Source organism: Mycobacterium sp. 3-98 (assembly GCF_035918355.1).
Classification (GTDB): Bacteria; Actinomycetota; Actinomycetes; order Mycobacteriales; family Mycobacteriaceae; genus Mycobacterium; species Mycobacterium intracellulare.
This window is the reverse complement of the sequence record NZ_CP142360.1, coordinates 1,247,175-1,303,537: the sequence shown is the minus strand read 5'-3', so window position 1 is coordinate 1,303,537 and position 56,363 is coordinate 1,247,175. Positions and strand designations below refer to the sequence as shown.

Sequence of the window (56,363 nt, the reverse complement as noted above, 5' to 3'; positions counted from 1 at the left end):
ACGGTCAGTAGACCCCGCACATGCCGTCGATGGACACCTCTTCGACCAGGGTCTCGGTGACGAGCTGGGTGTCAGTTTCGGTCTCGTGGTCCACGGGGCCTTGCCTTTCGTCGGGTCTTGACAACGATGGGGTCTGAGTCACACTCGCCGCCAGAATATGGCATCGAGTGCCGAAATGGAAGGGCGGGGTCCGAAGATGCCGCAGCCGCGGGTGGGCAGGCGCCGCTCGACCACGCCGGCCCATATCACCGACGTGGCCATCGACCTGTTCACCGCCCGCGGTTTCGCCGACGTGAGCGTCGACGACGTCGCCCACGCCGCCGGCATCTCCCGCCGCACGCTCTTTCGCTACTACGCGTCCAAGAACGCCATCCCGTGGGGCGATTTCGACACTCACCTCGCCCACCTCCGCGACCTGCTCGACAACGTGGATTCCCGGGTGCGCCTGGGCGATGCCCTGCGCGCGGCGTTGTTGGCGTTCAACACCTTTGACGAGTCCGAGACCGCCCGCCATCGCCAGCGCATGCGGGTGATCCTGCAAACCGCTGAGCTGCAGGCGTATTCGATGACGATGTACGCCGGCTGGCGCGAGGTGATCGCCGGGTTCGTGGCCCGCCGTTGCGATTGCAAGACAACCGACCTGCTGCCGCAGACCGCCGCCTGGACGATGCTGGGGGTGGCGCTGTCGGCCTACGAACACTGGCTCAGCGATGAGTCCGTCCCGCTGCCGGTCGCCCTGGGCAATGCCTTCGACGTGGTCGGCGCGGGGCTCAACGAGCTGGACACTTGAGCGTCGAGCACCTGGCGCACACGCTGCGCGCCCAGGGCAGGTTCTGCGCCTCGTCGGGCTCCGCGATGTACGGCGAGCTGTTCGAGCTGGTGGCCGCCGACGTCGAAGCCGGCGGCGTGTTCGCGGCCATCCTGTCCCGGCACCGCCACGCCCCCTCGCGCGACGCGGTGCCGCTTCGGCTGCTCGGCGGGCTGCACCGGCTGGTGCTCGACGGCCGGGCGGCGCACCTGCGCCGCTGGTACCCCAGCACCGGCGGGAGCTGGAACGCCGGAGCGGCCTGGCCTCAGATCCGCGACGCCGCGGCCGGCCACGCCGATGCGCTGCGCGCGGCGCTGGATCAACCCCCGCAGACCAACGAGGTGGGTCGATCGGCCGCACTGATCGGCGGCTTGCTGCACCTCAAACAATCCGGTTTGCCGATAAGGCTTTTCGAGATCGGGTCGAGCGCGGGGCTGAACCTGCGAGCCGACCACTACCTTTACCGGTTCGCCGGGAGCCAGTGGGGGCCGCCCGACTCGCCGGTGGCCATCGACGACGCGTGGCGCGGCGCGCTGCCGCCCGGGCGTGACGTGCGGATCGCCGAGCGGTGTGGCTACGACATCGCGCCGATCGACGTCGGCGACACCGACGGGGAGCTGACCGTGCTGAGCTACGTCTGGCCCGACCAGGCCGCGCGGCTGGCCCGGCTGCGCGGGGCCATCGAGGTGGCCCGCCGGGTCCCGGCCCGGCTCGAACGCCGGACGGCGGCCGGCGCGGTCGCCGGCCTGCGGGTGGCCGACGGCGCGCTCACCGTCCTCTGGCATTCCATCACCTGGCAATACCTGTCGGCCGACGAGCGCGACGCCGTGCGCGCCCACGTGGACGCGCTGGCCGCACGGGCCGGCGCGCGCTCACCGTTCGCCCACCTCACGATGGAGCCGGCGAGCGATGGGCCCGGCACCCCGATCAGGTTCGAGGTGTGCGCCCGCAGCTGGCCGGCCGGCCAATCGCGCGTGCTGGGCGAATGCCACCCGCACGGCCCGCCGGTGCACTGGCGGTAAAACGCATGCGGCCGAATTGCCGGACTATGCCCGGCAATTCGGCCACATTGACGTTGCGTGTACTAGGTCCCCATGAAGGTCATCGGATCGTGCAGCACCCGGGTGCCGTCGTGCAATCCGTTGATGGCCTCCATGTGCTCGGGCTCCAAAGTGAAGTCGAACACGTCGAGGTTCTGGGCCACGCGCTCGGGCTTGGACGACCGCGAGACGACCACGTTGTCCAACTGCAGGTTCCACCGGACCAGCACCTGCGCCGGCGTGCGGCCGTACTCGGCGGCGATCGCCGTCACGGTCGGGTCCTCGAGCATCTTGCCGACGCCCAGCGGGCTGTAGGACTGCGTGGTCACGTCGTGCTGGGCGTGCGCCTGGCGCAGCTCGGCCTGGTTGAGGCGCGGGTGCAGCTCGACCTGGTTCACCGCGGGCACCTCGTCGGTCTCCTCGATGACGTTCGCCAGCAGTTCCTCGGTGAAGTTGCAGACGCCGATCGAGCGGACGTGCCCCTCGTCGCGGGCGACCTTCATGCCCTCGAAGCTCTCCACGTACTTGCCCAGCTTCGGCGCCGGCCAGTGGATCAGGTAGAGGTCGAGGTAATCCAGCCCAAGACGGTCCAGGCTCTCCTTGCACGACTCCTGGGCACTCTGGAAGCCCTGCCTCGAGGTGCCCAGCTTGGTGGCGACGAACAACTCCTCACGCGGGATGCCCGACGCGGCGATCGCCCGCCCGACGGCTTCTTCGTTTCCGTACGAGGCAGCGGTGTCGATGAGGCGGCAGCCAGCCTCCAGGGCCGCGAGTACCGAGCTTTCCGTCTCCTCATCGGACAATTTGGCTACGCCCAAGCCGAGTACGGGCATCTTCGCCTCGTCGTTGAGAGCGACGGTCGGAATCACGCTGGAAGCGCTGTATATCTCATCAATCACTGTCACTTTTCAATCACCTGCCTGCCAGGTTGGGGTGTGGGGTTTCTTCGACGTAAACGATTCAGGGACAACACACCAGGCGGCTTATGCCAACCCCTTCTGGTGCGTATGGGCCCCATACATCGTTCGCTTGGTGACAATAACCGAGCCGGGCGGACGGCGCCCGGACCGAGGCGGTCGACGTCGCATTAGCAAAAAAACGCGAGCTCAGAAGTTACGTCTTTCCAGCACAATAAGATTGGCGATGGAATTTTGGCAATTTTGTGACACCGCAAACACGAGCGCCCGGTGCCCTCGACGAAGACAAACGAAACCTCAAACCGATGTGATGTGCAACACCATCGAATTGCGTTGTGGCGCATCACCGATTTCAGCGTAATTCTCCCTGGGGCAGGCGCCTTACCGGCGAAAACACCGACAATGGTGCGTGTTTCACTCCCGGGGGAACGGACATAGCTGCGTCGTGATGCGAACGTGATATACCGTGATGCGACTGTGATGTGAAATCACCTGTCCCCTATCCTCGAGAGACGCGACCACGCGCTACCCCTGGAAGCGAGGCAAGTCTGTCGCATGAAGACAATGCAAGAGCTTTTCGAAATTGCCTGGCAAGCAACGCAAATCGGTGCCGCCACGCTCAAGAAATCACAGCCGAGCTCGGTGCAGCACAAGGGAGACCGTGACCTGGTCACCGACATCGACCTCGCGATCCAGCGTGACATCGCCGACTACCTGGCCCAAACCACACCCGAGATCCCACTGTTGGCCGAAGAGTCCGAGCAACAGCCGGACATCGAAACCTCCGAGTGGCTCTGGGTACTCGACCCCATCGACGGAACGTCGAACTTCGTCCACGGGCTGCCGTTGTGCGCCGTATCACTGGCGCTGATGCGCACCGGGCGCACCGTGGTCGCGGTCACCCACGCTCCCCTGCTCGGCAAGACCTACCACGCCATCGAGGGCAAGGGCGCTTTCCTGGGCGGCCAGCGGATCAACGCCAGCGCCGCCGACAGCCTCAGCGGGGCCATCGTGTCGCTCGGCGACTACGCCGTCGGCCACGACGCCGGCAGGCTGAACGAGCACCGGCTGGCGCTCACCGCCGAGCTGGTGCCGCGGGTCGAGCGCATCCGCATGATCGGGGCGGCGACCCTGGACCTCGCGTTCGTCGCCGAGGGCGCCCTCGACGCCTGCGTGATGATGTCCAACAAGCCCTGGGACACCGCAGCGGGGACCCTGATCGCCCGGGAAGCGGGGGCGCAGCTCACAGACGCCCAGGGCAATCCCCACACCCACAAGTCCGCGTCGACGGTCATCAGCGCGCCGGGCATCGCCGAGCAACTCGCGACGGTGATCCGCAACACCGAGAACGTCGGCGACCGGTACGCGACCGCCGTCGGCTAGCGAAGGCTCAGCCCAGCACTTCCGAAATAGGCACGGCCGCAGCGATTTTGGCGCGCATCTTCATGACCTTGCCGGGCATCCCGCCGCCGACCACGCCTGCCAGGGCGCCGTCGCGTTCGTAGTAGGCCAGGAACTTGCGACCGTCGTCCTCGACGACGTGCACGATGTCGTCGGCCTCCGGCTCACCCAGGCACTGGATCTTGACGTCGTATTGGTCGCTCCAGAAGTAGGGAACCACCACCGCGGTGGGCACGTCCTGCCCCAGCATCGCGGGCACCACGGCGCGGGCCTGATCGGCGACATTGCTCCAATGTTCCACGCGCCCTTGGTGTCCCGTCGCGTCACGCCACGACGCGACATCCCCGAGCGCCCACACGTTCGGCGCGCTGGTGCGCCCGGCCTCGTCGCAGATGACGCCGTTGTCGACGTCAACTCCGCTGCCCTCGAGCCATTCGGTCGCCGGGCGCGACCCGATGCCGACCACCACCACGTCGGCCGCCAACTCGGTGCCGTCGCTCAACACCACCGCCTCGACGCGCGTGTCACCGCGCACCTCCGCCACGCCGACCCCGAGCCGGACGTCGACGCCTTCGGCGCGGTGCAGCCGGGCCACCAGCTCACCGATCTGTTCGCCGAGCACCGCGGCCAGCGGAGCGGGCTGGGGCTCCACCAGCACCACGTCCACCCCCAGGCTGCGCAGGCTGGCCGCCACCTCGCAGCCGATGAAGCCGGCGCCGATGACGACGGCGCGCTGCGCCGCGGACGCGTGCTCGCGCAGCGCCAGGGACTCGTCGAACGAGCGCAGCACCCGGATGCCCTCGAGGTCGGGGATCGACGGGATGCGTCGCGGTACCAGCCCGGTTGCGATGACGAGTTCGTCGTAGCGAAGCGTCGTCCCGTCGTCGAGCGTCACCGTCTGCGCCGCGGTGTCCAGGCTTGTCGCGGCCGATCCCAGCCGCAGGGTGATGTCGTTCTCGTCGTACCACTCGCGCGGTTTGAGCGCGGTGTCGTCGACCTCTTTGCGCAGCACCTCTTTCGACAGCGGCGGGCGGTCATACGGCAGGTGGACCTCGTCGCTGACGAGCGTGATGGGCCCGGAATACTCCGATTTCCGCAGCTGCTCGGCGGTGCGGGCGGCGGCCAATCCGCCGCCGACGATCACGATTCCGTTGGTGGCGCTCGCGTCAGTACTCACGTGGAGTTCTTAGCACGGTGGCCGGTCAGTACTTTAGGGCACCCTTATCTACCGGGATCTGCGTGCCGGTCAGTGTGCCGGACCCGTCGCCGGCGAGCCACGCCACGACGTCGGCGACTTCGTCGGCCGTCATGAAGCCGTTGGGCTGCACCGGCATTGGCGGGAAGCTGTGCACGAAGCTGGGATGCCTGCCGAAGATCTCCATCATCGCTTCGGGCTCGATCATCGGGGTTTCGACCGAGTACGGATGGATCGAGTTGACCCGGATGCCGTATTCGCCGAGCTCGATCGCGAGGGTGTTGGTGAGCGCGGTGAGCCCGTGCTTGCTGGCCGAGTAGTGGCCGTTGCCCGGTGTGGCCTTGAGCCCCGCCGAGGAGCTGACCACGACGATGGAACCGCCGTTGCCCGCCTCGATCATCGCGGGCACGGTGGCGCGCAGCGTGCGCCAGGTGCCGGTCAGGTTGACCCCGATGACGGCGTCCCACTGCTCGTCGGTGAGCTCCCAGACGCGGCCCCAGCTCAGCACTCCCGCGTTGGCGACCACGATGTCGAGCCGGCCGAACTGTTCCATCCCGTCGGCCACCAGCTCCCGCAGCGCGGCGTCGTCGCGGACGTCGAGGACGCGGGTCAGGATCTTGCGCCCCTGCCCCTCCACCAGGCGCGCGGTCTCGTCGAGGTCCTCGGGCGTGGCGGGCGGGTAGGTCACGCTGGCCGATGCCGGCGCGCAGATGTCGAGCGCGATGATGTCGGCGCCCTCGGCGGCCAGCCGCACCGCGTGCGATCGCCCCTGGCCGCGGGCGGCCCCGGTGATGAATGCCACCCGCCCGTGCAGTGATCCAGCCACGTGTAATCCCTTCAACCGCCGACAGACCAAGCCAGGCTAGCAGCGGAACTGAAACGTGTTCTAATTCGGCCGCCGGTGGGCGGACGAGTCCCTAGATTTCGGCGATGATCGCAGCGCGGCGGCTGTTGTATTCCTGGTCGGTGAGCGCGCCGCTCGCGTGCAGATCGTTCAGCTCCTGCAGCCGCGCGGCGATCGACGGTTCGGGCGGCGTGACGACCGCCGACGGCGCCGCGCCCGCGGACGGCGGGGCGCCCGGCGCCGGTTGGGCGGCCGATGACTGCTGCTCGACGGCCCGGCGCACCACCGCCTGGATCTGGCCGCGCAGCGCCGGGTTCGACCGGATGTCGACCATCCGGTTGAGCGGAACGTTGTTGGCCTTGAGGATCTGCAGGATCTCCATCAGCGGGCCCGCCTGCCCGCTCAGGTCGTAGGTCCGGTTGTCCTCGGCCACCGTGAACTGCGCGGGCACCAGGCCGTTGACCAAAGCGCTTCGCTCCCAGTCGATCCGGTATTCGTTGGTGGTGGGGTTGACCAGGACGACCACCTTGCGGGCGTTGAGGTTGCCCAGCCGGGTGACGCTGGCGATCACGCGGTCTTCGCTGTCGAACGGCAGGAGCCCGGGCCCCGCGATGTGCAGGTGCACCTTGACGACCTGCTGGTTGTTGACCCACGTGCCCGTTTCGGTGATGCCGGTGATCTGCGCGAGCGCCAGCACGCCGCTCTGTTCGAGGGCGGCCACCTTCGCCGACGTCTTGGCGCCGTAGTTGGCCAGCGCGAGCGCGATCAGCACGTCGGCCGCGGTGATCAGCAGGCCGACGTAGAACATCCACTGCAGCAGGCTGTCGAGCCCCATGACGAAATACACGACCAGGAAAATCGGCCCCACGAGGCCTCCGCACAGCAAAACGATCAACTGTGCCTTCAGGTAGCGCGCTAACACTTGCCCCTCCTTGGCTTGCTGGGGATTTGTGTCAGATTAGCGCTCGGGGGCTCGCCGCGAACGCGATACGCGCAAACCGGGTTCGGCCGCGATCACGCCAGCGATTCGGGCGGGACGATCGGCACCCGGCGCACCGGGGGCGCCGCGGGCTGCGTCCCCGCCGGCGAGTGCGGGGCGGTGCGCGGCGATACCGGCAGCGTCGTGGCCGGGGAGGCCTGCGGCGCCACCTGTGCCGGCGGCGCGGCGGACGTGCCGGTCGGTGCCGACGCCGCGGGCGTGACGGTGCTCGCGGGCCCGGCCGGTGCGTAGGCCGGCGTCGCCACCCGCGCCGGTCCGGCGGGTGCGGTGGCCGAGGCCAGCGTCGCCGACCCCACCGGCGCCGCCGCGACCGGCGTGCCGGCCGGTGCGGGCACCGCGGCCGCCGGGGCCACCGCCGCCGCCAGGGGCCCCGCGGGCGCGGTCGGCGCGGAGGCGCTCATGGCGCCGGCCGTCATCGTCGGTACCTGCGCGGCCATCGATGCGGGCGCGGCCGCGGTCTGCAGCGGCGTCGCGTTGGCCGCCTCGGCGGCGGCATACTGCATCGCACCGCCGTTCATCAGCTGGACGAACTGGCTGTGGAAGGCGGCCGCCTGGGCGCTGAGTGCCTGATAGACCTGGGAGTGGGCGTCGAACAGGGCGGCGATGCTCGCCGACACCTCGTCGGCGCCGGGGGCGAGCACCGCCGACGTCGGCCCCATCGCCGCCGTGTTGGCGGAGGTGATCGTCGTCCCGATCCTGGCCAGGTCCGTCGCGGCAGCCGCAACGAATTCGGGAGTCGTTTGAACGAACGACATCGGCACCTCCCCGCCACGCCTCACGGTCACCGAGAACTATGCCGAAATCCTAGTGCAGGGCGCTCTGCGGCCGCATCATTTCCGCGCCGGTCCGGCGAGGCGATGCGCACAGCAGACGAAGCCCGGATTGCCGTGTGGGCAATCCGGGCTTCGACCTGACTCAGTAGCGAACTACTTGATGATCTTGACGACCCGGCCGGCGCCGACGGTGCGGCCACCCTCGCGGATCGCGAACCGCAGACCGTCGTCCATGGCGACGGGCTGGATCAGCTTCACCGAGATGTTGGTGTTGTCACCGGGCATCACCATCTCGGTGCCCTCCGGCAGCGTCACCACACCGGTCACGTCGGTGGTGCGGAAGTAGAACTGCGGACGGTAGTTGTTGAAGAACGGCGTGTGCCGGCCGCCCTCGTCCTTGGACAGGATGTAGACCTGGCCCTCGAACTCGGTGTGCGGCGTGGTGGTGCCGGGCTTGGTCACGACCTGGCCGCGCTCGACGTCCTCACGCTTGATACCACGCAGCAGCAGACCGACGTTGTCACCGGCCTGGCCCTGGTCGAGCAGCTTGCGGAACATCTCCACACCGGTGACCGTGGTCTTGGTGCTGGTCGGGCGGATGCCGACGATCTCGACTTCCTCGTTCACGTTGATCACACCGCGCTCGACACGACCGGTGACCACGGTGCCACGCCCGGTGATGGTGAAGACGTCCTCCACCGGCATCAGGAACGGCTTCTCCGTCTCGCGGACCGGGTCCGGGATCGACTCGTCGACGGCCTCCATCAGCTGCTCGACGGACTCGACCCACTTGGCGTCGCCCTCGAGCGCCTTGAGCGCCGAGACCCGCACCACCGGGGCGTCCTCGTCGAACTCCTGGGCGGCCAGCAGCTCGCGGACCTCCATCTCGACGAGCTCGAGGAGCTCCTCGTCGTCGACCATGTCGGCCTTGTTCAGGGCGACCAGGATGTAGGGCACACCGACCTGACGGGCGAGCAGCACGTGCTCACGGGTCTGCGGCATCGGGCCGTCGGTGGCGGCGACCACCAGGATCGCGCCGTCCATCTGGGCCGCACCGGTGATCATGTTCTTGATGTAGTCGGCGTGACCCGGGGCGTCGACGTGGGCGTAGTGACGCTTGTCGGTCTGGTACTCCACGTGGGAGATGTTGATGGTGATACCGCGCTGACGCTCCTCGGGCGCGTTGTCGATCTGGTCGAACGCGCGGGACTCGTTCAGGTCCGGGTACTTGTCGTGCAGAACCTTGGTGATAGCCGCGGTCAGCGTGGTCTTGCCGTGGTCAACGTGACCAATGGTCCCGATGTTGACGTGCGGCTTCGTCCGCTCGAACTTCGCCTTCGCCACTTCTGTGTCCTCCTGGACTAGTTGGTGCTTGTTAAAGCAGTGTTGGTGTTTTCAGTTGTGCCGCGCCCAAGGCATTCCAATGACCCGGCAAGATTACTCCGAGCGAATGTTTACTGGCCCGTCGCCTTCGCGATGATCTCCTTTGACACGTTCGCCGGCACTTCGGCGTACGAGTCGAAGACCATGGAGTAGTTCGCCCGGCCTTGGGTCTTGGACCGCAGGTCGCCGACGTAGCCGAACATCTCCGACAGCGGCACATGCGCTTTCACGACGCGCGCACCGCTCCGCTCCTCCATGGCCTGGATCTGGCCACGGCGGGAGTTCAGGTCGCCGATCACATCGCCCATGTAGTCCTCGGGCGTGGTGACCTCGACGGCCATGATCGGTTCCAGGATGACTGGCTGCGCTTGCGCCGCAGCCTTTTTCAGCACCTGCGAACCGGCGATCTTGAAGGCCATCTCCGACGAGTCGACCTCGTGGAACGCCCCGTCGAGCAGGGTGACCTTCATGTTCACCAGCGGGTAACCGGCCAGGACACCGTACTGCATGGCGTCCTGCGCGCCCGCGTCCACCGACGGGATGTACTCACGCGGGATGCGCCCACCGGTGACCTTGTTCTCGAACTCGTAGGTCGCGCCGTCCTCGCCGGTGAACGGCTCGAGGTTGATGATGACCTTCGCGAACTGGCCGGAGCCGCCCGTCTGCTTCTTGTGGGTGAACTCGACGTTCTCCACCTTGCGGCGGATGGTCTCCTTGTAGGCCACCTGCGGCTTGCCGACGTTGGCCTCGACCTTGAACTCGCGGCGCATCCGGTCCACCAGGATGTCCAGGTGCAGCTCGCCCATCCCGCCGATCACCGTCTGGCCGGTCTCGTGGTCCAGGTGCACCTTGAAGGTCGGGTCCTCCTCGGCGAGCTTCTGGATCGACAGCGACAGCTTCTCCTGGTCGCTCTTGGTCTTGGGCTCGATGGCCACCTCGATGACCGGATCGGGGAAGGTCATCGACTCCAGCACGACCTGCTGGTTCGGGTCGCTCAGGGTGTCACCGGTGGTGGTGTCTTTGAGCCCGATCACCGCGTAGATGTGACCCGCCGAGGCGGTCTCCACCGGGTTCTCCTTGTTGGAGTGCATCTGGAACAGCTTGCCCAGCCGCTCCTTCTTGCCCTTGGTGGCGTTGATGACCTGGCTGCCGGAGTCGACCTTGCCGGAGTACACCCGGACGTAGGTCAGCTTGCCGAAGAACGGGTGCGTGGCGACCTTGAACGCGAGCGCGGAGAACGGCTCGTCGGTCGACGGCTTGCGGGTGACCTCTTCGTCCTCCTTGCCCGGCGCGTGGCCGACGGCCGGCGGCACGTCCAGCGGCGAGGGCAGGTAGTCGATGACGGCGTCCAGCATCGGCTGCACGCCCTTGTTCTTGAACGCGCTGCCGCACAGCACCAGGTAGGCCTCGGAGCTGATGGTGAGCTTGCGCAGCGCACCCTTGATCTCGTCGATCGACAGTTCCTCGCCGCCCAGGTACTTCTCCAGCAGCGCCTCGTCGGTCTCGGCGACCGCCTCGAGGAGCTTGGTGCGGTACTCCTCGGCCTTCTCGGCCAGCTCGTCCGGGATGTCGATGGTGTCGTAGGTCTCGCCCAGCTTGGTCTCGCCGCGCCACACCTTGGCGTTCATCTCGACCAGGTCGACGATGCCCTCGAAGTCACCCTCGGAGCCGACGGGCAGCTGGATCGGGATGACGTTGGCGCCGAGGCGCTCCTCCATGGTGCGCACGGAGAAGTAGAAGTCGGCCCCGATCTTGTCCATCTTGTTGACGAAGCAGATGCGCGGGACGTCGTACTTGTCGGCCTGCCGCCAGACCTGCTCGGACTGCGGCTCCACGCCCTCCTTGCCGTCGAAGACGGCGACGGCGCCATCGAGGACACGCAGCGAGCGCTCGACTTCCACGGTGAAGTCGACGTGCCCGGGGGTGTCGATGATGTTGATCTGGTTGTCTTTCCAGAAGCAGGTGGTGGCCGCGGAGGTGATGGTGATCCCCCGCTCCTGCTCCTGCTCCATCCAGTCCATGGTGGCGGCGCCGTCGTGCACCTCACCGATCTTGTAGCTGATACCGGTGTAGTAGAGGATGCGCTCGGTCGTCGTCGTCTTGCCGGCGTCGATGTGCGCCATGATGCCGATGTTGCGGACCTTGGTCAGGTCGGTCAGCACGTCCTTCTGTGCCACAGAAGTCTTCCCACTCTTTCGATTGCTTAATTGCTGTCTGTCGCGGTCAGGCCAGCGCCCCGGCGCGCGGGCCGCAAAGACCTACCAGCGGTAGTGCGCGAAGGCGCGGTTGGCCTCGGCCATCTTGTGGGTGTCCTCGCGTCGCTTGACGGCGGCACCCAGGCCGTTGCTGGCATCCAGGATCTCGTTTGCCAGGCGCTCGACCATGGTCTTCTCCCGGCGTTGCCGCGAGAAGCTGACCAGCCAGCGCAGTGCCAGCGTGGTGGACCGATCCGGACGCACCTCGACCGGCACCTGATAGGTGGCACCACCGACGCGGCGGCTGCGCACCTCCAGGGCGGGCTTGACGTTGTCGAGAGCACGCTTGAGCGTGATCACGGGATCGGTGCCCGTCTTGTCCCGGGCTTGTTCGAGCGCACCATAAACAATGCGCTCGGCGAGCGATTTCTTCCCCTGCAGCAGGACTTTGTTCACCAGCTGGGTGACCAGCTGCGACCCGTAGACCGGGTCGTTGACCAACGGGCGCTTCGGCGCGGGCCCCTTGCGCGGCATCAGCTCTTCTCCTTCTTGGCGCCGTAACGGCTGCGAGCCTGCTTGCGGTTCTTGACGCCCTGGGTGTCGAGCGAACCGCGGATGATCTTGTACCGGACACCGGGCAGGTCCTTCACCCGGCCACCACGCACCAGCACCATCGAGTGCTCCTGCAGGTTGTGTCCCTCGCCGGGGATGTAGGCCGTCACCTCAACCTGGCTCGTCAGCTTCACGCGGGCGACCTTCCGAAGAGCGGAGTTCGGCTTCTTCGGAGTGGTGGTGTACACGCGGGTGCATACGCCACGGCGCTGCGGGCTGCCCTTGAGCGCCGCGGTCTTGACCTTGGCGACCTTGTCCCGGCGACCCTTGCGGACCAGCTGCTGAATGGTTGGCATCTACCGGCTTTCTCTGTTCGTGTTCGGCATATTTCTGGCGTCTTCAAGTCTGTGTACTGCAGTTATGACCGTCCGCTTCACCCCGCGGCCGGGTGTGTCGCATGCGCTGCGCACCGGACTAAGTCCGATGCATGGTGGACACGCGAATTCGCCCGGCATTCACTTCCTTACGGTTAGGCGCCGTAAGCCGCCAGGCACGAGGAACCACAATACCCGCCGCCGGTCTCGCAGGTCAAAGCGGCGATCGCAAGGGGGCCTAGCCCCTGGCGCCGTCGTGGGCGGTGCGCCGTTCCAGACCCGCCGCCAGGCGCAGCACCATGTCGGAGAACAACACGTCGGTGTCGATGTCGTCCATGACGCCGGTCATCTCGAGCAACACGAAGCCATGCATCGCGGACCAGAACTCCAGCGCGGCGTGGAAGGCTTCGGCGCCGTCGAGGCCGTAGGAGGACAGCACGGCGATCACCGGGGCGGCCGCGCTGCGGGTCGCCGCCGCGTACTCGGCGTCTTCGCCACCCAGCGGCATCCGGGTGAAGGCCGAGTAGCGGCCCGGGTGGTGGTGGGCGTAGCTGCGGTACGCGCCGGCCATGACGAGCACCGCGTCGTCGCGGGCGCGGCCCTCGCCCACCCGGTTGAGCATCATGATGATGTCGTCGATCACCCGGATCCGGACCGCCCGGCGCAAGTCCTCCAGGCTGTCCACGTGGTTGTACAGCGACGGCCCCTTGGTGCCCAACTGCGTCGCCAGCGCGTTGATGGTCAGGGCGTCCCAGCCCTCGCGGTCCAGGAACGTCAGCGCGCCGTCGATGATCCCTTCCCGGCTGAGCTTGGTCGGGCGCGAACCGGGCCGTCCCGCGCGTTGGCGCCCGGCCGCCGACGGCGATTCCGGTTGAGCTGCCATGGCGGTCGCCCTTCGATCGCGGGAACGGGTTGCGGTTAACTAATGACTCTAGTTGACGACCGTTCAGACATTAATCTCCCCGCAGGGGCATGAGCGCCCGGCAAACCAAAAGAAAATCTGCCATCGGGCGGGCGAATGCACGTAATGTCATGCTTGGCTCATTCGAGCAGACGACCCGTCCAAGAGGGGGCCCGCAGTGAAGTGGACAACTGTCGCCGGGTCGTTGGCCACGTGCGCCGTCGCCGTCGTCGCCGGTTTCGCGGCCGTGCCGGGGCTGGCGCAGGCCAAGAACGGCGACACCCATGTCATCGGGGAGGACATGGAGCAGACGGTCGACTGCAACGACGCCACGCTGCTGGTCAACGGCTCGTTCCTGACGGTCACCGCGCTGGGCAACTGCTACGCCGTGACGGTGATGGGTTCGTCGAATGTCGTTATCGCCGACTCGGTTTCGCACGACATCACGGTGTACGGCCACGACCAGACCGTGCTCTACAAGGGCGGTCAGCCGTTCCTGTGGGACCGGGGCCGCGAACTGGGCATGACCAACCGGCTCCAGCAGGTGCCGGGCTGAGGCACCATACCGAGGGGAATCAAACAACGATGCGTGTGCACACCTTCGCCCTGGCACCGGCCGCCGCGATCCTGGTGCTGGCCGGCTGCAGCTCGACGGCCAACCCGCCGGCGGGCTCCTCCACCACCACGACGAAGAGCAGCCCGACGACCAGTGCCGGCGCCGCGCCGACGACGGGATCGAGCGGCGCGAGCACCACCGCGTCCCTCGAGATCGGCAACACGGTGAACTACGGATCGATGGGCACCACCACCAACCTCGACTGCGCCACCGGCAAGTCGCTGAACGTGGCCGGTTCGGACAACACCCTGACCGTCACCGGCAGCTGCTCGACGGTGAACATCGGCGGCACCAACAACAAGATCACCCTCGACAAGGTCGAGAAGCGCATCACCGTGCTCGGGATGAACAACACCATCACCTACAAAGACGGCGATCCCAAGGTCGACAACCTCGGCTCGGACAACACGATCAACAAGGGCAGCTGACCGGCGGCTCCCCGGCCTTGATCGGCGGCTAACGCGCCCTCAATCGGCGGCCGCGCCGTGACGCCCCGCGCCGGCGGCGAACCGCCCGGCCCCTTCGTTCGCCTCGGCGGCGACCCGGGAGATGCTGGCGAATTCGAAGTCGAGCGCCTCGGATTCCGTTGCCCCCCATTGGTGTAGCGCCGAGAGCCGGTCCGAGCGCAGGCACTGCTGCGGCAGCGCCGACAGTTGTGCCGCCAATTCCTCTGCGGCCCGGCGCGATTGGCCCTTGGGGACCACCCGGTTCGCCAGCCCGATGGCCTCGGCTTCGTCGGCGGCCACGGCGCGGCCGGTGAGGATCATGTCCATCGCGCGGCTGTGGCCGATCAGGCGCGGCAGCCGCACCGTGCCCCCGTCGATCAGGGGAACACCCCAGCGCCGGCAGAACACCCCGAACACGGCGTCCTCCTCGACCACCCGCAGATCACACCAGATGGCCAACTCGAGGCCGCCGGCGACGGCGTAGCCGCTGACCGCGGCGATGACGGGCTTGGACAGCACCATCCGCGTCGGGCCCATCGGGCCCGGGCCACTCCGGTGCACGGCGTTGGCGACGGGTGTGCCGAACGCCTTCAAATCGGCTCCGGCACAGAACGTTCCGCCGTCGCCCCACAGCACGGCGACCGACGCGGTGTCGTCGCGGTCGAACTCCTCGAACGCCGCATAGAGCGCGGCGGCCGTCGGGCCGTTGACCGCGTTGCGCGCCCCCGGCCGGTCGATGATCACGGTGGTCACCCGGCCGTTGCGCTCGACGCGCACCGGATCGCTCATCTCGCCTCCGCACATAGTGGTTCGCGCCGCCGCAGCAGCTCAGCGGCGAAGTCATGGTAGGCCGCCCGCAGCCGGCCCCCGGGCCAGTCGGCCGGCAGGAGTTCGTCGGGCAGGACCGGGTCGGTGAGCAGGTGCCGGACGGTCGCGGCGGCCACCACGAAACGGCCGGGAATGTCCGGCGCGGCGGCCATGTCGTCGAGCAACCGGTGCCCGGCCTGTGCCCAGGCGGGCAGGTCCCACAGCTGCGCGGCCAGCTCGGCGGGGTCGCCGTCGCGCGCCCGCAGCACCCGGACCCGAGCGGCGACGTCGGGGCCGAGCTCCGCGTCGATGTTGTCGGGGCGCATCCACACCCCCTCGCGCAGCTCACCAAAACGCTTGTCGTGCATGGCGGTTCGCAGCGCGGCCCGGGTGCGTGCGTCGTCCCCCACGCTGGTCACGACCAGGGTGACCCACTCCCCGCGCCAGGGACGCACGCGCGGGTCGATGGCATCGTCCTGGCGCCGCTGGCGGGCGAGCAGGCGGTCCGAGAGCTGGTAGCCGTCGGCGTTGCGGACCAGGTCGCCCGCGCCGACCATCCGGGTCAGCGCCACTCGCAGCGTCGACTCCTTGATGCCGAAATCGGAAGTGAGCCTGACCAGTTCGCTGGCGCGGGCGCGCGCCGGGTGGGCGCCGAGCAGCACGCTGAGCACCACCGACCGCGCCGTCATGTCCGGCATCGCTATACCCCGGACGCCCGGCGGCCGTGGTCGCCGAAGGGTTCGTCGCGATGCCGCACCGCCTCACGGAATCCGTGCTCGACCGCGTCGGCGACGAACGCGTGGCCCTCGGGCGTGTGCCGGGCGACACCGTCGAACACCGTGCTGACCATCCTGCTGGTGGCCACACCCTGTTGCAGCAGGGCGGAATTCAGCGCGAGCTTGACCATGATCAGCTGATTGACCGGCACCGCGGCGATCCGCTCGACCAGCCGCTCGGTGCGCTCGTCGAGGTCCGCCGGATCCGGCGCCTCGACCGCCCACCCCCACTCGGCGGCCTGCGCGCCGGTGATGCAATCGCCGGTGAACAGCAGCCTTTTCGCGCGCGCGTCGCCGAGCCGGTGCGCCCACAGGCCGGCCGCCGGCACGCCCCACACCCGGGTGGGCGGGTAGCCGATCTTGGCGTCGGCGGCGGCGATCACCTGGTCGGCGTGCAGCGCGATGTCGGTGCCCCCGGCCACGCAGTAGCCGTGGATCTTGACCACCGTGGGCTTGTCGGCGTGCATGAGGCTGGAAAAGCCTCGCACGAAGCGGCTCATCATCTGGTAATCGATCATCGGGTCCCACGGCTGATCCGCCAGATGGTTGACCGCCTGGGTCTTTCCGTCCAGCACGGTGCCCGCGTACGCGCCGGTGCCGCCGGCCGAGCCGGTGCGATCGGCGTAGGCGCTCAAGTCGAAACCCGCGCAGAATCCCTCGCCGCGACCGGACACCAGGATGACGTGCACATTCGGGTCGAGGTCGGCGCGCTCCACCAGCGCCGAGAGCTCCAGCGGCGTGTCCGCGACGATCGCGTTGCCCTTCTCCGGCCGGTTGAACGTGATCCGGGCGACCCGGTCGGTGACCTCATAGGTCATCGTCTTCAGGTTGTCGAAGTCGACCGGCCTGATCGCGTGAGTCATCCCTTTACTAGAGCACGCTCGAGAATCGGCGCGAGGTCGAGCCCGTCGGGCATGGTGCCGAACGCGCCGCCCCACCGGCGGTCGAGCCGGGTCGTCAGGAACGCCTCGGCGACGGCGGGGTGCCCGTGGCGCACCAGCAGCGAGCCCTGCAGCGCCAGGCAGATGTCCTCGGCGACCTTGCGGCCGCGGTAGGCGATGGTCTCCAGGTTGGCCAGGTCGGCGCGCAGCCGCGCGACATGGTTGCCCAGGCGCGGGTCCTGGCCCGCGCTCTCGGCGATTTCGTCGAACAGCACCTCGACGCATTCGGGACGAGTTGCGGTAGCGCGCAACGTATCCAGCGCGCTGACGTTGCCCGAGCCCTCCCAGATGCCCATCAGCGGCGCCTCCCGGTACAGCCGCGGCATGCCGGAGTCCTCCACATAGCCGTTGCCGCCCAGGCATTCCAAGGCTTCGGCGGCGTGCGGGGTGGAGCGCTTGCACACCCAGTACTTGCTGGCGGCCAGGCCGATCCGGCGCAGCAGCGCCTCGGTCTCGTCGCCGCGCACCGCCTTGTCGGTGGCGCCGGCCATCCGCATCGCGACCATGGTGGCCGCCTCCGCCTCGACGGCCAAATCGGCCAGCACGTTGCGCATCAGCGGCTGGTCAATGAGGTAGGCGCCGAAGGCCTTTCGGTGCTGGGCGTGGTAGATCGCGCGGGTCAAACCGGTGCGCATGCTGGTGGCGCTGCCCAGCGTGCAGTCCAGCCGGGTGAGGTTGACCATCTCGATGATGGTCGGCACGCCGCGGCCCTCCTCGCCCACCAGCCACGCGATCGCGCCGTCGTATTCGACCTCGCTCGAGGCGTTGGCGTGGTTGCCGAGCTTGTCCTTGAGGCGCTGCAAAAACATCCGGTTGCGGGTGCCGTCGGGCAGCACGCGCGGCAGCATGAAGCACGACAACCCTCCGGGCGCCTGCGCGAGCACCAGGAAGATGTCACACATCGGCGCCGAGGTGAACCACTTGTGGCCCGTCAGGCTGTAGGTGCCGTCGGCGTTGGGGGTGGCCTGCGTGGTGCCGGCGCGCACGTCGGAGCCGCCCTGCTTCTCGGTCATCGACATGCCCGCCGTGATGCCGGGCTTGGCGGTGGCCGGCCGGAGTTCCGGGTCGTATTCGCGGGAGGTCAGCAGCGGCTCGTAGACCTTGGCCAGCTCGGGGTTGTAGCGCAGCGCGGGCACCACGGCATACGTCATCGAGATCGGGCAGACGTGCCCCGGTTCGACCGTCCACACCGAGGTCTTGGCGGCCCGCACGACGTGCGCACCCGGCCGCTCGTCGGCCCAGGGCGCGGCGTGCATGCCGTGGGTGATCGCCGCGCGCATCAGCTCGTGGTACGCCGGGTCGTATTCGACCTCGTCGATCCGGTGACCGTTGCGGTCGTGGGTGTGCAGGATGGGCCGGTTGCGATCGGCGAGCTCGCCCCAGCGCTGCGCCTCGCGGCTGGCCGACAGGGCGCCGACCTCGTTCACCTCGTCCAGGCCCCACTGCCCTCCCTCGCGAATCAGGGCCTCGATGAGCACCGCCGAGGTGGCGGGGTTGTGGTCTTCCAGGGGCGGGACCTGGTTGGTGACGACATGGGTGTCCGACATGGGATCAATGTTACATTTTTCCGACAGTTGCACAAGAGCTGTAATGATCAGCGCGGGTGCGCGGCGAAGAAGTCCCACAGTTGTCGCGTCGCGAAGTCGGGCCACTCGTGGTCGCCGTGGTCGACCGTGATGAGCACGACCCCGCGACCGTCGGCGCATCCCGCGGTCGAGGTGGTGATCGGGCCGTCGGTGGTGGCCGACGGGGCGCCGCACTGATCGACGTTGCGCCAGAAGGCGTTCACGTTCGGCACGGGCGGGCCGTTGATCACGCTGTAGCCCGGTCCGCCGCCGTAGGGCACCAGCTCGTCCGCGGTGCCGTGAATGTGCATGACCGACATCGGATGCGGCGTGCGGCAGGCGTTCAGCTGGGTGCCCGCGACCGGGCCGATCGCGGCGAAGATCTCCGTGGTGCAGGCCAGCGTGTAGGACATGATGCCGCCGTTGCTCATGCCGGTGGCATAGACCTTCGCGGTGTCGATGCCGACGTTCTTGGCGATGTCGGCGACGGCCGCGCTGATGAAACCGACGTCATCCACGCCTTCTCGCCCGGACCGGCCGCAGCAGGTTTGGCCGTCGACGTTCCAGGCGTGGTCGAGGCCGTCCGGGTAGGCGACGACGAACTTGCCCGAATCGGCCAAACCGTCCCAGTGGTAGTCCTTTTCGGCTTCCCTGGCGCTTCCCGACACGCCGTGCATCATGACCACGAGCGGGGCCGAGGCCGCCACTCCCGCGGGCTTGTACAGCCGATAGCTGCGATCGAGATCGCCGACCTTGAGGTGGTGGACGCTGGTGCCGGTCACGAAGCCCGTCGGCGCGTTGGCGACCCCGGGGAAGCAGCCCGCGAGCACCAGGACGACACCCGAGATCGTGGCCAGCCGGCGCAGCATGGATCAAAGGTAAGCGCTGGCCCGCGCTCAGCCGCCCGTTTTCTCCCGCAGGAACGCGATGTCGTCCTTGCGGCCCTCGTCGGCGGTTTCGCAGATCACCGGGGCGTCGGCGGCCTTGACCACCGCGGCGAGCAGCTCGGGATCGATCTGGCCGGTGCCGAAGTTGGCGTGCCGGTCGGCGCCGGAGCCCGCCGCGTCCCTCGAGTCGTTGCAGTGCACCAGGTCGATGCGGCCGGTCAGCGCCTTGATGCGGTCGACCGCGTCGATCAGCTGCTCGCCGGCGGCCCAGGCGTGGCAGGTGTCCAGGCAGAACCCAATTCCCTTGTCGCCGATGTGATCCCACAGCCGGCCGATGGTGTCGAAGTGGCGGGCCATCGCGTGGTCGCCGCCGGCGGTGTTCTCCAGGTAGACCGGCACGTCCGTTTCCAGGTAGTCCAGGGCCTTGACCCACCGTTCGAAGCCGGCGTCCATGTCGTTGTCGTCGGCGTGGCCGCCGTGCACGATCACCGCCGTCGCGTTGATCGCCGCGGCCGCGTCGCAGGTGTCCTGCAGGATCTTGCGCGACGGGATGCGGACCCGGTTGTTGGCCGAGGCCACGTTGATCAGGTAGGGCGCGTGGATGTAGAGCGGGATGGTCGACGCCTTGAGCGCCTCGGCGTCGTCACGCGGCTTGGGCTTCTTCCAGCTCTGCGGGTTGCCGAGGAAGAACTGGACGACGTCGGCGCCGTCGGCCTGCGCGGCGGCCAGCGGGTCATCCTGGTGGACATGCGAACCGATGAGCACGGTGGCCAGTGTAGTGAGGGGTCCTGACGGCGGCGAGAGTGCGGCTGGCCGCACACCCGAGTCCGAACGTGCGGCTGGCCGCACACCCGACCGGCTCGGCGTCCCACGCAACGACAAAGCCCCGGGCGAAACCCGGGGCTTTGTCGTTGTCGCAGAAACTACCGGTAGTCGCTGTAGCCGTAGTCGTCCAACGGAACCGCGGCGCCGGTGGCCTGGCCGAAGTCCGGGCTGTAGTACTGATCCTCGTAGGACGGGATCGTGTACGCGGCGGCCCGGGCCTCCTCGGTCGGCTGCACCTGGATGTTGCGGTAGCGGTTGATGCCGGTACCGGCCGGGATCAGCTTTCCGATGATCACGTTCTCCTTCAGACCGTTGAGCTTGTCGCTGCGGCAGTTGATCGCCGCATCGGTCAGCACTCGCGTGGTCTCCTGGAACGACGCCGCGCTCAGCCACGAGTCGGTGGCGAGGCTCGCCTTCGTGATACCCATCAGCACCGGACGGCCGGCGGCGGGCTCGCCGCCCTCGGCCACCACCCGGCGGTTCTCCGCCTCGAACTCCGCGCGGTCGATCAGCGAGCCGGGCAAAAACTCCGTCGAGCCCGAGTCGATGATGGTGACGCGGCGCAGCATCTGGCGAACGATCACCTCGATGTGCTTGTCGTGGATCGACACACCCTGCGCGCGATAGACCTCCTGGACCTCGCGGACCAGGTGGATCTGCACCTCGCGGGGGCCCTGCACGCGCAGCACCTCGTGCGGGTCGGCCGAGCCTTCCATCAGCTGCTGGCCCACCTCGACGTGGTCGTTGTCGGAGAGCACCCGCTCGGAACCGTCTTCGTGCTTGAACACGCGCAGCCGCTGCCGCTTGGAGAGCTTGTCGTACACGACCTCCTCGCTCCCGTCGTCGGGAACGATGGTGATCTTGTAGAAGCGCTCGCCCTCCTCGAGGCGGACCCGCCCGGTGACGTCGGCGATCGGCGCCTTGCCGCGCGGGATGCGGGCCTCGAACAGCTCCTGGACCCGGGGCAGACCGCCGGTGATGTCCTCACCGACACCACCCTGGTGGAACGTCCGCATGGTCAGCTGCGTACCGGGCTCACCGATGGACTGGGCCGCGACGATACCGACGGCCTCGCCGATGTCGACCAGCTTTCCGGTGGCCATGGACCGCCCGTAACAGGTCGCGCACACCCCGGTGCCGGTGGTGCACGTCAGCACCGAGCGCACCTTGACCTGCGTGATGCCGGCCGCCAGCAGGGCCTCGATCTCCGGGTCACCCAGGTCCTCGCCGCGAGCGACGACGACCTTGCCGGCCTCGTCGACCGCGTCGGTGCCCAAAGTCCGTGCATACGCCGAGGTTTCGATGTACGGGTCGCGGATCAGGGTGCCGTCGGGCTGACGCTCGGCCAGCTCGACGACGATGCCCCGCTCGGTCTCGCAGTCGTGCTCGCGGACGATGACGTCCTGGCTCACGTCCACCAGACGACGGGTCAGGTACCCGGAGTCGGCGGTACGCAACGCGGTGTCCGCCAAGCCCTTTCGGGCGCCGTGGGTGTTGATGAAGTACTCCAGCACGGTCAGGCCCTCGCGGAACGACGACTTGACCGGACGCGGGATGAACTCACCCTTGGGGTTGGTCACCAGACCCTTCATGCCGGCCAGCGTCCGGGTCTGGGTGAAGTTACCCGTGGCACCCGAGTCGACGATCGTGATGATCGGGTTGTCGGCCGGGTAGTGCTCACGCAGCGCCTGACCGACCTCGTCGGTGGCTTCCTTCCAGATCTCCACCAGCGCCTCGTTGCGCTCGTCGTGGTTCAAAGCGCCACGCTGGAACTGCTTTTCGACCTTTTCGGCCCGCTCCTCGTACTGGTCGAGGATCTCCTTCTTGCGCGGCGGCACGAGCACGTCGGCCATCGACACGGTGACACCGCTGCGGGTCGCCCAGTAGAAACCGGCGTCCTTGAGCTTGTCGACGGTCTGCGCGACCACGATCATCGGGTAGCGCTCGGCCAGGTCGTTGATGATGGCGGCCTGCACCTTCTTGTGCATCTGCTTGTTCACGAACGGATAGCCCACCGGCAGCAGCTCGTTGAACAGCACCCGGCCCAGCGTGGTTTCGGCCATCCAGGCGTCCCCCGGCTGCCAGCCGTTGGCGCCGAACAGCTCGGCCTCGATCTCAGCGGGCGGGCGCAGCTGGGTCAGCCGCACCTTGATCTTGGCCCGCACCGACAGCACGCCACGGTCGGACGCCATGATCGCCTCGGCCGGTGAGGAGTACACCCCGACCTCGGGCTCGTCCTTGGCGGCGGGCTTGAATTCGCCCCTGTCGCCGTCGACCTCGGTGGTCAGGTAGTACAGCCCGGTCACCATGTCCAGACGCGGCATGGCCAGCGGACGGCCCGACGCGGGCGACAGGATGTTGTTCGAGGACAGCATCAGGATGCGGGCCTCGGCCTGCGCCTCGGCGGACAGCGGCAGGTGCACCGCCATCTGGTCACCGTCGAAGTCGGCGTTGAACGCCTCACACACCAGCGGGTGCAGCTGAATTGCCTTGCCTTCCACCAGCATCGGCTCGAAGGCCTGGATACCCAGCCGGTGCAGGGTGGGCGCGCGGTTCAGCAGCACCGGGTGCTCGGCGATGACCTCTTCGAGGACATCCCACACCTGGGGACGCTGGCGCTCCACCATGCGCTTGGCGCTCTTGATGTTCTGCGCGTGGTTGAGGTCGACCAGCCGCTTCATCACGAACGGCTTGAACAGCTCCAGCGCCATCAGCTTGGGCAGACCGCACTGGTGCAGCTTGAGCTGCGGGCCGACCACGATGACGCTGCGGCCCGAGTAGTCGACACGCTTGCCGAGCAGGTTCTGACGGAACCGGCCCTGCTTACCCTTGAGCAGATCGGACAGCGACTTCAGCGGGCGGTTACCGGGTCCGGTGACCGGGCGGCCGCGACGGCCGTTGTCGAACAACGCGTCCACGGACTCCTGCAACATCCGCTTCTCGTTGTTGACGATGATCTCGGGCGCGCCGAGGTCGATCAGCCTCTTGAGGCGGTTGTTCCGGTTGATCACCCGGCGGTACAGGTCGTTGAGGTCGCTGGTGGCGAACCGGCCACCGTCGAGCTGGACCATCGGGCGCAGTTCCGGCGGGATCACCGGGACGGCGTCGAGCACCATGCCCATCGGCGAGTTGCCCGACTGCTGGAAGGCGGCGACCACCTTGAGCCGCTTCAGGGCGCGAAGTTTCTTCTGCCCCTTGCCGTTCCGGATGACGTCGCGCAGGATCTCGGCCTCGGCGTCGATGTCGAAGTTCTCGATCAGCTTCTGGATCGACTCCGCGCCCATGGCGCCGGTGAAGTACTCACCGAAGCGGTCGATCAGCTCGCGGTAGAGGTTCTCGTCGACGATCAGCTGCTTGGGAGCCAGCTTGGTGAAGGTCGTCCAGATCTCCTCGAGCCGATCCAGCTCACGCTGGGCCCGGTCGCGCAGCTGACGCATCTCGCGCTCGCCGCCGTCGCGGACCTTGCGGCGCGCGTCCGCCTTGGCGCCCTCGGCCTCCAGCTCAGCCAGGTCGGCCTCGAGCTTCTGGGCGCGGGCCTCCAGGTCGGCGTCGCGCTGGTCCTCGATGGCCTTGCGCTCCACCATCATTTCGGCCTCGAGCGTCGAGAGCTCGTTGTGGCGCATCTCCTCGTCGACCGAGGTGATGACGTAGGCGGCGAAGTAGATGATCTTCTCGAGATCCTTCGGCGCCAGGTCGAGCAGGTACCCCAGCCGCGACGGCACGCCCTTGAAGTACCAGATGTGCGTGACGGGCGCGGCCAGTTCGATGTGGCCCATCCGCTCGCGACGCACCTTGGCGCGGGTCACCTCGACACCACAGCGCTCACAGATGATGCCCTTGAAGCGGACGCGCTTGTACTTGCCGCAGTAGCACTCCCAGTCGCGAGTCGGTCCGAAGATCTTCTCGCAGAACAGGCCGTCCTTCTCGGGCTTCAGCGTGCGGTAGTTGATCGTCTCCGGCTTCTTGACCTCGCCGTAAGACCATTGCCTGATGTCCTCCGCGGTGGCCAGACCGATCCGGAGTTCATCGAAGAAGTTGACGTCGAGCACGTAACTCCCTTTCCCCTTGCGGGTTTAGTAACTGAAAACGTTTGTTAGGCGAGGTCCTCAACGGACGCGGATTCGTTGCGGGACAAGTTGATTCCCAGGTTCGCCGCGGCCCGTTCGAGGTCCTCGTCCTCGCCTTCGCGCAACTCGATCGCCGCGCCGTCCGAGGACAGCACCTCGACATTGAGGCACAGCGACTGCAGTTCCTTGAGCAACACCTTGAAGGACTCGGGGATACCCGGCTCCGGGATGTTCTCGCCCTTGACGATCGCCTCGTACACCTTGACCCGGCCGACGGTGTCGTCCGACTTGATGGTCAACAGCTCCTGCAGCGTGTACGCCGCGCCGTAGGCCTGCATCGCCCAGCACTCCATCTCACCGAAGCGCTGGCCACCGAACTGCGCCTTACCGCCCAGCGGCTGCTGGGTGATCATCGAGTACGGGCCGGTGGAGCGGGCGTGGATCTTGTCGTCCACCAGGTGGTGCAGCTTCATGATGTACATGTAGCCGACGGTCACCGGGTACGGGAACGGCTCGCCGCTGCGGCCGTCGAACAGCACCGACTTGCCGTCGCCGTCCACCATGACCTCGCCGTCGCGGTTGGGCAGCGTGCAGGACAGCATGCCCGCAAGCTCCTCCTCCTTGGCGCCGTCGAACACCGGCGTCGACACGATCTGGTCCGGCTGCGCGTGCCGCAGCTCCTCGGGCAGGTTCACCGCCCAATCGGGTGAGCCCTCGATGTTCCAGCCGGACTTGGCCACCCACCCGAGGTGGGTCTCCAGGATCTGGCCGATGTTCATCCGTCGCGGCACCCCGTGGGTGTTCAGGATGATGTCCACCGGAGTGCCGTCCGGCAGGAACGGCATGTCCTCCTGGGGCAGGATCTTGCCGATCACACCCTTGTTGCCGTGCCGTCCGGCCAGCTTGTCGCCGTCGGAGATCTTCCGCTTCTGGGCCACGTAGACGCGGACCAGCTCGTTGACACCGGCCGGCAGCTCGTCGTCGTCCTCGCGGGAGAACACCCGGATGCCGATGACCTTGCCGGACTCGCCGTGCGGCACCTTCAGCGAGGTGTCGCGGACCTCGCGGGCCTTCTCGCCGAAGATCGCCCGCAGCAACCGCTCCTCCGGGGTCAGCTCGGTCTCACCCTTCGGGGTCACCTTGCCGACCAGGATGTCGCCGTCGCGGACCTCGGCGCCGATGCGCACGATGCCGCGCTCGTCGAGGTCGGCCAGCACCTCGTCGGAGACGTTCGGGATGTCCCGGGTGATCTCCTCGGCGCCCAGCTTGGTGTCGCGGGCGTCGATCTCGTGCTCCTCGATGTGGATCGAGGTGAGCACGTCCTCCTCAACCAGACGGTTGGACAGGATGATCGCGTCCTCGTAGTTGTGGCCCTCCCACGGCATGATCGCCACGAGCAGGTTCTTGCCCAGCGCCATCTCGCCGTTCTCGGTGCACGGACCGTCGGCGATCACCTGGCCGGCCTCGACGCGGTCGCCCGCGTCGACGATCGGCGACTGGTTGGCGCAGGTGCCGTGGTTGGACCGCTCGAACTTGCGCATCCGGTAGGTGTGCCGGGTGCCGTCGTCGGCCATCACGGTGATGTAGTCGGCGGAGACCTCCTCGATCACCCCGGCCTTGTCCGCGACGACGACGTCGCCGGCGTCGATCGCCGCGCGCAGCTCCATGCCGGTGCCCACCAGCGGCGCCTCGCTGCGCACCAGCGGAACCGCCTGGCGCTGCATGTTGGCGCCCATCAGGGCACGGTTGGCGTCATCGTGCTCGAGGAACGGGATCATCGCGGTGGCCACCGACACCATCTGGCGCGGCGACACGTCCATGTAGTCCACCTCGGACGAGGGCACGTACTCGACCTCGCCCGCCTTCCGGCGGACCAGCACGCGCGACTCCTCGAACCGGCCCTTGGCGTCGATCGGCGAGTTGGCCTGCGCCACGACGTGGCGGTCCTCCTCGTCGGCGGTCAGGTAGTGGATCTCGTCGGTGACCACACCGTCGACCACCTTGCGGTACGGGGTCTCGATGAACCCGAACGGGTTCACCCGCGCGTACACCGACAGCGAGCCGATCAGACCGATGTTGGGACCCTCCGGGGTCTCGATCGGGCACATCCGGCCGTAGTGCGAGGGGTGGACGTCACGGACCTCCAGGCCGGCGCGCTCACGGGACAGACCGCCGGGGCCCAGCGCCGAGAGGCGGCGCTTGTGGGTCAGACCGGACAGCGGGTTGTTCTGGTCCATGAACTGGCTCAGCTGGCTGGTGCCGAAGAACTCCTTGATCGCGGCGACGACCGGCCGGATGTTGATCAGGGTCTGCGGCGTGATGGCCTCGACGTCCTGCGTGGTCATCCGCTCGCGGACGACGCGCTCCATCCGCGACATGCCGACCCGGATCTGGTTCTGGATCAGCTCACCCACGGTGCGCAGGCGGCGGTTGCCGAAGTGGTCGATGTCGTCGGTCTCCACCGGCACCTCGATGCCGCCGGGGACGGTCATCGTGGGCTGGCCCTCGTGCAGGCGCACCAGGTACTCGATGGTGGCGACGACGTCTTCCTCGGTCAGCGTCGAGCTGGTGATCGGCTCGCCCGCGTGCAGGCCGAGCTTCTTGTTGACCTTGTAGCGGCCGACACGCGCCAGGTCGTAGCGCTTCTCCTTGAAGAACAGGTTCTCCAGCAGGGTCTGCGCGGACTCCTTGGTCGGCGGCTCGCCCGGACGCAGCTTGCGGTAGATGTCCAGCAGCGCCTCGTCGGTGCCGGCGGTGTTGTCCTTCTCCAGCGTCGACATCATGATCTCGGAGAAGCCGAAGCGCTCGGTGATCTGCTCGTTGGTCCAGCCCAGCGCCTTGAGCAGCACGGTGACCGGCTGGCGGCGCTTACGGTCGATGCGCACGCCGACGGTGTCGCGCTTGTCGACGTCGAACTCCAGCCACGCGCCCCGGCTGGGGATCACCTTGACGCTGTGCAGCAGCTTCTCGGTCGACTTGTCGATGGTCTCGTCGAAGTACACACCGGGCGAGCGGACCAGCTGGCTGACCACGACGCGCTCGGTGCCGTTGATGATGAAGGTGCCCTTCTCGGTCATCATCGGGAAGTCACCCATGAACACCGTCTGGCTCTTGATCTCGCCGGTGTTGTTGTTGATGAACTCGGCCGTGACGAACAGCGGGGCCGCGTACGTCATGTCCTTGTCTTTGCACTCGTCGACCGGCGCCTTGACCTCGTCGAAGCGCGGGTCGGAGAACGACAGCGACATCGAGCCGGAGAAGTCCTCGATCGGCGAGAGCTCCAAGAGCACCTCTTCGAGGCCGCCCACCGGGGTGACCCCCGGCTTGCCGTCGCCGCGCGCGGCGGCCGCCTCGCGCCACCGCGGCGCGCCGATCAACCACTCGAAGGAGTCGATCTGCACGTCAAGCAGGCCCGGAACCTCGAGGGGCTCGCGGAGCTTGGCGAAGGAAACTCGGTTGGGCGCTCCGGGCACGGAGCCGTTCGACGAACTTCCGTTAGAGGAATTTTGTGGGCGATCCGTCTTGCTCTGGCGGAAATCAGCCAAGATGCATCCTTCCAGCACCTCGTGCGACTCACGAAGGCCGGGACCACCGGCCAGCTCGCCGCGAATTGTGTCGGTTCGGCCGGCGAACGAACTGTCCGGATCTCACGCGCGCAACTAAAGAACTAAGCCACGTAGGGGGGCTCAGGCTTAGACCACGGTGTCAGGTGGCGGGTGAGGTGGGCAGGAGGTAGCCAGCGCAACGTCCAACAATAGCGCAGGACGGCGCATTCCTCAACTTCCCAGCCCTGGGGGTCCAGGGACATCGACGCTGGCTGGCGATCTCGACTTCCCTCGGACTGTTCAGGTACATGCTGCCCAACAGACTGGCTCGTTTAGGGCCCGTCGTCAAGAGGGCGGGCCGGGAGTGTTACGCGGAGTTATCACGGAACCCGCCGGCCCGGCGCCCCTCATTCGCCGATCTCGTGTGCGCGGTACCGATGGGTGCCTTCGAGGTCGTCGAGGATGGCGGTCTGAGCGGTCTTGGGCAGGGTGTGCAGGATCTCGCGCACCCGCGCCTGGCGGCGGGCGACGGCCTTGCGTTCCGGCATGCCGGGCGATGCGACGATCTGCGGCGGCACGCCCTCGATCTCCTCGACACCGCCCGCATGCTGTCCGGCGTCCAGCGCCGCCTGCTCCTCGGCCATGGTCGCCTCGTCCTTTTCCTCCGACATGCCGATCGGCCCGATGCGGCGGCCGTTGAGGAACTGCCGGACGACCGGCTCGTCACTGGTCAGCAGCACCTCGCGGGGGCCGAACATGACCAGCTTGCGGCGGAACAGCATGCCCATGTTGTCCGGCACCGTGCGGGCGATGTTGATGTTGTGCGTGACGATCAGCACCGTGGCGTCGATCTGGGCGTTGATGTCGAGGATCAGCTGGCTCAGGTAGGCGGTACGAACCGGGTCCAGACCGGAGTCGGGCTCGTCGCACAGGATGATCTGCGGGTCCATCACCAGGGCGCGGGCCAGGCTGGCGCGCTTGCGCATACCGCCGGAGATCTCACCGGGGAACTTCTTCTCGTCGCCGCCGAGGCCGACCAGGGTCAGCTTCTCCATGACGATGTCACGGATCTCGCCTTCCTTCTTCTTGGTGTGCTCGCGCAGCGGGAAGGCAGCGTTGTCGAAGAGGTTCATCGACCCGAACAGCGCGCCGTCCTGGAACATCACGCCGAACAGCGTGCGGATCTCGTAGAGCTCCTTGGCCGAGCACTGCAGGATGTCGGTGCCGTCGATGACGACCGAGCCGCGCTCGGGGCGCAACAAACCGATCAGCGACTTCAGGAAAACCGATTTGCCGGTACCCGACGGCCCCAGCAGGACGCTGACCTCCCCGGCGGGGATTTCCAGCGTCACGTCTTCCCAGATTCTCGAGGAACCGAAGGACTTCGTGAGCCCATTCACCTCGATTGCGACGCCCATGGGAAATCCTTCCGTCGACACTCATGCCTGCCACCTGCCCTTTTGTGTGGCATGAGTCACTGTAGCGCACGCCTGCCACACGGCATCAGGGTTGCGGCACACAGCGGGGAAAAATTGGCCGTCCCGAGATCAGCCGGAAGCCCCGATGGCGCAACTTATTTGACGCACGTGTTAGCCAGCGGGCGCCCAGTTGCCGTGGAATCCCATCGGCACCCGCTGCGGCAGATGCACGGTGGCGACGTGCTCGAGCGTCTGCGCGTCCAGCAAGACCAGTTGGCCCTCGTCGCGGTCGCGGTGATAGCCGAACCCCATGAGGATGCCGTCATCCTCGGCGCCCGGTGCGGGATTGGGCACAAACGACATCTCGCCGAGCAAAAGGCCCGCATCGAGATCGGCAGCGGCGGCGGATCCGGTCGCGTAGTCGTGCTTGTACACGGCGGTCGACATCTCGGATCGCCCGCCGGACAGGTAACCGCCCTCGGTGCCGATGGTGTAGCCATACCGGTGCGGCCCGCCCAGCAAGGCCTCGTTGATGCGCGGGAATTCTTGGGGGCGATCGTCGCGGCGTTCGCTGGTCACCGTCCCGGTGGCCAGGTTGACGGTCCAGCGGTCCAGCGTCGGCCGGCTGTCGCCGGGACCGCGCAGGTCACGGTCGAACATCCGCGCGTAGCGCACCACGTCGAGCACCAAAACCTCTGTGCCGTTGCGCATCTCGGAGTAGGCGTTGAGCGGGTGGTAGACGTAGCAGGGCTCGATGTCGAACCAGCGCACGTCCCGATTTCCCCCCTCTCGGGGCATCACCCCGATGCGCGCCGGGTAGTTGTCGTCCCACCGGTACGGCATCCGGCTGGTCGGCCGCTGGTTGCGATTGATCGCCGTCGCCATCGGGCTGGGCAGCCGCACGCGCCCGATGAGCGACTGCATCACCAGGCGGGCCGGCAGGCTCAGCCAACGGGGCACGTTCGTCGGCATCACCTGAACGGGGTCGAACGTGACGGGCAGGTCGTAGATCACCACGTACTTGTCGGTCAGCGAGAAGTCGTGCATCATCGGCGACCCGCCGACCTCGATGTCGACGGTGCGCCGCGCCCGGCCCTGGGTGTCGATGACCGAGTACTGCACGGTCCGCCCGCGGGTGAACGAGTAGGACACCGCGTGCAATTCGCCGGTCCGCGGGTCGGCGTGCGGATGGGCGGTGTATCCCCCGAACAGGGTTCCGTCGAAGTCGCAGGGCCCCTCGGTGTCCAGCTCGTCGGTGAGGCGGTAGTTCGCCCCGCCCCCCTCGACGAGCGCGAGCGTGTGGCCGGCGTGGCTGAGCACGTTGGTGTTGGGGCCGACGGAGAGCATGCCGGCCCGCGGGTTCAGCCCGCTGGGCGCCGGCTCGCCGAGTGCGGCGCAGACGTGGGCGGTGCGCACCCATCGGTTGCGATACCAGCGGGCCTGCCCGCCTTGCAGCGCCACCCCGTGCACCATGCCGTCACCGCTGAACCAGTGGTAGACGGCGGGATCCACCTCGGCGACGGGGTTGGGCCCGTTGCGCAGGTAGCGCCCGTCGAGGTGTTCGGGAATGCGTCCGGTGACCTTGAGGTCGGTGGCGGTGACCTCCGCGCTCACCGGCGCCAGGAAGTCCTCGAGGTAGGGGTTGCTGGGCTTGGCGGTTGTCGTGGTCGCCATGGCTGAGCTCCTATAACATTGTTATTTCAGCGTTATTGGCACCGTACGCCCCCGATGAGAAGATGGCAACGATGACTTCAGACGTTCAGCGCAGCGTTCGCGAGGAGATGCTGCGCGCGGCGGTCGGCCTGCTCGACGAGCACGGCCCCGACGCCCTGCAGACGCGCAAGGTGGCCGGCGCCGCGGGGACCTCCACGATGGCGGTCTACACCCACTTCGGCGGGATGCGGGGGCTCATCGCCGAGGTGGCCGAGGAGGGCCTGCGCCAGTTCGACGCCGCGCTGACCGTGCCGCACACCGCCGACCCGGTCGCCGACCTGTTCATGATCGGGGCGGCCTACCGCCGCTACGCGATCAAGCGCCCGCACGTGTATCGGCTGATGTTCGGCAGCACCAGCGCGCACGGCATCAACGCGCCCGCCCACAACGTCCTGACGCTGACGGTCGCCGAGATCGAGCGCGACTACCCGAGCTTCGCGCACGTGGTGCGCGGGGTGCACCGGTGCGCGGTGGCCGGCCGCATCAAGCCCGCGGGCGCCGTGAAAGACGGTGTCGACGACGCGTCCGTGGTGGCGACCGCGGCCCAGTTCTGGGCGTTGATCCACGGCTTCGTCATGCTGGAACTGGCCGGCTACTACGGCGACGACAGCTCGGCCGTCGTCCCGGTGCTGGGGTCGATGACGTCGAACCTGCTTGTGGCCCTTGGTGATTCACCGGAGCGGGTGGCGCAGTCGCTGCAGACCGCGATGGGCGCGCGCTGAGCGCACGAAGCCCCCGGGACCTCGATCCCGGGGGCCTGCGCGCAGTGACTTACTTGACGGTGACGGTGGCGCCGGCGGCCTCGAGCTTGGTCTTGGCCTCGTCGGCGGCCTCCTTGGCGACCTTCTCCAGCAGCGGCTTGGGCGCGCCGTCGACCAGGTCCTTGGCCTCCTTGAGGCCCAGGCCGGAGACGATCTCGCGGACCACCTTGATGACGCCGATCTTCTTGTCGCCGGCGGACTCGAGGATCACGTCGAATTCCGACTGCTCCTCGGCGGCCTCGGCGGGCGCGCCACCGGCGGCCGGGCCGGCCGCGGCGACGGCGACCGGGGCGGCCGCGGTGACCTCGAAGGTCTCCTCGAACTTCTTGACGAAGTCGGAGAGCTCCAGGAGCGTCATCTCCTTGAACGCGTCGAGCAGGTCGTCGGTAGACATCTTTGCCATGGGTGTGGGTCCTTCCTTGTTTTTCCCAGGTTCCGGGGTGGTTGTTATTCGGCTTCGGCCGGGGTTTCCGCAGGCTCGGCGGGTGCTTCCGAAGCGGGTTCCGGGGCGGCTTCCGCGGCGGGCTCAGCGGAAGCTGCTGGCCCCGCCGGTCCCTCTGCGGCCTTCTTCTCTTGCAACGCGGCCGCGAGCCGGGCGACCTGCGACGCCGGGGCGTTGAACAGCCCGGCCGCCTTGGCGAGGTTGCCCTTCATCGCGCCGGCCAGCTTGGCCAGCAGCACCTCGCGCGACTCGAGGTCGGCGATGCGCTCGACTTCGGCGACCGTCAGCGCGCGGCCGTCCATGTAGCCGCCCTTGATGACGAGCGCCTTGTGCTCCTTGGCGAAGGTCTTGATGGCCTTGGCGGCGTCGACCGGCTCCCCGGTGATGAACGCGATGGCCGTCGGGCCGGCGAAGAGTTCGTCGAGGCCGTCGACCCCGGCTTCCGACGCAGCACGCTTGACCAGCGTGTTCTTGGCCACCGAGTACGTGGCCGACGCGCCCAGCGAGCGCCGCAGCTCGGCCAGGTTGGCGACCGTCAGGCCGCGGTACTCGGTGACCAGGGCAGCGGTCGATTCCTTGAACTGCTCGGCGATGTCCGCAACGGCGGTGGCCTTGTCAGCCCTGGCCATGCCTACCTCCTGAAGTGAAGTCATGCGACGTGTCGTCTCGATTCCCCCGAAAACGACGAACGCCCCGGCGCAGGAAACGGCCGGGGCGTACAAACACGCCGGCGCGAGCCGGCGTCATGCCTCGTCCTCCTGCGTGGGCCGCCGGGATACTCCCGGACCTTCGACCGATTGCTCGGTGACCGACGGTCTTCGGTGGAACGGCTAACACAATAGCGTGGCCTGCGCGGTCAGCCAAAACGGCGACCCCGGACGCCGGCTCAGATGACCGCGCGGGTGACGCCGAGGGTCAGCAGGACGAACACCGCCAGCAGCAGGGCCACCCGCAGCCGGTGCAGCCGATCCCACCGGGCCGCGAGGTCACGCGAGAGCTCACCGGCGGCCGGCCACTTGGCGATGCGGTTGTTGATCGGCACCAGCAGCGTGACCGTCAGCAGCACGACCAACACCATCAGGGCGCCGGCGGCCCCGTAGGGCCAGTCGCGCGCCGCGCCCCGCTCCTTGATGGCCAGCGCCACCAACAGCAACAGGCTCAGCGCGTACCAGAACGGCATCGTCGTGCCCAGCGATCGGGCGGCGCCGACGCGGGCCGCACGGAAGGCGTCGTCGGGCAGCCGCGCGATGAGCGGGTGGAAGAACACCGCGACCGCCAGCTCCACGCCCACCAGCAGGCCGGTGATCACGACCGCGAGCGCGTCGATGCTGTGGTTCATGCCAGTCAGCGTAGAAAGCCGGGCGCGGCGTGCGCCGCGTCAGCCCAGGGCCGCAAGGCGGGCCGCGCCGATCAGGCCGGCCGCACCGCCGAGCTCGCCGGGCACCACCCGCAGCCCGGACAGGAAGTCCAGCCCCGCGTAGTCGGCCAGCTTCGCCCGCAGGGGGTCGAAGAGCAGCGGCCCGGATTTGGACACCCCTCCCCCGATCACGACGAGGTCCAGATCGCAGACCGCGCCGACCGAGGCGATCATCGCGGCGAGCGCGTTGGCCGATCGGTGAAAGGCCCGCCGGGCCACCGGGTCTCCGGCCGCCGCCGCGACGGCCAGGTCCCTGGCGCCCGCGCCGGGCGGCGCCGCCCACCCGTTGTCGCGCGCCCAGCGCACCATCCACGGCCCGGACGCCACCGTCTCCACGCAGCCGCGGCCGCCGCACGTGCACGGCGGCCCGTCCAGTTCGACGACGATGTGCCCGACGTGGCCGGCGTTGCCGGTGCGCCCGGCGTAGGGGACGCCGTCGAGCACCAGACCGCCGCCCACCCCGGTGGAGACCACCATGCCCAGCAGGAACCGGGCGTCCGGCCCCGCGCTGCGGCCCGCCCCGATCCAGTGCTCGCCCAACGCCATACACAGGCCGTCGCCGCCCAGCACCACCGGCACCCCGGGCACCGCGGCGGCGACCCTGTCGCGCAGCGGGAAACGGTCCCAGCCCGCGATGTTGATCGGGCTGACCGATCCGGTGTGCAGGTCGATCGGCCCGGCCGAGGCGATGCCGACGGCGGTGATCGGGGCGTCTGCCGCGCGCACCGCGTCGGCGATCATCGCCTCGACGACGGCCCACACGTCGCCGGCGGCGGTCGTGACCGGGGTGGGGCGGATCGCGCTGTGCACCAGCGCGCCGGCCGAATCGACCAGTGCGGCCGCGATTTTGGTGCCGCCGATGTCCAGGCAGAGGGTTGGCATGGTCTCAGTGCCGGTGGGTGTTGTCGGGTTGGCGGGGGTCGCCGGGATGCTCGTAGCCGGGCGCGAGCCGCACCAGCTCGGCGCGGCGGGCGTGCAGCCACAGCCGGAAGGCGCGCCGCCGGGCGGCGCCGCGCAGCTGCTCGGCGATCGCCGATCGCACCTCGGCCAGCGGTGGAGCGGCCAACGCCGTTGTGCGCCAGCCGTTTTCACCCGGCCGTGCCGCGGCGAAGCGCAGCGGGTTGCGGGCGTGATAGGCGGCCACCTCGTCGTCGGTGACGTGCACGTCGGCGGTGACGTCGGCGAACAGCGCCCGGGCGCGCGGGTCGGCCAGTACGGCCGCGGCGATGCTGCCGATCTCCAGCCGTGCGGTCACGTCGGGCAGCAGCTCCGTCTCGGTCGGGGCTTCGCGCGGGTCCAGCCCGCGCGCGTCCGCCTCGGCGGCGACCACCCGCCGGGTCACGATGAGCTGGGTCAGCCAGCGTCGCAGTTGGCGGCCCTCGCTGGTGCCCGCGGCCGGCAGTGCGCCCGCTCCCCGCCCCGCGCGCAGCCGCGTTTCGGCCGCGTCGACCTCCGCGCACGACACGGGGATGCCGGCGACGGTCGCGACAGGGTGGCCGCTCATGTCACCGTCACCCGGACCGCGGGCGAGTAGACCAGCCGCCCGGCGCAGCCGATGCGCACCAGCGCCCACCATTGCCCGGGTCCCAGCCAGGCCGGCGGGGTCACCCGGAAGCCGAGGCCGACGGTGCCGCCGGCGGGCAGGACCGCGCCGAGGGCGGCGGGTCCCATCCATTCCCACGTGCCCCAGGGGCTGATCAGATGCGCCTCGAGCGCCAAATCGGCCCGGGCGTGGGTGCCGACGGTGACGGTCACCTCACCCGCTTCGCCGGGCCGCAGCGTGACCTCGCGCGGCCCGTCGGCGAGGTAGACCAGCCCGCCCGGGTCGACCGCCGCGCCGCCCACCGCGACCACGCACACGTCCTCGACCGCTTGCCGCCAGGGGGCGGGGATGTGTTCGCCGGTGAGGCGCAGCCGTGCCCGGACGGGGTAGAGGCCCGGTTCTGCCGTCGGCGGGATCGACACCACCACGTCGGCCTCCAGGTGGCCGCCGCTGCACAGGGTGAAGGGCAGCTCGGCGGGCGTGGCCGACCAGCCGTCCGGGCACGCGAGGACGACCCCGCCGCGCAGCGTGGCGTCGCTGCAGTCGCTGGCCGCGGTCAGACGCACCGTCACGTCGCGGCCGGGCTGCGCACTGATCTGCGACGGGTGCAGGTGGGCGACCGCGGGCAGGCCCCCGAGCGGCGCGGGCCCGCGGTTGTGCAGCCAATAGCGGGCGTAGAGCGGCTGGGCGGCCTCGGCGTTCGGCGCCAGGGCGGCGGCGTCCGCGAGCGTCGCGGGCAGGTCGAACCGGGCCAGCACGGTCGCCACCTGGTAGCCGTGCAGGTCGACCGAATCCAGCCGCCCCTCGGGAGCCTCCAGGAGGTCGGCGGCCCGCAGGTCGCTGATCGCCGCGACGTCCGAGCTAAGCGTCACCCGCGCGCCCGCCCCGGTCGTCTCCACCAACCGCAGGGCGACCGAGTGCGGGTCGACCGGCGCGGCGCGGCCCGCGGTCAGCGGATCGCCGGCCGCCTTGAGGGCCGCCAGGTGGACCGAGTCGGCGAGCTCGACGCGCAGCAGCGCACCGGCCGGCGGCAGCGCACCGGGCCGCCGGCCCCCGGCGACGGCGAGCAGCGGCTGCGCGAACTGCGCGCTGCGGGTGGGGATGTCCGCGCGCCGCCAGTCGCCGTCGCCGCTGACCAACGCGTAGTCGAAATCGTGGGTCCAGTGCTGCAGCTGGAAGTTGGAGCCGTCCGGCGCGGTGCGGCGGGGGTCATCGATCCAGATGCCCGACGGCCAGCCGGTGCACGAGCGCATCAGCGCGGTGTGCAGGGTGCCCTCGGTGTCGACGGCGAAGCTGGGCACCCCGCGGTTGAGCAGGGCGACGGTGCGGTCCTCGAACGCCTCCGTTCCCGACGCGGGCCGCTGCGCGACGACGATCTCGGCGTCACCGAGATCGTCGGCCAGCGCGGCGATCTCCGCGCGCAGGTCCTCGTCGGCGCGGCCGTCGACGACCAGCACCGGCAGCGCCCGCAGTCCACGCAGGTCGGCGCCGGGCACCCACACCGCGGCCAGCGGCGTCTCGGCCGGCACCCACACCCGGGCCCGGCCGGTCGCCGCCAGCTGGCGGTCGAGTTCCCCGGCGTACACCGGATCGGCGTGGGCCAGCACCGCCTCGGTGAAGGCGTTGCGGTCCGGCCCGCCCAGCGCGATCCGCACGTCGGGCAGGTTGGAATCCACCTCCAGGTGGCCGTAGCGGGGCTTGTCCGCGGCGGTGCAGGTGGCCGTGACTCCGGCGCGGACCAGCGCCACCATCAGCTCGCGCGCCAGCGGCCCGGACACCGCCTCCGCCGGAGACACCACCTCGGCGACCGAGATCGCCCGCACCCCGGCCCCCGACACCCGGACCCGGGCGGCCGAGGACAGGCCGAACCAGCCGTACGCCGGGTTGTCCAGGGCCCACAGGTGCCGGGCGGTGTCCACCGCGCGCGGCCCGTCGTGCAGCAGCGCGAAACCGCGGCCGACGACGGCGTCGCCGACTTCGCTGACCGGCATGGCGCCCGGCACCGGGCACGGCCAGCGCAGCCGCACCAGCTGATCGGCGCCGGTGAAGTCGTCGATGGTGGTGCGGCAGTCCACCCGCGCGACGCCCCGCCACAGCGTCAGGGTCTGGGTGTAGCGCAGCAGCGTGCCTATCCGGCCGCGGACCACCACCCGCTCACCGAGGGGTCCGCGGAAGGCCCGCACCCGCGCCGGCGATTCCGACGAGCACACCACCGGCCCCTTGGGCAGCAGGTGCCACGGTCCCTCGCCCTGCGTGGGGTGCGACGGGTATTCCTCGTAGACGGCGAGCTCGTTGCCCACCCGGCCCTCGGCGATCAGCTCGCGGCCCCCCTGGGCAGACAAGTCGATCAGCGAGGCGACGGCCCCGCCGCGGGCCGCGTCGACCTCGAGCCGGTAGTGCTCGTTGGCGATCACCGATCCCGGCACCGCCGCCCAGCCGGCCGCTTCGTCGGCGGGTGCCAGCCGGTAGGCCCGCCAGCCCAGCGACCCGACATCGCGGGCCAGCCAGGTGACCGAGCTCCCGTCGTGCTCGACCAGCGCGGGCAGTTCGGCGCCGTCGGCGTCCAGCACCCGCACGCCCGCGGGCAGCGGCGGATCGATGCGCGCGGTGACGAAATCGGTGCGTGGGTGCGCCAGGGGGTTCCACACGACGACGTCGCCCTCGATCGCCCCGGACAGCAGCGCCAGCGAGGCGTCCCGGGCCGTGCGGCCCAGCTCCCACGCGTCGCGCCAGCCGGTCAACAGGTCGAGGTAGACCTGGTCGGATTCCGACCCGGTGATCGCGTCGTGGTGCGCGCCGTAGGCCAGCTGCACCCACGCCTTGGCCAGGGCCGCATGCGGGTAGTCGGCGCCGGTCGCCAGGGCCGCGAACACCGCGAACCGCTCGGCCGCCAGCACGGCGTTCTCCGCGGCCCGGTTGGCTTGTTTGGTGTCGATGTAGGACACGTCCTTGCCGGTGTAGATCGGGTTCATGTCCCGGGTCTGCGGCGACGGCTCACACCCGCGCTGCGCCAGCTCGGCGCGCACCGCCGCGAAGAACTCGCGCGGCAGCGCGCACACGAATCGCGGCCAGGTGTAGCGGGCGGCCCAGTCGCGATGGATCGCGGTGACCCACGTGTTGGGCGGCGTGTAGTCGGTGCCGACGGGCAGCAGCACGTTGCGGGTCAGCGCCACCGTTTTGAGCTGATCGAACAGCTCGTACGTGGCGTCGGAGGCCTCGCGCAGCGTGGACGCGGAGTCCATCCACCACCCCGCCGAGTAATGCGCGGGCATGTAGTGGGTGAGCAGGCCGCGGCCCGACGGCGAGATCCACTCGAACTCGCTGCAGAACTGCATGCCGCCCAGTCCGCCGTCGCTGTGCATCGGGCCCCACTGGTGGTGCGGTCCCCGGGCCCACGAACTCGACGTCAGGCCGGCGTCGGCGGCCAGGCCCGGGAACTGCGGGTCGTGGCCGAACACGTCCAGCTGCCACGCGGTCGCCGGGTCGGCACCCAGGACGTGGCGCTGAAAACCCATGCCGTGCACCAGGTTCCGGATGGTCGTTTCCGGGCTGGTGAGATTGGTGTTCGGTTCGTTGTAGGTGCCGCCCAGCACCTCGACACGGCCCTGCGCGATGAACCGGCGCAGATCGGCGCGGTCCTCGGGGCGGGTGTCCCAGTACGGCTTGAGGTAGTCCACCTCGGCGAGCACGAACTTGTACTCGGGCTCGCGGCGGGCCATCTCCAGGTGGGCGTGCACGAGCTCGAAGCCGTTGGTCTGCCGGGCCCGCCCCGGCGGATCCTCGGTCCATTCGCTGGTGTAGGCGCCTTGGGTGTTCCACCACACCGGGTCGTAGTGGAAGTGACTGACCATGAACATGGTCCAGCCGGGCTCGGCGACCGTGAACTCGAACGGCAGGTCCGCGCGCCCGGCGCGCACCCGCGCGGACCGTCGCTCGCCGACCACCGCACGGTCCACGGCGACGGGGACCTCGACGAGCTCGTCGCCGACATCGGCGACCGCCTCCCCGGTCAGGCCGTCCCCGTCGATGCGGACCCGCGTCGGCTCGCCCACCCCGGCGACGGTGACGCGCGCCAGCTGCAGCGGGGCTTCCGGCGGCCCGACGAAAAGCTCCGTCGACTCCGCCGAAACCAGCTGCATCCCCGCACTTTACGGCGGCGCGGCCAACCGAGAAACCCGTCGCCTGACCGCGAACCCGTCGCATTGGTGGAAAGCTCGGTGCCATGGCAGATCTGAGCGCCCAACTGGCCGACCAACTCGACTGGCACTGGCGCAACCAGCTGCGCCCTCGCCTGGGCGGCCTGACCGACGACGAGTACTTCTGGCAGCCGGTGCCCCACTGCTGGACGGTGCACCCGGACGGGTCGATCGACTTCGCGTTCCCGGCGCCCAGCCCGGCACCGTTCACCACGATCGCGTGGCGCATGGCACACGTGATTGTCGGGGTGTTCGCGATGCGTGCCCATCACCATTTCGGTGGACCGTCCGCCGATTACCAGAGTTGGAACTACGCCACCACCGCCGCCACCGCCCTGCGGCAACTGGACGAGACGTACGCGGTGTGGATCAACGGTGTACGGTCGCTGTCCGCCGCCGACCTGACCCGCCGCTGCGGCGCGGCCGAAGGGCCGTACGCCGACTACCCGCTGAGCGCGCTGGTCTTGCACATCAATCGGGAAGCGATCCACCATGGCGCCGAAATCGCTTGCCTGCGCGACCTTTACGTTCACAACAGGATGGATTGACAATGCCCGCCCTCGCACCACCGGTGTCCGATGAACGCAGCGCCCTGCGCGAATTCCTGGCGTTCCACCAAAGCGCGTACTTCGCCGTCAGCTACGGCCTCACCGACGAACAGGCCCGCTCCACGCCGTCGGCCAGCGCGCTGTCGATCGGCGGGCTGGTCAAGCACGCCACGGGGATGCAGCACAGCTGGATGACCCGCGTCGCCGCCGCGCCCGACGCGCCGCCGAAGGACACCCGTCCGTTCGAGCAGATCAGCAAGGAGTTCGCCGACCAGCATGTGATGGGTCCCGACGAGACGCTGGACGGGCTGCTGCGGGCGTTCGAGGCGCAGAACGCGACGTCGCTGCGGCTGGTCGAGACCGCGGACCTCGACGCCGCGGTGCCCGTGCCGCGCGACATCCCCTGGTTCCCCAAGGACCAGCGGGCGTGGTCGGTGCGCTGGGTGATCCTGCACGTGATCAACGAGCTGGCGCGGCACGCCGGTCACGCCGACATCGTCCGGGAGACGATCGACGGCGCGACCATGTACGAGCTGATCGCCGGGCACGAAGGCTGGGCGATCGAGGGGTGGGTGCAGCCGTGGCGAGGCGGGCACCGGCACCAGTAGAGATTGGGACTTGCCAGCACCGGTTTGGCAGACTGCTGGAATGAGTTCTACCAAGCATCGAGAGGTGGCCAAGCTCGACCGGGTGCCGTTGCCGGTCGAAGCGGCCCGGGTAGCGGTGACCGGTTGGCAGGTCACCCGCTCCGCCGCTCGCATCGTCACCAAGCTGCCCGGCAGGGGTCCGTGGCAGCAGAAGGTGATCAGGCAGCTCCCCCAGACCTTCGCCGACCTGGGACCGACGTACGTCAAGTTCGGGCAGATCATCGCGTCGAGCCCGGGGGCGTTCGGCGAATCGCTGTCCCGGGAGTTCCGCGGCCTGCTGGACCGGGTGCCGCCCGCCGACCCCGGCGAGGTGCACAAGCTGTTCATCGAGGAGCTCGGCGCCGACCCGTCCGAGCTGTTCGCCAGCTGGGACGAGGAACCGTTCGCGTCGGCGTCGATCGCCCAGGTGCACTACGCGACCCTGCACAGCGGCGAGCAGGTCGTCGTCAAGATCCAGCGGCCGGGCATTCGCCGCCGGGTCGCCGCCGACCTGCAGATCCTCAAGCGCTTCGCCCAGGCCGTCGAGGTGGCCAAGCTCGGCCGCCGGCTGTCCGCGCAGGACGTCGTGGCCGACTTCTCCGACAACCTGGCCGAGGAGCTCAATTTCCGGCTGGAGGCGCAGTCGATGGAGGCGTGGGTCTCGCACCTGCACGCCTCCCCGCTGGGCCGCAACATCCGGGTGCCGCAGGTGTACTGGGACTTCACCAGCGACCGGGTGCTGACCATGGAGCGGGTGTCCGGCATCCGCATCGACGACGTCGCCGCCATCCGCAAGGCCGGGTTCGACGGCGTCGAGCTGGTGAAGGCGCTGCTGTTCTCGCTGTTCGAAGGTGGGCTGCGGCACGGGCTGTTCCACGGCGACCTGCACGCGGGCAACCTTTACGTCGACGATCAGGGCCGGATCGTGTTCTTCGACTTCGGGATCATGGGCCGCATCGATCCCCGCACCCGGTGGCTGCTGCGCGAATTGGTGTACGCGCTGCTGGTCAAGAAGGACCATGCCGCGGCGGGCAAGATCGTGGTGCTGATGGGGGCCGTCGGCACCATGAAGCCCGAGGCCCAGGCCGCCAAGGATCTGGAAAAGTTCGCCACCCCGCTGACCATGCAGACGCTGGGCGACATGTCCTACGCCGACATCGGCCGGCAGCTGTCGGCGCTGGCCGACGCCTACGACGTCAAGCTGCCCCGCGAGCTGGTGCTGATCGGCAAGCAGTTCCTCTACGTCGAGCGGTACATGAAGCTGCTGGCGCCGAAGTGGCAGATGATGTCGGATCCGCAACTGACGGGGTATTTCGCGAACTTCATGGTCGAAGTCAGCCGCGAGCACTCCTCGGACGTCGAGGTATAGGCGTGCAGGTCCGCACGGGATACGCCATATCAGGCGACCTGAAGCTGTACTACGAGGACATGGGCGACGTCGACGACCCGCCCGTCCTGCTGATCATGGGGCTGGGGGCCCAGCTGCTGCTGTGGCGAACCGCGTTCTGCCAAAAGCTGATCGACCAAGGGCTGCGCGTCATCCGGTACGACAATCGAGACGTCGGCCTGTCCAGCAAGACCCAGTACGGCAGCTCGGGACAGCCGCTGGCGACGCGGTTGGTCCGGTCCTGGCTCGGTCTGCCCAGCCGGGCGGTGTACAAGCTCGAGGACATGGCTGACGACGCGGCGGCCGTGCTCGATCATCTGGGCATCGAACGCGCCCACATCGTCGGGGCGTCGATGGGCGGCATGATCGCCCAGATCTTCGCCGCGCGATTCCGCGAGCGGACCCAATCCCTGGCGATCATCTTCTCCAGCAACAACGCGGCTCTGTTGCCGCCGCCGGCACCGCGCGCGCTGCTGGCCCTGTTGAAGGGGCCGCCGCCGAACTCGCCGCGCGAGGTGATCGTCGACAACGCCGTGCGGGTCGGCAAGATCATCGGCAGCCCGCGCTACCGGGTGCCCGACGAGCAGGCCCGCGCCGAGGCCGCCGAGGGGTACGACCGCAATTACTACCCGCAGGGCGTGGCGCGGCACTTCGCCGCGGTGCTGGGCAGCGGCAGCCTGCGGCGCTACAACCACGGCACCGTCGCTCCGACCGTGGTGATCCACGGCCGGGCGGACAAGCTGATGCGGCCCTTCGGTGGCCGCGCGGTGGCCCGGGCCATCGACGGCGCCCGATTGGTGTTATTCGACGGGATGGGTCATGATCTGCCACAGCAGTTGTGGGATCAGGTGATCGGCGTGCTGACTAACAATTTCGCCAGGGCGTGTTGAGCCAAAAGGCATTCCGCAGAAACATTTCCCCGCATTTTCAGTCCATGCCGCAGGGTTGTACGGTTGTCGAAGGAGGGTGGGTGTCGCAATGGTGAAGCTGGAGCCGTATTACGAAGAGTCGCAGGCTACCTACGACATTTCGGACGACTTCTTCGCGTTGTTCCTCGACCCAAACATGGTCTACACCTGCGCGTATTTCAAAGACGACGACATGACCTTGGAACAGGCGCAGCTGGCCAAGCTGGACCTGGGGCTGGACAAGCTGAACCTCGAGCCGGGCATGACGGTGCTCGACGTCGGGTGCGGCTGGGGCGGGGCCGTGGTCCGGGCGCTGGAGAAATACGACGTCAATGTCATCGGCATCACGCTCAGCCGCAACCATTACACGCGCACCAAGGCGCGGCTGGCCGCGATCCCGACGACGCGGCGCGCCGAGGCCCGGCTGCAGGGGTGGGAAGAATTCGACGAGCACGTCGACCGGATTATCAGCTTCGAGGCCTTCGACGCGTTCAAAAAGGAACGCTGGCCCGCGTTCTGGGACTGGGCATATGAAACCCTCCCCAACGACAGCCGGATGCTGATGCACAGCATCTTCACCTACCCGCAATCGCACTGGAAGGAAGTCGGCATCAAGATCACGATGTCGGACCTGCGCTTCCTGCACTTCCTCGGCAAGGAGATCTTTCCCGGCGGGCAGATGTGCGGCGAAGCCGACATCGTCGACCTTTCGCGAGCCAGCGGTTTCGGCCTCGAGCAGACGCAATACCTGCAGTCGCACTACGCCCGGACGCTGGACACCTGGGCGGCCAACCTGGAGGCCAACCGCGACCGCGCGATCGCCATCCAGTCCGAAGAGGTCTACGACCGCTTCATGCGCTACCTGACGGGCTGCGCGAACCTCTTCCGCAAAGGCATCTCCAACGTCGCCCAGTACACGCTCACCAAGTAGCGTCGGCGGAAAGTAGAGTTTGGCTGCGCGGTCGGGTCCGCGACGCGCACTCGCACCCTTAGGAAACGATGCCTCGACGTTGGGTATCGTTGCTGCTCACACCGGACCCCTCGATGCGCGCGACTAGAGACAGCGAACGTCATCGAGGAGAACAGGACGAAAATGGCTGAGCAACCGACTGGCCCGACGAAGACGCGGACGCGCTCGGAAGACATTCAGGCGCATTACGACGTCTCCGACGAGTTCTTCGGCCTGTTCCAGGACCCGTCACGGATCTACAGTTGCGCCTACTTCGAGCGCGACGACATGACCCTGGAAGAGGCCCAGTACGCGAAGATCGACCTCAACCTCGACAAGCTGGACCTCAAGCCCGGCATGACCCTGCTCGACATCGGCTGCGGGTGGGGCACCACCATGAAGCGCGCCGTCGAGCGGTTCGACGTCAACGTCATCGGCCTGACGCTGTCCAAGAACCAGCACGCCCGCGCCGAGGCGTTGCTCGGCTCCATCGACAGCAACCGCTCGCGGGAGGTGCGGCTGCAGAACTGGGAGGACTTCTCCGAGCCCGTCGACCGCATCGTGTCGATCGAGGCCTTCGAGCACTTCGGCCACGAGAACTACGACGACTTCTTCAAGCGGACCTACGACATCATGCCCGACGACGGCCGCATGACCGTCCAGAGCAGCGTCAGCTACCACCCGTACGATCTGGCCGCGCGCGGCAAGAAGCTGAGCTTCGAGACGGCGCGGTTCATCAAGTTCATCGTCACCGAGATCTTCCCCGGCGGCCGGCTGCCCTCCACCCAGATGATGGTCGACCACGGCGAGAAGGCCGGTTTTGTTGTGCCCGAACCGCTTTCGTTGCGGCCGCACTACATCAAGACCCTGCACATCTGGGGTGACACGCTCGAGTCGAACCGGGACAAGGCCATCGAGGTCACCTCCGAAGAGGTCTACAACCGCTACATCAAGTACCTGCGCGGCTGCGAGCACTACTTCACCGAGGAGATGCTCGACGTCAGCCTGGTGACCTACCTCAAGCCGGGCGCGGCCGCCTGAATTTCTGCGGCGCCTGTCGGATTGGCGCTGCGCGGTTCGTCGAGTAGGTAGAGAGTGGAGCAGACGGCTTCGCTCACTACCGGAGGTGACGACCATGCAGTACTTCGCCTTGTTGATCAGCAAGGAACAGGACCGTGCGCCCGACGATGCCGCCGCCGCGATGGCCGCCTGGGAGAACTTTCACGCCAAGGCCGGGCCGGCGATCAAGGCCGGTGACGCCCTGGCGCCCGCCGCGTCCGCCGTGGCCATTTCCGGCGGCCCGGACGCGCCGACGGTCACCGACGGTCCCTTCGCGGAATCCGCCGAAGTGGCTTGCGGCTATTACGTGTTCGAGGCCGAAAACCTCGACGAGGCGCTGGCGCTGGCGCGCGACGTCCCGGTGGCCGAGTTCGGGGCGGTGGAGCTGTGGCCGGTGGTCCACGCCGTCGAGCCGTCCCGCGCGCTCACCGGCAACGACTGGCTCGCGCTGCTGCTCGAGCCCGCCGAATCCGCGCACACACCGGGCACGCCGGAGTGGGAGGCGGTGGCGGCCAAGCACGTCGAGCTGCACGCCGCCGCCGGCGATCACGTGATCGGCGGCGCCGCGCTGCACGACCGGTCCACGGCGACGACCGTGCGGGTGCGCGACGGCGAGGTCCTCATCACCGACGGGCCGTACGTGGAGGGCGCCGAAATCGCCACCGGCATCTACCTGTTGAGCGCCGCCGATCGTGACGAGGCGGTCAAGATCGCCTCGATGATCCCCGCCTCGTCCGTGCAGCTGCGCCAGTTGGCGGGCGTCTCCGGCCTGTAGCCAGATGGCCGACCTGGACGGCGTCTTCCGCCGGGAGTGGGGCCCGGCCGTGGCCGCGCTCGCGCGGTGGTCGGGTGACCTCACCGTCGCCGAGGACGCCGTCCAGGAGGCCTGCGCCGAGGCGCTGCGCACCTGGCCGCGCGACGGGCTGCCCGCCAACCCGGGCGGGTGGCTGGTGACCGTCGGCCGTAATCGGGCCCGTGATCGCTTGCGCCGCGAATCGGTGCGCCCCGGAAAGGAATTGGCGGCCGTGTTGGACGACATCAGGGCGCGCACCGAGCACACCGACCCGCACCCGGTTCGCGACGACGAGTTGCGGATGATGTTCACCTGCGCGCACCCGGCGCTGGACCGGCAATCGCAATTGGCGCTGACGCTGCGGCTGGTCTCGGGCCTGACCGTCGGCGAAATCGCCCGCGCGCTGCTGCAGACCGAGGCGGCGATCGGCCAGCGAATCACGCGCGCCAAGAACAAGGTTCGGCACGCCAACATCCCGCTGCGCGTCCCGCCCGCCGAGCTGCTGCCCGAGCGCACCCCGCACGTGCTGGGTTGCGTCTATTCGGTGTTCACCGAGGGCTACTGGTCGACGGCGGGCCCGTCGGCCATCCGCGACGACCTGTGCGACGAGGGGATCCGGCTGGGCGGCGAGCTGTGCGCGCTGCTGCCCGCCGAGCCGGAGGCGCACGCGCTGTCCGCCCTGATGCTGCTGCACGATTCGCGACGCGCGACCCGGGTGGACGAGTCCGGGATGCTGGTGCCGCTCGAGGACCAGGACCGCCGCCGGTGGGACCGCGCGCGCATCGCCCGCGGGCTCGAGCGGTTGCGTCACGCCCGAGGCTCGACGGGCGCCTACCTGCCCCAGGCGGTGATCGCCGCGCTGCACGCCACGGCCCCGTCCTGGGAACGCACGGACTGGGTCGCCATCTGCTCGGCCTATGACCGGCTGTGGCAGCTCACCGGGTCCCCGGTGGTGGCCGCCAATCGCGCGCTGGCGATCGGCTTTCGCGACGGGCCCGACGCCGGGCTGGCCGCCCTGGACGATGTGGCTGGCGATCCGCGGCTCGCCCGCTCGAACCTGGTCGCGACCGTGCGCGCCGACCTGCTGCGCCGCGCGGGCCGGCCGGCCGATGCGCTGACGTGGTACCGAGCGGCGTTGGAGTCCAACGGGTCTGAGCCGGGACGCGCGTTCCTGCGGCGCCGCATCGCCGAGTGCGGGGGGTAATTCCCGCCGAACGTCGACTTGTGGCGCCGATTACTTGGGTGATCGCGCCACAAGTCGACGTTCGACCAGGAGAGAGATCAGGCCTCGGAGAAGTTGCGGGTGACCGACGGGTCGACCGGAATGCCCGGCCCCGTCGTCGTCGACACGGTGATCTTCTTCAGGTAGCGGCCCTTCGACGCGGACGGCTTGAGCCGCAGCACCTCGTCGAGCGCGGCGCCGTAGTTCTCGGCCAGCGACTTCTCGTCGAAGGAGGCCTTGCCGATGACGAAGTGCAGGTTGGCCTGCTTGTCGATGCGGAAGTTGATCTTGCCGCCCTTGATGTCGGCCACGGCCTTGGCGACGTCGGGGGTGACGGTGCCGGTCTTCGGGTTCGGCATCAGGCCGCGCGGACCGAGCACCCGCGCGATGCGGCCGACCTTGGCCATCTGGTCCGGGGTCGCGATCGCGGCGTCGAACTCCAGCCAGCCGCCCTGGATCTTCTCGATCAGGTCGTCGCTGCCGACGATGTCCGCGCCGGCGGCCTGCGCCTGCTCGGCCTTGTCGCCGACCGCGAACACCGCCACCCGGGCGGTCTTGCCGGTGCCGTGCGGCAGGTTCACCGTGCCGCGGACCATCTGGTCGGCCTTGCGCGGGTCGACGCCGAGCCGGATCGCCACCTCGACGGTCGCGTCCTGCTTGCTCGACGACGTTTCCTTGGCGAGCTTGGCCGCCTCCAGCGGGGAGTACAGGCTGTTGCGGTCCACCTTCTCGGCGGCGGCGCGGTATGCCTTGCTGTTCTTGCTCATTGATTCATCCAATCTGGTGTTGGGTCGTGGTTATCGGGCCGAAGCCAGCCCTCCCACGGTGGTGGTGCGGGGTATTACTCGACGGTGTCTTTGCGTCGATTCGTCCTTCCCATACCTACGCTGGGCCTCGTTCCTCGCCCCGCTTCGTCATGCTCGGACTACTCGACGGTGATACCCATCGACCGGGCGGTGCCGGCGATGATCTTGGCGGCCGCGTCGATGTCGTTGGCGTTCAGGTCGGCCTTCTTGGTCTCGGCGATCTCCTTGACCTGATCCCAGCTGACCTTGGCGACCTTGGTCTTGTGCGGCTCGGCCGAACCCTTGCCGACGCCGGCGGCCTTGAGCAGCAGCTTGGCGGCGGGCGGGGTCTTGAGCGCGAAGGTGAAGCTGCGGTCCTCGTAGACCGTGATCTCGACCGGGATGACCTGGCCGCGCTGGTTCTCCGTGGCGGCGTTGTACGCCTTGCAGAACTCCATGATGTTGACGCCGTGCTGACCGAGCGCGGGCCCGACCGGCGGCGCCGGGTTGGCCTGCCCCGCCTGGATCTGAAGCTTGATCAGCCCGACGACTTTCTTCTTCGGGGCCATGAGATGTTGTTCGTTCCTTCCTGGTTTGTGCCCGGCGGAGCCGCCGGTTTAGAGCTTGGAGACTTGGCTGAAGGTCAATTCGACCGGGGTTTCGCGGCCGAAGATCGACACCAGCACCTTGAGTTTCTGCTGCTCGCCGTTGACCTCGCTGATCGTGGCCGGCAGCGTCGCGAACGGGCCGTCCATGACCGTGACCGATTCGCCGACCTCGTAGTCGACCTCGATGGCCGGGCGTTCCAGCCCCCCGGCCTCGGCGGCGGTGGCGGTTGTAGCCGCCCCCTTGGCGGCCTTCTTCGTCGCGCCGCGCGGCAGCAGGAACTTCACCACGTCGTCGAGCGTCAGGGCCGACGGGCGCGAGGTCGCCCCGACGAACCCGGTGACGCCGGGGGTGTTGCGCACCGCGGCCCACGAGTCGTCCGTCAGGTCCATGCGCACCAGGATGTAGCCGGGCAGCACCTTGCGATTGACCTGCTTGCGCTGGCCGTTCTTGATCTCGGTGACCTCTTCGGTGGGCACCTCGACCTGGAAGATGTAGTCGCCGACGTCGAGGTTCTGCACCCGCGTTTCGAGGTTGGCTTTGACCTTGTTCTCGTATCCCGCGTAGGAGTGGATGACGTACCAGTCGCCGGGCTTGCTGCGCAGTTCCGCCTTGAGCGCGACGGCCGGGTCGACCTCTTCGGCCGGCTCGTCGGGCGCCCCGGCAGCGTCGGCGGCCTCGTCCGTGGTCGCCTCGTCCGTGGTCGCCTCGGAAACCTCGGAGGTCGCCGTGTCGTCAGAAACCTCGGCAGCTTCCGTGGTCTCTTTCAGGTCGACCGCGTCACCCGCGGACGGGTCACCGTCGAAGCTAGTCACGGTGTCAGTCCTCTCTGTCACTTTTCACAGCGGCGTCGCTCGCTCAGCCGAACACCAACAGCACCAGCTTGGTCAGGCCGAAATCCGCCAGGCCGACCAGCGCCACCATGAAGGCCAGGAAGGCCAGCACGACGGAGGTGTACGTGAGCATCTGCTTGCGGTTGGGCCAAATGACCTTCCGCATCTCCGCAACGACCTGCTTGAGGTAGTTGTAGACGAACAGGAACGGGTTGGCCCGGCTGTCCGCGGATTTCTTCGGCTTGGCGGCCTTCTTGGCTTTGGCGCCCTTCTTGGCCTTGTCCTTGCCGGAGGCTTCGATTTCGTCCGGCGACGCGGCGTCGGCATCCTCGCCGGCGTCGGCCGCCTTCTGGCGGGACCGCTTACCGGTCGGGCGTTGTGGCCGCGTCACCACCGCCGTCCGGACACCGCTCGCGCGGCCCTCCGTCGTGTCAGTGCCGTCGCTTGCGGCGTCGTTGGCAACGTCGCCTTCGTCGCTCACCGCACGCTCCTTTGTTTGCTAGTACCCCGAGAGCCGTCCCATCGGTGGCGGCGCACCTTCCAGTGTCCACCATGGCACATGCTCATGCCCATGGTCCGGCTCCGTCCGTCTTCAGCAGGGGCGACAGGACTTGAACCTGCAACCTGCGGTTTTGGAGACCGCTGCTCTGCCAGTTGAGCTACGCCCCTTCGCGGTTGGCAGGCCAACCTGCGCTTACCTACCGGGGCTTACATGACACGCGCGCCTTCCGATTGCTCGACTCACGGAAAGCGCGCTGATGCTGGGAAAACCCCGAGGTCCGAGTGTACATCGACGCGGGAGTCAGATACTAATTACGCCGTTCTGACGACCTGGCCGGACTCCGAGTCCCAACGCAGGTTCGCGGAGTTGTCGGCGTACTGGCCCATCAGCGTGGTGTAGGCCTCTAGGACCACCTCGTCGTTCTCGTCGGTGCAGATGTTCTTGGTGACGACGATGTCGGCGCCGAAACGCTCGTCCACCGAAACGATGTCCATCCGGGCCCACAGCTTGTCGCCGGCCTTGATCGGCTTGGAGAACACGAACCGCTGGTCGACCTGGACGATCACCAGCGTCTCCATGCCGATGTCGACGTGCCGGAAGAAATCCAGCTGGACCAGTTTGGCGAAGATGGTCCCGAAGGTCAGCGGCGCGATGATCGCGTCGTGGCCGAGTTCGGCGGCGGCGTCCTCCTCGAAGTGGGCCGGGTGGCGGTTCTTGATGGACAGCGCGAACTGGCGCAGTTGTTCACGGCCGACGACGAAGTAGTCCGGGTAGCGCCAGATCATCCCCCTGATGTCTGTCTTGAGCGCCATGCGCTATGCCAGGGTCGCGGACGCGATGGCCCTACCGAAGATCTTCTTGCCGCCGGTGGTGGCGGTGAGCGCGATGGTCACGGACTTGGTTTCGGGATCGGCGGACTTGACGCGGCCGTTGAAGACCAGCTCGGCGCCCTTGCCGTCGTTGGGCACCGGCACCACGGCGGTGAACCGCACGTTGTACTCGGTCACCGCGCCGGGGTCACCGATCCACGCGGTGACGTAGCCGCCGCCGATGCCCATGGTCAGCATGCCGTGCGCGATCGCGGTCTCCAGGCCGACGACCTTGGCCATCTCGTCGTCCCAGTGGATCGGGTTCAAGTCGCCGGAGACGCCCGCGTAATTCACCAGATCCTGTCGGGTCAACGGGTAGGTCTTCTCCGGAAGCTGGTCACCCACCTTCACGGAGCTGAACTCACGCAGTGGCATCAGAAAATCCCTCTTCTCCATCCTCGCCGGCACGGCCCGCCAGGGTCGTATAGGTCTCTTGCACGACGTCACCCGCCTCGTTGGTGATGACGTTCTTGGTGACGATGATCTGGGTGCCGTGCGACACCCGCACCGAGTCCACGTAGACGTCGCAGTAGAGCTTGTCCCCGGCGACCAGCGGCGCGAAGAACTTCAGCACCTGGTCGACCTGCACGATCTGGGCGTCCTGGACGGCGACGTTGGCGTGCTTGAAGAAGGCCGTCTGCGCCGTGTAGCCGAACACGCAGACGAAGGTCAGGGGGGCCGGCAGCCCCGAGTAGCCGAGGTCGGCGGCCGCCTTCTCCTCGAAATACGCCGGGTCGTCGTGTTTGACGGCGACCGCGTACTCGCGGATCTTCTCCCGCTCTACCTCGTAATGATCGGGGTAGCGGTAGTGCATCCCGACGATGCTCTCGGTTAACGGCACGGTTCTTAAACTACCTAGTCAATCGGAGTAAACGCTGGCGGGGCGCCGCTAGCGTGTCTCGCGATGCGCCTGGTGCTTACCGCAGTTGGGGCAGAACTTCTTCAGCTCCAGTCGGTCCGGGTCGTTCCGGCGGTTTTTCTTGGTGATGTAGTTGCGGTGCTTGCACACCTCGCATGCCAAGGTGATCTTCGGCCGTACGTCGGTACTGGACGCCATGACGGTTCTCTCTCGATTCTTGAAAAGATCTGTGCTGTTCTGTTGTAGCGATGGCCGGACTCGAACCGGCGACCTAACGATTATGAGTCGTTCGCTCTAACCGACTGAGCTACATCGCCTCTGGCCACCCCGTTTTGGGGTCGGGGCCGCCACGCCTGCTCGGCGTCCGCCGAGCCCCCTAACGGAATCGAACCGTTGACCTTTTCCTTACCATGGAAACGCTCTACCGACTGAGCTAAGGGGGCCGTTCACCCGAAGCGATCAGTCGCGCGGGCCTAAAAGAGGGTACAACCCGGCTCGCAGCGGCACCAAACCACGAGTACCGATGGACAGCGGCCCGCGGTGGTCACCCGAAATGCCCGGCTCACCCGGTCTCGCGGGAACGGCGAGGCCGCCACGCGTTGAGGTCGCTGAATTCGTCGTACTCGTCTTCCTCTTCGTCGGAAGCTCCCTCACGAAGCAGGGTGCGCAACGCGAGATTGACGGCCTCACGCGCGTCGGCGACACGGAAGCGCTGGATCGCCTCGTCGACCAAATCGAGGTCGACCTCGATTTCGACCTTCTTCCTCATGCGCCAACAATACCCACTGGCAACGGGCCCAACCCGGTGCTCCGAAGGGGTGTCGCGCCGCCGCCGGGCGGCGCGAACCAAGCGGTGGCGGACTACCCGCCGGGCCGCCGCGATCCGGGTCCTAGTCTGGTCACGTGTCAGATGACCGGCTCTACTTCCGTCAACTGCTCGCCGGCCGCGACTTCGCCGCCGGCGACATGTTCGCGACGCAGATGCGCAACTTCGCGTACCTGATCGGCGACCGGCAAACCGGGGACTGCGTGGTCGTCGACCCGGCGTATGCCGCCGGTGATCTCCTCGACACCCTCGAGGCCGACGGCATGCACCTGTCCGGGGTGCTGGTGACGCACCACCACCCCGACCACGTCGGCGGATCGATGATGGGCTTCTCGCTGGCCGGCCTGGCCGAACTGCTGGAACGGGCGCCGGTGCCGGTGCACGTCAATACCCATGAGGCGCTGTGGGTTTCGCGAGTCACCGGGATCGGGGTCGGCGACCTGACCGCGCACGAGAACCACGACAAGGTCAGCATCGGCGACATCGAGATCGAGTTGCTGCACACGCCCGGTCACACCCCGGGCAGCCAGTGTTTTCTGCTCGACGGCCGCCTCGTCGCCGGTGACACGTTGTTCCTGGAGGGCTGCGGGCGCACCGACTTCCCCGGCGGCGACTCCGACGAGATGTACCGCAGCCTGCAGCGGCTCGCGACCCTGCCCGGCGACCCGACGGTGTTTCCGGGGCATTGGTATTCGACGCAGCCCAGTGCCTCGCTGTCGGACGTCAAGCGGTCCAACTATGTGTATCGGGCCGCGGACCTTGACCAATGGCGAATGCTGATGGGTGGGTGATCGCTCGATGGGCCCCTTCGGCGTCCGGCCCTGTGATATAAGCGGAGGGTGGATTCCATGGGTTGGATCCAGGACAGCTGGCATGGGGTCACGCACGTCGGGTCCAGCACCTGGATAGCGTGGGCAGCGTGGGCGGCGATCGCCCTCGCCGTCGTCACACTGGTCTTCACCAACAGCCAGATCACCCGCAACCGCCGCGCCGCCGCCGAGCAGACCCGCCCGCACGTCGGGGTGTTCATGGAGCCGCATTCCGCCGACTGGCACGTGATCGAACTCGTGGTCCGCAACTTCGGCCAGACCGCGGCCTATGACATTCAGTTCTCGTTCGACAATCCGCCGACCGTGGCCGAATACGAAAGCGCCACCGACGGCTACGCCGATGTCGTCGAACTGCGCCTGCCCCGGGAGCTGCCGGTGCTGGCGCCCGGCCAGGAATGGCGCCTGGTGTGGGACTCCGCCCTCGACCGCGCCGAGATCGGCAGCGGCATCGAGTCGCGTTTCACCGGGACCGTCAGCTATTACGACCGCCCCGACCAGCCGCGCGGATGGCGATTCTGGCAGCGCGAGCGTTCCCCCCTGCGCACCGACGTCGTCCTGGACTGGGACGCCCTGCCACCCGTGCAGCGCATCGAGTTGATGACCACCCACGACCTGGCGAAGCGGGAGAAGGAAAAGCTGGAGCTGCTGCGCGGCCTGCTGACCTATTTCCACTACGCCAGCAAGGAGACCCGGCCCGAGGTTTTCCGCAGCGAGATCGAACGGATCAACGCCGCGGTTCGGGAGACCCAAGACCGCTGGCGCACCCGCCAACTCGACGAACCCACCGATGTGAGCCTGCGCTGGAGTAACGCCGAAGACGATCTGGGCAAACACCACAACCAGTCCGCCTGACGGCAAGGAGCAGGAGCACCCATGACCGCCCCGGTCCACTACAGCACCAAGGACTCCCTCGCCGTCATCAGGATGGACGACGGCAAGGTCAACGCGCTGGGCCCGACCATGCAGCGGGCTCTGGGCGACGCGATCGACCAGGCCGAGCGGGACAACGCCGGGGCGCTGGTGATCACCGGCAACGAGCGGGTGTTCAGCGGCGGCTTCGACCTGAAGATCCTCACCTCCGGCGAGGTGCAGCCCGCGATCGACATGTTGCGCGGCGGGTTCGAGCTGGCCTACCGGCTCCTGTCGTTTCCGAAGCCGGTGGTGATGGCGTGCACCGGCCATGCGATCGCGATGGGGGCGTTCCTGTTGTCGTCGGGCGATCACCGGGTGGCGGCCCACGCCTACAACATCCAGGCCAACGAGGTCGCGATCGGCATGGTCATCCCGTATGCCGCGCTGGAGATCATGAAGCTGCGGCTGACGCCGTCGGGGTACCAGCAGGCCGCGGGGCTGGCCAAGACGTTCTTCGGCGAAACCGCCCTTGCCGCAGGCTTTATCGACGAGATCGTGCTGCCCGAGATGGTGCTGGACCGCGCGCAGGAGGCCGCCGCCGAATTCGCCGGCCTCAATCAGCGCGCGCATGCCGCCACCAAGCTGCGCGCCCGGGCCGACGCCCTGGCCGCCATCCGCGCCGGCATCGACGGGATCGAGGCCGAATTCGGGCTCTAGCCCGCTGATTTGCCCCTGGCTGAAGTGGTTTCGGGGCCCGCTGCCGGGGAAGTCCACGCCTGTGGCCACAGATCGCATCGCGGATCCCTGGGGGGCGCGCACCCCGTACGAACCCGGCACCCCATGGCCGGACCGGGTCGACACCTACCTCGCCGACGGCATCACCGCCGAGTCGGTGGACCGCTGGGTGCAATCGGCGGCGGTGCTGCACTCCAACGGCGACGGTCTGGACATCGCCGTCAAGGACGGCCGCATCGTGGGCGTGCGCGGGCGCGCCGTCGACCGCGTCAACCACGGGCGCCTCGACCCCAAGGACCTGTTCGGCTGGCAGGCCAACGCCTCCGCCGACCGGCTCACCACCCCGATGATCAGGGAGCGCGGCGAGCTGAAGCCGTGCGACTGGGACACCGCCATGCAGCGGATCGTCGACCGCAGCAAGCAGCTGCTCGACGGCTACGGCCCCAGCTCGATCGGCTTCTACACGTCCGGACAGTTGTTCCTGGAGGCCTACTACACGCAGGGCGCCATCGCGCACGGCGCGATCGGCACCAACCACGTCGACGGCAACACCCGGCTGTGCACCGCGACGGCGGCCGAGGCGCTGAAGGAATCGTTCGGCTGCGACGGGCAGCCGGGGTCCTACACCGACGTCGACCACGCCGATGTCATCGCGTTGTTCGGGCACAACGTCGCCGAGACGCAGACGGTGCTGTGGGCGCGGATGCTGGACCGGCTGGCCGGGGCCTCGCCGCCGGCGATCGTCTGCGTCGACCCCCGGCTGACGCCGGTCGCCCGGCACGCCACCGTTCACCTGGCGCCGGTGCCGGGCACCAACGTCGCGTTGATGAACGGGCTGCTGCACGAGATCATCGGCAACGGCTGGATCGACCGGGACTACATCGACTCGCACACGGTCGGTTTCGACGAGCTGCGCGGCCGGGTCGAAGAGTTCGGACCCGAGCGGGTCGCCGACATCTGCGGCGTGCCGGCCGAGGACATCCGGCGCGCCGCGCGGCTGCTCGGCACCGCTAAGCGGCTGCTGTCCACCGTGCTGCAGGGCTTCTACCAGTCGCACCAGGCCACCGCGGCGGCCGTGCAGGTCAACAACATTCACCTGGTGCGCGGCATGCTGGGTAAGCCCGGCTGCGGGGTGCTGCAGATGAACGGGCAGCCGACGGCCGAGAACACCCGCGAATGCGGCGCCGACGGGGACCTGGCCGGTTTCCGCAGCTGGTCCAACGACTCTCACGTCGCCGAGCTGGCCGCGTTGTGGAACCTCGAGCCCCTGCAGATTCCGCACTACGCCCCGCCGACGCACGCCATGCAGATGTTCCGCTTCGCCGAGGAGGGGACGCTGCGGATGTTGTGGGTCACCGCCACCAATCCCCTGGTGTCGCTGCCGGAGCTGGCCCGCATCCGCGACATCTTCTCCCAGGAGCGGCTGTTCCTCGTCGTCCAGGACATCTTCCTGACCGAAACCGCCGCGCTGGCCGACGTCGTGTTGCCCGCCGCGGCGTGGGCCGAGAAGACCGGCACCTTCACCAACGCCGACCGCACCGTGCACCTGTCCGAAAAGGCCGTGGATCCACCGGGTTCCGCGCGCCCGGACCTCGACATCTTCCTGGACTACGCGCGCCGCATGGACTTCCGCGACAAGGACGGCCAACCCTTCCCACCCTGGACCGATGCCGAGTCGGCGTTCGAGGCGTGGAAGAAATGCAGCGCGGGGCGGCCGTGCGACTACACCGGTCTGAGCTATGCGAAACTGCGCGGCGGCAGCGGCATCCAATGGCCTTGCAACACAGAACATCCCGACGGCACCGAGCGTCTCTACGCCGACGCGA

54 protein-coding genes, 3 tRNA genes and 1 pseudogene (2 of these 58 cut by a window edge) are annotated in these 56,363 nt (G+C 68.3%); 18 read left to right on the top strand and 40 right to left on the bottom strand.

Going from position 1 to position 56,363, the window contains the following annotated elements; genetic code table 11:
* Positions 1 to 20 carry the 5' end (the start) of a mycofactocin biosynthesis chaperone MftB gene (mftB, locus tag QGN30_RS06350; protein ID WP_009957100.1) on the bottom strand. It extends 322 nt beyond the left edge of the window, so only the first 20 of its 342 coding nucleotides appear in the window; it begins with the start codon at positions 18 to 20; the stop codon falls past the left edge of the window.
* Positions 5 to 94, bottom strand: coding sequence for a mycofactocin precursor MftA (mftA, locus tag QGN30_RS06345; RefSeq protein WP_007773607.1), 90 nt, complete (start codon positions 92 to 94; stop codon positions 5 to 7). The genes mftB and mftA overlap by 16 nt, the downstream gene beginning before the upstream one ends.
* Before the next feature lie 102 nt (positions 95 to 196).
* Here mftA and mftR point away from each other — a divergent pair, with 102 nt between their 5' ends.
* A complete protein-coding gene (mftR, locus tag QGN30_RS06340; RefSeq protein ID WP_009957101.1) occupies positions 197 to 790 on the top strand; it encodes a mycofactocin system transcriptional regulator in 594 nt (197 codons plus the stop codon).
* Complete coding sequence (locus QGN30_RS06335; RefSeq protein ID WP_201358780.1) at positions 787 to 1,830, top strand: DUF2332 domain-containing protein; 1,044 nt, start codon at positions 787 to 789, stop codon at positions 1,828 to 1,830. Before mftR ends, QGN30_RS06335 begins: the two co-directional genes overlap by 4 nt.
* Positions 1,831 to 1,892: 62 nt before the next feature.
* Here the strand turns inward: QGN30_RS06335 and QGN30_RS06330 are convergent, their stop codons facing one another.
* Positions 1,893 to 2,753: an aldo/keto reductase gene (locus tag QGN30_RS06330; RefSeq protein WP_014381127.1), complete on the bottom strand. Its 861-nt coding sequence runs from the start codon at positions 2,751 to 2,753 to the stop codon at positions 1,893 to 1,895.
* 567 nt (positions 2,754 to 3,320) lie between these two features.
* Here QGN30_RS06330 and QGN30_RS06325 point away from each other — a divergent pair.
* The gene (locus QGN30_RS06325) at positions 3,321 to 4,148 is read left to right on the top strand and encodes an inositol monophosphatase family protein (RefSeq protein ID WP_009956322.1); all 828 of its coding nucleotides are present in this window, start codon (positions 3,321 to 3,323) and stop codon (positions 4,146 to 4,148) included.
* A gap of 7 nt (positions 4,149 to 4,155) precedes the next feature.
* On the opposite strand, the gene QGN30_RS06320 is transcribed toward QGN30_RS06325, so the two are convergent.
* From QGN30_RS06320 to QGN30_RS06280, 9 genes are all read right to left on the bottom strand, one after another.
* The gene (locus tag QGN30_RS06320) at positions 4,156 to 5,343 is read right to left on the bottom strand and encodes an NAD(P)/FAD-dependent oxidoreductase (protein WP_038537576.1); all 1,188 of its coding nucleotides are present in this window, start codon (positions 5,341 to 5,343) and stop codon (positions 4,156 to 4,158) included.
* Between the two features lie 25 nt (positions 5,344 to 5,368).
* A complete protein-coding gene (locus tag QGN30_RS06315; protein WP_014942919.1) occupies positions 5,369 to 6,187 on the bottom strand; it encodes a mycofactocin-coupled SDR family oxidoreductase in 819 nt (272 codons plus the stop codon).
* 91 nt (positions 6,188 to 6,278) lie between these two features.
* A complete protein-coding gene (locus QGN30_RS06310) occupies positions 6,279 to 7,127 on the bottom strand; it encodes an SHOCT domain-containing protein (protein ID WP_009956325.1) in 849 nt (282 codons plus the stop codon).
* Positions 7,128 to 7,219: 92 nt separating this feature from the next.
* Positions 7,220 to 7,960, bottom strand: coding sequence for a PE family protein (locus QGN30_RS06305; protein WP_169716665.1), 741 nt, complete (start codon positions 7,958 to 7,960; stop codon positions 7,220 to 7,222).
* A 171-nt stretch (positions 7,961 to 8,131) separates the two neighbouring features.
* Positions 8,132 to 9,322, bottom strand: coding sequence for an elongation factor Tu (tuf, locus tag QGN30_RS06300; protein ID WP_008260847.1), 1,191 nt, complete (start codon positions 9,320 to 9,322; stop codon positions 8,132 to 8,134).
* A 110-nt stretch (positions 9,323 to 9,432) separates the two neighbouring features.
* Positions 9,433 to 11,538: an elongation factor G gene (gene fusA / locus QGN30_RS06295; protein WP_014383304.1), complete on the bottom strand. Its 2,106-nt coding sequence runs from the start codon at positions 11,536 to 11,538 to the stop codon at positions 9,433 to 9,435.
* Between the two features lie 81 nt (positions 11,539 to 11,619).
* Positions 11,620 to 12,090, bottom strand: a complete 471-nt coding sequence (gene rpsG, locus QGN30_RS06290; RefSeq protein ID WP_008260850.1) for a 30S ribosomal protein S7 — start codon at positions 12,088 to 12,090, stop codon at positions 11,620 to 11,622.
* Positions 12,090 to 12,464 (bottom strand): 30S ribosomal protein S12, encoded by a 375-nt coding sequence (rpsL, locus tag QGN30_RS06285; RefSeq protein ID WP_007767794.1) that lies wholly within the window; start codon positions 12,462 to 12,464, stop codon positions 12,090 to 12,092. Before rpsL ends, rpsG begins: the two co-directional genes overlap by 1 nt.
* A gap of 256 nt (positions 12,465 to 12,720) precedes the next feature.
* Positions 12,721 to 13,365, bottom strand: a complete 645-nt coding sequence (locus QGN30_RS06280) for a TetR/AcrR family transcriptional regulator (protein ID WP_008260853.1) — start codon at positions 13,363 to 13,365, stop codon at positions 12,721 to 12,723.
* Positions 13,366 to 13,561: 196 nt separating this feature from the next.
* Between QGN30_RS06280 and QGN30_RS06275 the strand changes: the two genes are divergently transcribed.
* On the top strand, positions 13,562 to 13,939 hold the full coding sequence (locus QGN30_RS06275) for a DUF3060 domain-containing protein (RefSeq protein WP_014381131.1): 378 nt from the start codon (positions 13,562 to 13,564) through the stop codon (positions 13,937 to 13,939).
* 29 nt (positions 13,940 to 13,968) lie between these two features.
* Entirely contained in the window at positions 13,969 to 14,427 is a 459-nt protein-coding gene (locus QGN30_RS06270) for a DUF3060 domain-containing protein (protein WP_014942921.1), read from the top strand.
* A 39-nt stretch (positions 14,428 to 14,466) separates the two neighbouring features.
* On the opposite strand, the gene QGN30_RS06265 is transcribed toward QGN30_RS06270, so the two are convergent.
* From QGN30_RS06265 to QGN30_RS06220, 10 genes are all read right to left on the bottom strand, one after another.
* The gene (locus tag QGN30_RS06265) at positions 14,467 to 15,234 is read right to left on the bottom strand and encodes a crotonase/enoyl-CoA hydratase family protein (protein WP_009957066.1); all 768 of its coding nucleotides are present in this window, start codon (positions 15,232 to 15,234) and stop codon (positions 14,467 to 14,469) included.
* Positions 15,231 to 15,950: a PaaX family transcriptional regulator C-terminal domain-containing protein gene (locus QGN30_RS06260; protein ID WP_136245657.1), complete on the bottom strand. Its 720-nt coding sequence runs from the start codon at positions 15,948 to 15,950 to the stop codon at positions 15,231 to 15,233. Before QGN30_RS06260 ends, QGN30_RS06265 begins: the two co-directional genes overlap by 4 nt.
* 2 nt (positions 15,951 to 15,952) lie before the next feature.
* Positions 15,953 to 16,891, bottom strand: coding sequence for a crotonase/enoyl-CoA hydratase family protein (locus QGN30_RS06255; protein ID WP_008260861.1), 939 nt, complete (start codon positions 16,889 to 16,891; stop codon positions 15,953 to 15,955).
* Positions 16,888 to 18,516 carry an acyl-CoA dehydrogenase family protein gene (locus QGN30_RS06250; RefSeq protein WP_014381135.1) on the bottom strand — a complete coding sequence of 543 codons (1,629 nt, stop codon included), beginning with the start codon at positions 18,514 to 18,516 and terminating at the stop codon, positions 16,888 to 16,890. The genes QGN30_RS06255 and QGN30_RS06250 overlap by 4 nt, the downstream gene beginning before the upstream one ends.
* Before the next feature lie 47 nt (positions 18,517 to 18,563).
* A complete protein-coding gene (locus QGN30_RS06245) occupies positions 18,564 to 19,403 on the bottom strand; it encodes an alpha/beta hydrolase family esterase (protein WP_014381136.1) in 840 nt (279 codons plus the stop codon).
* A 27-nt stretch (positions 19,404 to 19,430) separates the two neighbouring features.
* On the bottom strand, positions 19,431 to 20,186 hold the full coding sequence (locus QGN30_RS06240; protein WP_014381137.1) for a deoxyribonuclease IV: 756 nt from the start codon (positions 20,184 to 20,186) through the stop codon (positions 19,431 to 19,433).
* Between the two features lie 158 nt (positions 20,187 to 20,344).
* Positions 20,345 to 24,295, bottom strand: a complete 3,951-nt coding sequence (locus QGN30_RS06235) for a DNA-directed RNA polymerase subunit beta' (RefSeq protein ID WP_014381138.1) — start codon at positions 24,293 to 24,295, stop codon at positions 20,345 to 20,347.
* A gap of 44 nt (positions 24,296 to 24,339) precedes the next feature.
* Positions 24,340 to 27,858, bottom strand: coding sequence for a DNA-directed RNA polymerase subunit beta (rpoB, locus tag QGN30_RS06230; protein ID WP_085977595.1), 3,519 nt, complete (start codon positions 27,856 to 27,858; stop codon positions 24,340 to 24,342).
* Positions 27,859 to 28,265: 407 nt separating this feature from the next.
* Complete coding sequence (locus QGN30_RS06225; RefSeq protein WP_008260873.1) at positions 28,266 to 29,276, bottom strand: ABC transporter ATP-binding protein; 1,011 nt, start codon at positions 29,274 to 29,276, stop codon at positions 28,266 to 28,268.
* Between the two features lie 171 nt (positions 29,277 to 29,447).
* Entirely contained in the window at positions 29,448 to 30,950 is a 1,503-nt protein-coding gene (locus QGN30_RS06220) for a carotenoid oxygenase family protein (protein ID WP_009957076.1), read from the bottom strand.
* 71 nt (positions 30,951 to 31,021) lie between these two features.
* Here QGN30_RS06220 and QGN30_RS06215 point away from each other — a divergent pair, with 71 nt between their 5' ends.
* Positions 31,022 to 31,711: a TetR/AcrR family transcriptional regulator gene (locus QGN30_RS06215; RefSeq protein ID WP_014383309.1), complete on the top strand. Its 690-nt coding sequence runs from the start codon at positions 31,022 to 31,024 to the stop codon at positions 31,709 to 31,711.
* 49 nt (positions 31,712 to 31,760) lie between these two features.
* Here QGN30_RS06215 and rplL read toward each other — a convergent pair whose 3' ends face one another.
* The 6 genes from rplL to QGN30_RS06185 form a co-directional block, all read right to left on the bottom strand.
* On the bottom strand, positions 31,761 to 32,153 hold the full coding sequence (gene rplL / locus QGN30_RS06210) for a 50S ribosomal protein L7/L12 (RefSeq protein WP_008260886.1): 393 nt from the start codon (positions 32,151 to 32,153) through the stop codon (positions 31,761 to 31,763).
* A 44-nt stretch (positions 32,154 to 32,197) separates the two neighbouring features.
* Positions 32,198 to 32,821, bottom strand: coding sequence for a 50S ribosomal protein L10 (rplJ, locus tag QGN30_RS06205; protein WP_009956050.1), 624 nt, complete (start codon positions 32,819 to 32,821; stop codon positions 32,198 to 32,200).
* Between the two features lie 257 nt (positions 32,822 to 33,078).
* On the bottom strand, positions 33,079 to 33,531 hold the full coding sequence (locus QGN30_RS06200) for an anthrone oxygenase family protein (protein ID WP_038537594.1): 453 nt from the start codon (positions 33,529 to 33,531) through the stop codon (positions 33,079 to 33,081).
* 39 nt (positions 33,532 to 33,570) lie between these two features.
* A complete protein-coding gene (locus tag QGN30_RS06195) occupies positions 33,571 to 34,491 on the bottom strand; it encodes an ROK family protein (protein WP_014381144.1) in 921 nt (306 codons plus the stop codon).
* A 4-nt stretch (positions 34,492 to 34,495) separates the two neighbouring features.
* Positions 34,496 to 35,113 carry a DUF7158 domain-containing protein gene (locus tag QGN30_RS06190; protein WP_008260892.1) on the bottom strand — a complete coding sequence of 206 codons (618 nt, stop codon included), beginning with the start codon at positions 35,111 to 35,113 and terminating at the stop codon, positions 34,496 to 34,498.
* The gene (locus tag QGN30_RS06185; RefSeq protein WP_248923240.1) at positions 35,110 to 39,291 is read right to left on the bottom strand and encodes an NEW3 domain-containing protein; all 4,182 of its coding nucleotides are present in this window, start codon (positions 39,289 to 39,291) and stop codon (positions 35,110 to 35,112) included. The genes QGN30_RS06190 and QGN30_RS06185 overlap by 4 nt, the downstream gene beginning before the upstream one ends.
* Before the next feature lie 83 nt (positions 39,292 to 39,374).
* Between QGN30_RS06185 and QGN30_RS06180 the strand changes: the two genes are divergently transcribed.
* From QGN30_RS06180 to QGN30_RS06145, 8 genes are all read left to right on the top strand, one after another.
* A complete protein-coding gene (locus QGN30_RS06180; RefSeq protein ID WP_008260895.1) occupies positions 39,375 to 39,896 on the top strand; it encodes a DinB family protein in 522 nt (173 codons plus the stop codon).
* Positions 39,897 to 39,919: 23 nt separating this feature from the next.
* Entirely contained in the window at positions 39,920 to 40,504 is a 585-nt protein-coding gene (locus QGN30_RS06175) for a DinB family protein (RefSeq protein ID WP_014381146.1), read from the top strand.
* A gap of 40 nt (positions 40,505 to 40,544) precedes the next feature.
* Positions 40,545 to 41,891 carry an ABC1 kinase family protein gene (locus QGN30_RS06170; protein ID WP_020823622.1) on the top strand — a complete coding sequence of 449 codons (1,347 nt, stop codon included), beginning with the start codon at positions 40,545 to 40,547 and terminating at the stop codon, positions 41,889 to 41,891.
* 59 nt (positions 41,892 to 41,950) lie between these two features.
* Positions 41,951 to 42,799 carry an alpha/beta fold hydrolase gene (locus QGN30_RS06165; protein WP_263646913.1) on the top strand — a complete coding sequence of 283 codons (849 nt, stop codon included), beginning with the start codon at positions 41,951 to 41,953 and terminating at the stop codon, positions 42,797 to 42,799.
* Between the two features lie 88 nt (positions 42,800 to 42,887).
* Positions 42,888 to 43,748, top strand: a complete 861-nt coding sequence (locus tag QGN30_RS06160; protein WP_008260900.1) for a cyclopropane mycolic acid synthase family methyltransferase — start codon at positions 42,888 to 42,890, stop codon at positions 43,746 to 43,748.
* Between the two features lie 162 nt (positions 43,749 to 43,910).
* Positions 43,911 to 44,807, top strand: coding sequence for a hydroxymycolate synthase MmaA4 (gene mmaA4 / locus QGN30_RS06155; RefSeq protein WP_201406291.1), 897 nt, complete (start codon positions 43,911 to 43,913; stop codon positions 44,805 to 44,807).
* A gap of 94 nt (positions 44,808 to 44,901) precedes the next feature.
* Entirely contained in the window at positions 44,902 to 45,600 is a 699-nt protein-coding gene (locus tag QGN30_RS06150) for a YciI family protein (RefSeq protein WP_008260902.1), read from the top strand.
* 4 nt (positions 45,601 to 45,604) lie between these two features.
* Positions 45,605 to 46,822 (top strand): RNA polymerase sigma factor, encoded by a 1,218-nt coding sequence (locus tag QGN30_RS06145; protein ID WP_014385822.1) that lies wholly within the window; start codon positions 45,605 to 45,607, stop codon positions 46,820 to 46,822.
* A 77-nt stretch (positions 46,823 to 46,899) separates the two neighbouring features.
* Here QGN30_RS06145 and rplA read toward each other — a convergent pair whose 3' ends face one another.
* The 12 genes from rplA to QGN30_RS06085 all read right to left on the bottom strand — a co-directional run bounded on the left by rplA (position 46,900) and on the right by QGN30_RS06085 (position 52,063).
* Entirely contained in the window at positions 46,900 to 47,607 is a 708-nt protein-coding gene (gene rplA, locus QGN30_RS06140; RefSeq protein WP_008260906.1) for a 50S ribosomal protein L1, read from the bottom strand.
* Between the two features lie 158 nt (positions 47,608 to 47,765).
* Entirely contained in the window at positions 47,766 to 48,194 is a 429-nt protein-coding gene (gene rplK, locus QGN30_RS06135; RefSeq protein ID WP_007767860.1) for a 50S ribosomal protein L11, read from the bottom strand.
* A gap of 48 nt (positions 48,195 to 48,242) precedes the next feature.
* Entirely contained in the window at positions 48,243 to 49,046 is an 804-nt protein-coding gene (nusG, locus tag QGN30_RS06130) for a transcription termination/antitermination protein NusG (protein WP_009957382.1), read from the bottom strand.
* Positions 49,047 to 49,089: 43 nt separating this feature from the next.
* Entirely contained in the window at positions 49,090 to 49,545 is a 456-nt protein-coding gene (secE, locus tag QGN30_RS06125; RefSeq protein WP_014381148.1) for a preprotein translocase subunit SecE, read from the bottom strand.
* Between the two features lie 115 nt (positions 49,546 to 49,660).
* A tRNA-Trp gene (locus QGN30_RS06120) sits at positions 49,661 to 49,733 on the bottom strand.
* Between the two features lie 144 nt (positions 49,734 to 49,877).
* Entirely contained in the window at positions 49,878 to 50,378 is a 501-nt protein-coding gene (gene hadC / locus QGN30_RS06115) for a (3R)-hydroxyacyl-ACP dehydratase subunit HadC (protein WP_009957384.1), read from the bottom strand.
* Positions 50,379 to 50,381: 3 nt separating this feature from the next.
* Positions 50,382 to 50,810: a (3R)-hydroxyacyl-ACP dehydratase subunit HadB gene (gene hadB, locus QGN30_RS06110; protein WP_009957386.1), complete on the bottom strand. Its 429-nt coding sequence runs from the start codon at positions 50,808 to 50,810 to the stop codon at positions 50,382 to 50,384.
* Entirely contained in the window at positions 50,797 to 51,249 is a 453-nt protein-coding gene (hadA, locus tag QGN30_RS06105) for a (3R)-hydroxyacyl-ACP dehydratase subunit HadA (RefSeq protein WP_014383315.1), read from the bottom strand. The genes hadB and hadA overlap by 14 nt, the downstream gene beginning before the upstream one ends.
* 75 nt (positions 51,250 to 51,324) lie before the next feature.
* Complete coding sequence (gene rpmG / locus QGN30_RS06100; protein WP_003898538.1) at positions 51,325 to 51,492, bottom strand: 50S ribosomal protein L33; 168 nt, start codon at positions 51,490 to 51,492, stop codon at positions 51,325 to 51,327.
* Between the two features lie 45 nt (positions 51,493 to 51,537).
* A tRNA-Met gene (locus QGN30_RS06095) sits at positions 51,538 to 51,611 on the bottom strand.
* A gap of 53 nt (positions 51,612 to 51,664) precedes the next feature.
* Positions 51,665 to 51,737 (bottom strand) — tRNA-Thr (locus QGN30_RS06090).
* 119 nt (positions 51,738 to 51,856) lie between these two features.
* Positions 51,857 to 52,063, bottom strand: coding sequence for a type II toxin-antitoxin system VapB family antitoxin (locus QGN30_RS06085; RefSeq protein ID WP_009957392.1), 207 nt, complete (start codon positions 52,061 to 52,063; stop codon positions 51,857 to 51,859).
* Between the two features lie 134 nt (positions 52,064 to 52,197).
* Between QGN30_RS06085 and QGN30_RS06080 the strand changes: the two genes are divergently transcribed.
* The 4 genes and pseudogenes from QGN30_RS06080 to QGN30_RS06065 all read left to right on the top strand — a co-directional run.
* Complete coding sequence (locus QGN30_RS06080; protein WP_014385823.1) at positions 52,198 to 52,911, top strand: MBL fold metallo-hydrolase; 714 nt, start codon at positions 52,198 to 52,200, stop codon at positions 52,909 to 52,911.
* A 57-nt stretch (positions 52,912 to 52,968) separates the two neighbouring features.
* A pseudogene (locus QGN30_RS06075) lies at positions 52,969 to 53,810 on the top strand (hypothetical protein); the annotation flags it as partial.
* Between the two features lie 13 nt (positions 53,811 to 53,823).
* Complete coding sequence (locus tag QGN30_RS06070) at positions 53,824 to 54,519, top strand: crotonase/enoyl-CoA hydratase family protein (protein ID WP_008260954.1); 696 nt, start codon at positions 53,824 to 53,826, stop codon at positions 54,517 to 54,519.
* A 61-nt stretch (positions 54,520 to 54,580) separates the two neighbouring features.
* Positions 54,581 to 56,363, top strand: the 5' portion of a protein-coding gene (locus QGN30_RS06065; protein ID WP_248923241.1) for a molybdopterin oxidoreductase family protein. It continues 605 nt past the right edge of the window; only the first 1,783 of its 2,388 coding nucleotides appear in the window; its start codon is at positions 54,581 to 54,583; its stop codon lies off the right edge, out of view.

Excerpts from the sequence above, each read along its gene's own strand:
- hadB (WP_009957386.1), bottom strand. The coding sequence starts at position 50,810 with ATGCCACTGCGTGAGTTCAGCTCCGTGAAGGTGGGTGACCAGCTTCCG.
- QGN30_RS06260 (WP_136245657.1), bottom strand. The coding sequence starts at position 15,950 with ATGCCGGACATGACGGCGCGGTCGGTGGTGCTCAGCGTGCTGCTCGGC.
- QGN30_RS06170 (WP_020823622.1), top strand. The coding sequence starts at position 40,545 with ATGAGTTCTACCAAGCATCGAGAGGTGGCCAAGCTCGACCGGGTGCCG.
- QGN30_RS06280 (WP_008260853.1), bottom strand. The coding sequence starts at position 13,365 with ATGGCAGCTCAACCGGAATCGCCGTCGGCGGCCGGGCGCCAACGCGCG.
- rpmG (WP_003898538.1), bottom strand. The coding sequence starts at position 51,492 with ATGGCGTCCAGTACCGACGTACGGCCGAAGATCACCTTGGCATGCGAG.
- QGN30_RS06200 (WP_038537594.1), bottom strand. The coding sequence starts at position 33,531 with ATGAACCACAGCATCGACGCGCTCGCGGTCGTGATCACCGGCCTGCTG.
- mftR (WP_009957101.1), top strand. The coding sequence starts at position 197 with ATGCCGCAGCCGCGGGTGGGCAGGCGCCGCTCGACCACGCCGGCCCAT.
- QGN30_RS06325 (WP_009956322.1), top strand. The coding sequence starts at position 3,321 with ATGAAGACAATGCAAGAGCTTTTCGAAATTGCCTGGCAAGCAACGCAA.
- QGN30_RS06305 (WP_169716665.1), bottom strand. The coding sequence starts at position 7,960 with ATGTCGTTCGTTCAAACGACTCCCGAATTCGTTGCGGCTGCCGCGACG.
- QGN30_RS06250 (WP_014381135.1), bottom strand. The coding sequence starts at position 18,516 with ATGTCGGACACCCATGTCGTCACCAACCAGGTCCCGCCCCTGGAAGAC.
- QGN30_RS06180 (WP_008260895.1), top strand. The coding sequence starts at position 39,375 with ATGGCAGATCTGAGCGCCCAACTGGCCGACCAACTCGACTGGCACTGG.
- QGN30_RS06265 (WP_009957066.1), bottom strand. The coding sequence starts at position 15,234 with ATGAGCGATCCGGTGCGCGTCGAGCGCAACGGCCGGGTGACCACCGTG.
- QGN30_RS06190 (WP_008260892.1), bottom strand. The coding sequence starts at position 35,113 with ATGAGCGGCCACCCTGTCGCGACCGTCGCCGGCATCCCCGTGTCGTGC.
- rplJ (WP_009956050.1), bottom strand. The coding sequence starts at position 32,821 with ATGGCCAGGGCTGACAAGGCCACCGCCGTTGCGGACATCGCCGAGCAG.
- QGN30_RS06255 (WP_008260861.1), bottom strand. The coding sequence starts at position 16,891 with ATGACTCACGCGATCAGGCCGGTCGACTTCGACAACCTGAAGACGATG.
- QGN30_RS06195 (WP_014381144.1), bottom strand. The coding sequence starts at position 34,491 with ATGCCAACCCTCTGCCTGGACATCGGCGGCACCAAAATCGCGGCCGCA.
- rplA (WP_008260906.1), bottom strand. The coding sequence starts at position 47,607 with ATGAGCAAGAACAGCAAGGCATACCGCGCCGCCGCCGAGAAGGTGGAC.
- QGN30_RS06185 (WP_248923240.1), bottom strand. The coding sequence starts at position 39,291 with ATGCAGCTGGTTTCGGCGGAGTCGACGGAGCTTTTCGTCGGGCCGCCG.
- rpsG (WP_008260850.1), bottom strand. The coding sequence starts at position 12,090 with ATGCCGCGCAAGGGGCCCGCGCCGAAGCGCCCGTTGGTCAACGACCCG.
- QGN30_RS06145 (WP_014385822.1), top strand. The coding sequence starts at position 45,605 with ATGGCCGACCTGGACGGCGTCTTCCGCCGGGAGTGGGGCCCGGCCGTG.
- hadC (WP_009957384.1), bottom strand. The coding sequence starts at position 50,378 with ATGGCGCTCAAGACAGACATCAGGGGGATGATCTGGCGCTACCCGGAC.
- QGN30_RS06270 (WP_014942921.1), top strand. The coding sequence starts at position 13,969 with ATGCGTGTGCACACCTTCGCCCTGGCACCGGCCGCCGCGATCCTGGTG.
- QGN30_RS06225 (WP_008260873.1), bottom strand. The coding sequence starts at position 29,276 with ATGGGCGTCGCAATCGAGGTGAATGGGCTCACGAAGTCCTTCGGTTCC.
- rplK (WP_007767860.1), bottom strand. The coding sequence starts at position 48,194 with ATGGCCCCGAAGAAGAAAGTCGTCGGGCTGATCAAGCTTCAGATCCAG.
- mmaA4 (WP_201406291.1), top strand. The coding sequence starts at position 43,911 with ATGGCTGAGCAACCGACTGGCCCGACGAAGACGCGGACGCGCTCGGAA.
- rplL (WP_008260886.1), bottom strand. The coding sequence starts at position 32,153 with ATGGCAAAGATGTCTACCGACGACCTGCTCGACGCGTTCAAGGAGATG.
- QGN30_RS06150 (WP_008260902.1), top strand. The coding sequence starts at position 44,902 with ATGCAGTACTTCGCCTTGTTGATCAGCAAGGAACAGGACCGTGCGCCC.
- rpsL (WP_007767794.1), bottom strand. The coding sequence starts at position 12,464 with ATGCCAACCATTCAGCAGCTGGTCCGCAAGGGTCGCCGGGACAAGGTC.
- QGN30_RS06165 (WP_263646913.1), top strand. The coding sequence starts at position 41,951 with ATGGGCGACGTCGACGACCCGCCCGTCCTGCTGATCATGGGGCTGGGG.
- QGN30_RS06220 (WP_009957076.1), bottom strand. The coding sequence starts at position 30,950 with ATGGCGACCACGACAACCGCCAAGCCCAGCAACCCCTACCTCGAGGAC.
- QGN30_RS06215 (WP_014383309.1), top strand. The coding sequence starts at position 31,022 with ATGACTTCAGACGTTCAGCGCAGCGTTCGCGAGGAGATGCTGCGCGCG.
- QGN30_RS06085 (WP_009957392.1), bottom strand. The coding sequence starts at position 52,063 with ATGAGGAAGAAGGTCGAAATCGAGGTCGACCTCGATTTGGTCGACGAG.
- QGN30_RS06245 (WP_014381136.1), bottom strand. The coding sequence starts at position 19,403 with ATGCTGCGCCGGCTGGCCACGATCTCGGGTGTCGTCCTGGTGCTCGCG.
- hadA (WP_014383315.1), bottom strand. The coding sequence starts at position 51,249 with ATGCACTACCGCTACCCCGATCATTACGAGGTAGAGCGGGAGAAGATC.
- QGN30_RS06160 (WP_008260900.1), top strand. The coding sequence starts at position 42,888 with ATGGTGAAGCTGGAGCCGTATTACGAAGAGTCGCAGGCTACCTACGAC.
- QGN30_RS06070 (WP_008260954.1), top strand. The coding sequence starts at position 53,824 with ATGACCGCCCCGGTCCACTACAGCACCAAGGACTCCCTCGCCGTCATC.